Here is a 41,064-nt window from a genome sequence, read left to right as displayed (position 1 = left end):
TGCAGGCCATCGCCCGCGCGCTGGACCAGGCCAAGGTGGATGCCATCGAAGTCACCCACGGTGACGGCCTGCAAGGCTCGTCCTTCAACTACGGCTTCGGCGCCCACACCGACCTGGAGTGGATCGAAGCGGCAGCGGACGTGATCGAGCACGCGCGCCTCACCGTACTGCTGCTGCCCGGCATCGGCACCGTGCACGACCTGAAAGCCGCCTATGACGCCGGCGCCCGTAGCGTGCGGGTGGCCACCCACTGCACCGAGGCGGATGTGGCCAAGCAGCACATCGAGTACGCCCGCAGCCTGGGCATGGACACCGTGGGCTTCCTGATGATGAGCCACATGCTCCCGGCGGAAGAGCTCGCCCGGCAGGGCCAACTGATGGAGAGCTACGGCGCGCAGTGCATCTACATGGCCGACTCCGGCGGCGCGATGAACATGCAGGACATCCGTGACCGCATGCGCGCCTTCAAGGCCGTGCTGAAGCCGGAGACGCAGACCGGCATGCACGCCCACCACAACCTCAGCCTCGGCGTGGCCAACTCCATCGTCGCGGTGGAGGAGGGCTGTGACCGCATCGACGCCAGCCTGGCCGGCATGGGCGCCGGCGCCGGCAATGCGCCGCTGGAGGTATTCATCGCCGCCGCCGAGCGCCTCGGCTGGAACCACGGCACCGACCTCTACCGCCTGATGGACGCCGCCGACGACCTGGTGCGGCCGCTGCAGGACCGCCCGGTGCGGGTCGACCGCGAGACCCTCGGCCTCGGTTATGCCGGGGTCTATTCGAGCTTCCTGCGCCACGCCGAAGTGGCGGCGGCCAAGTACGGGCTGAAGACCCTGGACATCCTGGTCGAGCTGGGCCGGCGGCGGATGGTCGGCGGCCAGGAAGACATGATCGTCGACGTCGCCCTGGACCTGCTGGCAGCGCGTAGTAGCTGAGCTCGTAGGATGGGTGGAGCCTGCGATACCCATCGAACCCCGCTGATGGGTATCGCTTCGCTCCACCACATCCTACATACCGCGCCCAACCCCTGTAGGGGCGAATTCATTCGCCAAGGGCAGCGCAGCTGCCCCCTCCGGCCTGGTAGGGCAGACCTGCGGTCTGCTTGGCGAATGAATTCGCCCCCACAAAGAGCCGACCTGGCCCGCCAATGCCCGACACCGACATCGCCATCGAATCCGCGGGGCCAGGGATGAGCTGCCGGCCGGCCGCGACCAGGAGTTCGCCATGCTGGCCAAGCTTTCGCTGAGGAACAAGCTGCTCATCACCGTCCTGCCACTGACCATCGTCGTGTACGTGGCCACCGTGCTGCTGGTATACCAGTCGAGCAAGGCCTCGACCGAGGCCCTGGCCGAAACAGCGGTGGACGCCATCGTTCGCCAGCAGGCCGCCGAGATCGGCGCCTACTTCGACGGTGCATTGCACTCGGCGCGTACCACGGGGGAACTGCTTGGCCGGGAGCTGGCCGATGGCGAGCTGGTGGACAACCGTATCGCCGACCAGATGCTGGAAACCCTGCTCCACACCAGCCCGCAGGTGAGTGCCGCCTGGTGGCTGCCGTCACAGGGGCAGGAGCGCACGCCGGTCTACTGGTTGCGTGATGGCGCCGGCATCCTGCCGGCCTCACTTGAGCAACGGCAGATCCTGGCCGAACTGGTGGGGCCCGATGCCGTCGAACGCGAGCGGGTCCATCCACCCCGTAATTTGCCGGGGCTCGGTGCCGCGCAGCCAGCCATTCCGCTGCTCATTCCGATACGTCAGAACGGACGGGTGGTCGGGAGCCTGGGGCTGGGCCTCGACGCGAAGCAGCTCCAGGCCCGCGTGGCCCGACTGCGCCCGCTGGGCGTTGGCCTGGCCGCATTGACCGCCAATGACACCACGCTGGTGTCACACCCCGACCCGAGCCGGATCGGACGCAAGGAGGCCGAAACCGAGGCGGACTTCATGGGCGAGTACCTGCAGACCATGATCGACGCGGTGCGTAACGGGCGGCCACTGACCCTGCGCTTCGTCTCGCCGGCCATGGGGGAGGAGATCTTCATGCTTGCCGTGCCGGTGGTCATCGGCGATACCGCAACGCCCTGGTCGTTCGGCGTGGCCCTGCCCAGTGCCGCGGTCCTGGGTGGGGTCAAGGCCCTGGCGGTGAAGCTGTTGCTGCTGGGGACGGCCGCCGTATTGATCGCCGCGATCCTGATCCTGCTGCTTGGTCAGGCCCTGGCGCGGCCGCTGAACGCCGTTGTGCTGGCGGTCAGGCAACTGGCCTCCGGCGAAGCCGACCTGCGTGCCCGCTTGCCGGTCCAGGGGCGCGACGAACTGGCGACCCTGGCATGGGAGTTCAATCGCTTCATCGGCTCCATGGCCGAGCTGGTGGCCGAGATCAAGAGCACCGGCCAGACCCTCCACGAGACCTCCGAGGCACTCCAGCAGGAAAGCCAGGCAGCCGGGGCCGGCGTGGATGCGCAACGCGACGAGATAGGCCAGCTCGCGGCCGCCATGCAGCAGATGGCGGCCACGGTGGAAGAGGTGGCCGGCAATGCCGGCCTGACGGCGCGCGCCACCCGTGACGGCGACCAGGCGGTGGCCCGTGGGCAGGGCACGGTGGCTGCCCTCGCCGAGGCGATCACCCGCAATGCCGCGCTGCTGGAGGAGATCTTTGCGCTGACCGAGCAACTGGAGGGCAGCAGCCAGACCATCGGCAGCGTGGTGGCGGTGATCCGCGAGATCGCCGACCAGACCAACCTCCTGGCGCTCAACGCCGCCATCGAGTCGGCCCGGGCCGGCGAGCAGGGCAGGGGATTCGCCGTGGTGGCCGACGAAGTACGGGCGCTGGCGCGGCGTACGCACAACTCCACTGAGGAGGTGCACCGCAGCATCGCGGCCATCCAGGAACGCACGCAGACCGTGGTCGGCATGGTGGAGCGGAGCCGCCAGGGCTCGCAGTCCAACGTCACCAGTGCCCGGGACGCCAGCGAGGCGTTGCACCGGATCACCCAGATGATCGGTGAAGTTCGCGAGATGAGTCAGCAGATCGCCACGGCGACCGGCCAGCAGGCGGCAACCAGCGAGCAGTTGTCGCGCAGCCTGGTGACCATCGCCGACTCGGCGGATAACGCGTCACGCAGTGCCGGTCAGGTCCGCCGGCGTAGCCACGACCTGCAGTCCCTGGCGGGGCGGCTGAACACCCTGGTGGACCGCTTCAGGCTCTGAGCGGGTGTAGCGGTCCGTGCTGCGCCCGCGCATCCGGGCAACAAGGCTGGACAGCTTTGCAGGGTGGGTCGGGCGGCGCTCCGCGAGCAGAGCGATACCCATCGGCTCTGCATGATGGGTATCGCAAGCTCCACCCATCCTACGGACTGACTCCAGTCCTTGCCGTATCCGGCTATCCCGTGAATGCACCAGGCCGCCGGCAATATCTGCGCCCGGGGGACAAGCCCTGCAGTGTCGGGATAGTTCGACTCCCGGGGGGTACCTAGAGTGGGGTTGCCTGCGTTGCCGGCGCCATTAGCAGAACAAAGACGACGCCAACCCTGTGGACCCGACCCATGTCAAATCTCATCAACATCGATCAATCCTCATCCTTGCGGATGCCGCGACCGAGCGCCGCACAGCGCGTCAGCAAGGCGCTGATGGCGGTGCTGCCCTGGTCGATCATCGCCGGCCTGCTCTGGGCCGGGCTGTTCATCAAGCCGCAGCCGGTAGGTGGCACCGTCACCCCGCCGGCCCTGGAGCGCCGCGACCATTTCTATGGCCTGGCCCTGTCGCCCGCGGGCGAGGTCTGGGCCAGCGGCTCCAACGGCAAGATCCTCGCTATCGCTGCGGACGGACAGGTGCGCCGCCTGCCCACGCCCACCGTGCGGACGCTGCAGGACATCGCCATCTGGGATGCCGAGCATGCCGTGGCGGTGGGCAATGACGGGGTCATCCTGCACAGCGGGGATGCCGGCCAGCACTGGCAAGCGGCAGACGGCGTGCCGCGCTCGGAAGTGGCCAACAAGCTGAACCGGGTGCGTGTCGCCGCCGGCGGGCTGGCCATCGCCACCGGCGAGATGGGCGCCCTGCTGGTCAGCCGCGACTACGGCCAGACCTGGCAGCGCCTGCGCGAAGAGGAAGACGTGGCCTGGAACGACGTGGCCATTCTCGAAGGCGGCCGCCTGGTGGTGGTCGGCGAGTTCGGGCGCGTCCTGCTCAGCGATGACCTGGGGCGTACCTGGACGGAAATCGCCGCGCCCGTTCCCGGCTCGCTGATGTCGGTGCAGTTCCGCGACGCACGGAACGGCGTGGCGGTCGGCCTGGAAGGCGCGCTGCTGGTGACCCGTGATGGCGGCCTGAGTTGGGAGACGGTCGCGCTGGGCATTACCGAGCACCTCTTCGATGTCCTGTGGAACCCGAATGAACAGCGCTGGTTCGCCACCGGTGCGCTCGGCCGCTGGGTCTCCGGCAATGACGAGGGCTGGAAAACCGGCGCCCTGGATGAGCGCAACCTGTCCTGGCACACCCGTGGCCTGCTGGACGGCCGGAACATCTGGCTGGCCGGCGCCGACATCGGCCACTGGGATGGCCGCCAATGGTCGGAGCTGCAGCCTTGAACCCGTCCCTGGCCCCTTCCAATCGAGAGCAGAACATGATCGAACGCATTGCCGAGTTGTGCATCCGTCGGCGCGCCTGGGTGGCGGGCGGACTCCTTATCCTGACCCTGGCCCTGAGCTGGTTCGCCCTGCACATTGAGGTCCGCACCGTATTCGAGGACATGCTGCCCTCGCGCCACGAGTACGTGCAGACCCACGACAAGTTCAAGGACACCTTCGGCGGTTCGAACATGGTCACCATCATGTTCGAGGTGGAGCAGGGCGATATCTTCCAGACCCCCGTGCTGGACAAGGTGCGTACCGTGACCCTGGGCCTGCGCGAGGTGTCCGCGGTCAACCAGTACCAGATCACCTCCCTGGCCTCGAAGAAGCTGAAGGAAGTCCGCGCCTCCACGGCCGGCATCGAGAGCCGTCCGCTGATGTGGCCGGACCTGCCGGCGAACGCCGAGGCAATGACCGAGCTGAAGCAGGCCGTGCTGCGCAACCCGCTGGTCTATGGGCCCTACGTGTCCAAGGACCTGCAGGCCACCCTGATCACCGTGGACTTCATCGACCAGCAGGTGGATTACACCAAGGTCTTCCACGAGATCCGCGACCTGATTGCCAAGGTGGATGACGGCAGCGTCAAGATCCGCGTGGTGGGCGACCCGATCCTCTATGGCTGGGTGGGCCACTACCTGCCGGAAACCATCGAACTGGTCGCGGCGGCGCTGCTGGTGACCCTGGTGATGCTCTTCGTGCTACTGCGCACCTGGCGTGGCCTGATGCTGCCGTTGCTGGCGGGCCTGGTCAGCGCGATCTGGGCGCTGGGCATCTGCCAGCTGCTGGCCATCAATTTCGAGCCGCTGGTGATCGTGGTCGCCATGCTGATCACCTCGCGGGCGGTTTCCCATTCGGTGCAGATCGTCAATCGCTTCGATGATGAACTGGAACTGCTGCCGCCCGGCGCCGACACTGCCGGGATCGCGGCGAGGGTGGCCCTGGCCGACCTGTTCCGGCCGGGCATGCTGGGGGTGATCGCCGACGCCGCGTGCATGGCGGTGGTGGCCCTGAGCCCGATCCCGATGTTGCAGAAGCTCACCGTGCTGGCGGTGGTCTGGGTATCGACGCTGACGATCAGCGCGGTGATCCTCACGCCGGTGATGCTGTCCTTCATCCGCAAGCCCCATTGCGTGGCGCACCCCATCGACTGCCTGCCGCTGCTGCGCAAGGTGCTCGACCTGGCGGTGCGGGTCTGCCTGTCGCGGGCCCGTTATGGGGTCCTTGGCGTCAGCCTGCTGGTGGTGGTCGGCGCCGGTCTCTACTCGCTGAATCTGAAGATCGGCGACGCCAATCCCGGCTCGCCCATCCTCTGGCCGGAGTCCACCTACAACCGCGACTCCGCCGCGATCAACGGCCGCTTCGAAGGCGTCGACCGGATGTTCGTGGTGCTCGGTGACGACAACCGTCCCGGCCTGATCAAGGGCAACGAGGCGCTGCATGCGATGAACAGCTTCCAGCGTTTCATCGAGGCGCAGCCGGAAGTGGGCGGCTCGCTGTCCATCGCCGATGTACTGCCCCATGTGAACGCCAGCCTGCGCGAAGGCAACCCGCGCTACCTGGAACTGGGCGACAGCGGCGCGATCAACGGCAGCCTGATGGCCATGCTGGATTCGGTCTCCGAGCCGGGCGACATCTCCCGCTTCGCCGACGACCAGTACGCCAATGGTTCGGTGACCCTGATGTTCCGCGATCGCCAGGGCGAAACCATCCGCACCGCGGTGGCGCGGATCAAGGAGTTCATCGCCACCCATCCCCTGGCCGAAGGCCAGTGGCACCTGGCGGGCGGCCTGATCGGGGTGATGGCGGCGGTCAATGAAATCATCCTGTCCAGCCAGATCGAGGCCATCGCCCTGGCCCTGCTGGTGCTCGCGGTGCTCTGCACCCTGGTCTACCGCTCCAGCGTCGCCGGCATGCTGTTCATGGTGCCGGTGATCATCTCCAACATGCTGACGTTCGCCTTCATGACCTGGAAGGGCATCGGCATGAACATCAATACCGTGCCGGTGGCGGCCCTCGGCATCGGCCTGGGCGTGGATTACGCCTTCTACATCGCCGACCGGGTGAAAGAGGAAATCGCCCATGGCCGCAGCGCCGAACAGGCCATCCGCCTGGCCCTGCATTCCTCGGGCATGGGGGTGATCGTCACCGCCAGCGTGCTGATCGTCAGCACCTTGCTCTGGTGGGTGTCGTCGCTGCGCTTCCAGGCCGAGATGGGCCTGCTGATGGCCATCTGGCTGAGCGTGTCGGCCTTCTCCGCCCTCTTCGTCATGCCGTCGCTGCTCTACGTGTTCCGCCCGCGCTTCATCTTCGGCGAGCCGGACCCCGTCGGCAGCGCCGCGCTCCAGCAGGTTTGAAACCACACAACAACAAGACCCAACGCCTAAACGCTGCCACCACACTCGGGAGACAAGATGAACAAGAATAATGTCCCGGCCGCGCGCATGCGCGTGCCGATCCACAGGCTCGCCCTGGCAATCGCCCTTGGCACCGCCGCCGCGTCGTCACTGGCCGACGACCGCTTCCACTACGACGGCTATCTGCGTGAAGAGCTGTCCTGGAACACCAAGAACTGGGGCGACACGCCCGGCTACGACGACAAGGGCAAGCTATCGATGGCGCGCAGCACCGCGCGCCTCAACCTGGATTGGCGGGCCACCGACAGCGTTTCGGTGGTGGCCAAGCTGCGCGCATCGCGCGAGGTCGAGACCGACTTCCTCGAACATCTGGAGGAGATGGGGGCCAACAACCACCGCGAAGCTGACGGTCGCGGCGACATCATGGACCTCTACAACAAGGCCGATATCCGTGAGCTGTACGTCGATTTCCCGGTGGGTGAACGGCTCTCCTTCCGCATCGGCAAGCAGCAGCTGGCCTGGGGCGAGACCGACTTTTTCGCCGCCAACGACCTGGTGCACGGTTTCGACTTCACCTGGCGCAACTTCCTCGAGCCGGCCAACGAGGAACTGCGCAAGACCAACAACATCATCAAGATGAACATCGATGTGCCGGAACTGGAAGGCGGTCTGGAAGCCTTCATCCGTCCGGGGCTGGACCGTACGCAAGACATCGGCACCGAGTTGGACATCTACGGTGGACGCTGGTCGGGCAATCCCTACGCCGGCGTCGATTTCCGCAATATCGACCCGTACAACTTCGAGAACGACGAAGGCGATTACAAGGACTTTACCGGTGGCCTGCGCTGGAGTGGCCTGTACGGCGACCTCAACTACTCGCTGTCGTACCTGCGGACCTTCTACAACTCGCCGATCCTCAATGCCTCCAACAACCTCGCCCTGTTCGGCCTGCCCAACGTGCCGTCCGGCGCCGAGACCCACGGCACCGACCAGACCCGTGGCGTTGCCGGCGAAGTCATCTACCCGATCGTCGACATCTTCGGCTTCACCGCCAGCGGCTACTCCGAAACCGCCGACGCCGTGTTCAGCACCGAGATGGCCTACATCAAGGACGCGCCGTACCAGATCACCCTGGACAACCCGACCCTGCTGAGCCAGTTCATCGCGCCCGGCTTCGACGGCTTCACCCGCAAGGATGTCGTCGCGATGATGCTGCGCATGGACAAGAACATCGCCGCCACCCAGACCTGGCTGGGCACCGAGAAACCGATGTTCTTCTCCGTGCAGCTGTTCGACAAATGGGTACAGAACTTCGACAAGGATGACGGGCTGCTCTACAGCGTCGGCTGGGGCGGCAAGGTCAAGGAGCACTCGGTGCTGGCGACCACCATCTTCGACCTCAGCTACGACAGCGGGCGCGTCCATCCGCAACTGGTGCTGGGTGCTGACCTGAGCAACGGCGGCGGTTTCGCCATTCCCTCCGTGACCTTTGAGCTGTCCAGCAAGTGGCGCTGGAAGGTCGAGTACGACGCCTTCTGGGATGACGCCCACCGCGATGCCTCCAAGTGCATTCCCGGACAGATGAACAACTGCGACAGCACCACCCTGTTCGGCGTGTTCCACGACCGCGACCAGCTCTACACCAGCCTGACCTACCTGTTCTGACCCCCAACCGGAGACCTCACCATGAGCGCATCCCGTTTCGCCCTGCGGCATACCCTGGCCGCCAGCCTCATTGCCGCCTGCAGCGTCTCGTTCCCGGCATTCGCGGCAGAACTGCCGGCCGGCACCGTGATTTCCGCGGACAACATCGACAAGATCAAGAACGACACCTTCGAAGGGCACAGCATCGTCAGCCTGCTGACCGAGAAGATGGAGTGGCGCATTCGCAACAGTGGCTGGAAGCTGCCGCTGGCCGCGTCGAAGGAGGTGCCGCTTGACCCGCGCTGGGTCAAGGCATCCCAGGCCAACGCGGGCAAGGCCAGCATCAACAAGGAAGCCTGCCGGGTGGACAACTGGGGGGCGGGCGAGCCGTTTCCCGAGATCGATATGAAGGACCCGCAGGCCGCGGAAAAACTCATGTGGAACTGGCACCTCGGCCAACTGGTAGGGGATGTCTCCCAGGTGCCGCAGTTCACCCAGCTGCTGATCGACGGCAAGAAAGGTGTCCACGCCGAGCCAGTAGCGGAGTTCAGCCGCTACACGATGAAGGGCCGACTCACTGGCGACAGTACCGTGGAGGGCGACGGCAGCGAGCGTGGTCGCCAACTGCTCTACTTCAAGTCGCCTTCCGACATGAAGGGCCTGGGCACCTACACCCAGATGTACGACTCGGAAAAGGTCAACGACGTATGGGCCTACATCCCGGCCGTACGCCGCATTCGCCGTCTCTCCGGTGGTGCCTGGATGGACCCGGTGGGTTCTTCCGATCAGCTGCAGGACGACCTGGACGCCTTCAACGCCCGTCCCTGCTGGTATCCCGAGTACAAGCTGGTGGAAAAACGCTGGGTGCTGGCCGCGGCCAACAGCAAGACCGGCCTGTGGAACCCGAACGGCAAGAGCTTTGCCGAGAAATACCCGGTGCTCGACGACAAGGCGCCGTACTGGAACATGAACAACAACAACTTCGAGCCGCGTGAGGTCTACGTGATCGAAGCGATCACACCGTCGGTGCATCCCTACAGCAAGAAGGTGCTGTACATGGATGTGAAGTACCCGCGCTTCTACTACGCCGAGGCCTATAACCGCAAAGGCGAATTCTGGAAGTTCATGGAATTCCATTCCTACGCCAACACCGCCGATGGCGACGTCCGTACCACCGCCAGCGCGGTCATCGATTTCCAGCGCAACCACGCCACGCTGTCGATGATCGACACGGCGTCCTGGAAAACCAACTTCGACGCCAAGGCCAGCAACTTCTCCCTGCAGACCTTGCAGTCGGCGGGCCGCTGATCCTTCGCAGCCTCGGCGCCCGCCATGGGCGCCGACGGCAGTCCATTTCCCGACGGCCCAACTACCGTCGGCATGAGGATGACAACAATGACAATGATGCAAGCTGCCCGTCTGCATGAGATCGGCGGGAAGTTCGTGGTCGATGAAGTGCCCAGGCCCACACCCGGGCCGCACGAGGTTCTGGTGAAGGTCGAGGCATCCGGTGTGATCCCGAACCTGAAGAATGTCACCACGCATTTCCCCGAGTGGTATCCCTTCCTGCCGTTGCCAGCACTGCCGGCGATCTTCGGTCTCGACTCGGCCGGCACCGTTGCCGCCGTCGGTTCCGCCGTCACGGCGTTCAAGCCCGGCGACCGGGTCTATGTGAATCCGGGGGTGGGTTGCTGCGAATGCCGCCATTGCCGCGAAGGCGATGCGCCGCGCTGCGAGGCCTACACCTTCATGGGCTATTTCGGTTTCGGCCCCGGCTCGCAGAAGGTGTTCGAGCGCTACCCCTATGCCGGTTACGGCCAGTACATGACCGCCCATGGCCACAGCCTGGTGCGCCTGCCGGATTGCCTGAGCTTTTCCGAGGCAACCCGTTTCGGTTATCTGGGCACCGCCTATGCGGCGATCCGCAAGGCCGCCCTGCGCCCCTCGCAGAACATCCTGATCCTCGGCGCCAGCGGCACCCTGGGTGTGGGCGCCGCGTTGCTGGCCCTGGCGTTCGGCGCTGCCCGCGTACTGGTGGCCGCGCGCGACCAGGCAGCGCTGGAGCGTCTGCAGGCCCTCGATCCGCGCCGCGTGGTGCCAATCCACATCGGCGAGACGACCATCCACGAGCAGGTGCGTGCCCTGCTGCCGGCTGGCGTCGACTCGATGCTCGATACCCTGGGGGCCAAGGCGCCTACCGAGCTGTCGGTGGACGCCATGCAGGCCGTCGGCCGTGGCGGGCGGATCGTCCAGATCGGCGGCGTGGCCGGTCCGATCCCGATCGATCCGCACCCCTTCATGTGCGCGCAACTCCAGTACATCGGCTCGCTATGGTTCACCACCCGCGAGGGCGAAGAGATGGCCAGCATGGTGGAGTCGGGGATTCTCGATCTGTCGCAACTGGAGGCGCGCGCCTACCCCCTGGAGCAGCTCAACGAAGCGCTGGACGACATCCAGGCGCAGGGTAATGGCTTCACCAACTTCCACATCCTTCACCAGTGACCGCCAGGAGGGTTTCCGATGCGCGCCAATTGCGTGGTGACCGGGCATGACGGCGCAGGCCGTTCCCGTATCGTCAGCGCCGGCCCAATTGCCGGCGACGAATCCTTCGTGCACAGCCCGGGCTTCAGTGCCGCGTTGTTCTGGAAGACCGAGGCCGAGCCGCTGGTGGGCGCTGTACAGCCCGAACCACTGGTCCGGATCGAGTCGGTTCTGCCGGCGGCCGGCGGTACCTGCGCCATGCTGGTGACCTTCCCGCCGGAGTCGGCAGCTGTGCCTACCACGGAGCAGCTGCAGGCCGCGGGTGAGGAGATGGCCGCTCGTCTTCCGGGGCTGGCGGAGCTGTTCGAGGTGGATGCCCCGGGCTTTCACCGCAGCGACACCATCGACTACGGCGTGCTCGTCGAGGGGCAACTGACCCTGCACCTGGATGATGGCGAGCCGACCGTGCTGAAAGCCGGTGATGTGGTGGTGCAGATGGGTACCCGACACGCATGGCGTAACACGGGTAACACTCCGGCACGCATGATGTTCGTCATGGTCGCCGCCGAGCGCCGATAAGCTGACTGGAAGTCAAGGCCAGGGACGCCTGCGAGGGTGTTCCTGGCAATTTTTTTCGCGGCGAATGGGCGCATCCATGACTCAGAGGTCGTGCTGCCGATGTTCGTCGGGAAATAGAGAAAGCGGATAGCGTCTTGGCCCGCTAAATGCTTTATTCGGAAAGGCCCCGGACCTGAATGGGAAACAGGAGTTTGTACAGGGGGGCCGCAGTGGGCACGTGCTCGCCGAAGCGGCGGTTTATCAAGCCTTGCACTGAGCCGGAGCGTCCGTCGGAGGATCGGGAGCCCAGGTTCAGCTAACGACTGCCAGAACAAGAATGATCCGGGGAGATGAACCCGGATCGCATAAAGATCGTGAGATAGCCCGGTCGGGTTGCCTGGCCCGGCCGCTGAGGTAGACCAATGGAACAGCTGAGTTTTCGTCCGGTTACTCCACCGGAAGCGGTGCTTGCGCGCTACGAAATTTGCCATACCCGCGACCTCGAAGAGGCCCGCCAGGTCGGCGAGAAGATCTTCTGCGCGAACCGTCTCTGCAGTATCGACGGCCGTGGCTCGGTCGATGCCCGCGTTTATTATCGGCGCTTCGGTGGCATCGGCATCGGCCGAATGAGCTATGGCGGTGCCGTCACCATCACGCCGGGCGTGCTCGACACCTTTGCCCTGATTCAGATGCCCATCTATGGCGAGGAGCGGATCGAGCAGGGGCAGAAAAGCGTGCTGAGCAATTCGCGCATGGGCACGGTGATCAACGCTCATACGCCGATCCTGATCAATCATGCGCCGAACACGGAGAAGCTGATCATCCGTGTCGATCGCAGCCTGATCGAGCGACATTGCCAGCAAATGCTCGGTCGTACCCTGCGCAGCAACATCGAGTTCGAGTCGAGCCTGCCGCTGGATACCGAGGCCGGAGCGCGCTGGCTGCGCATGGTCGGCTGGGTGTACGACAGCCTGTCGTTGGACGATGAACTGTCGCCATTGCTGACTGCGCAGATGGAGGCCGGCCTGGTCAACCTGCTGCTGACCAACCATCCACACAGTTATTCGAGCGAACTCTGTTCCGACGGCCCTTCGCTGGCGCCCGCGTTCGTCAAGCGCGTGGAGCGCTACATCGAGGACCACGCCCACGAGCCGATCTCCATTGTCGACATGGCCGAGCACGCGGGTGTCAGCAGCCGCTCCCTGTTCACCGGCTTTCGTCGCTACCGCAACACCTCGCCGATGCTGTACCTGAAGGAAGTTCGCCTGCGCCACGTCAACGAGGAGCTGCAGCGCCTCTGCCCCGGCAGCGATACGGTGACGGCGGTCGCCTTCCGCTGGGGCTTCAGCCACCTCGGGCATTTCACCACCGACTACAAGCGCCGCTTCGGTGAGAGCCCGTCGGAAACCCTCGCACGTTGATTGCCGCGAACAGCCGATCTTGTAGGGTGACGTTCGTAGGATGGGTGGAGCGGAGCGATACCCATGCGGACAGGCTGATGGGTATCGCAAGCTCGCGGAGCGCCGCCCGACCCATCCTACGGGACCTGTGACGATTGAAATGCCCGACTAGCAGGATGACGTTTGTAGGATGGGTGGAGCGGAGCGATACCCATGCAGACAGGACTGATGGGTATCGCAAGCTCGCGGAACGCCGCCCGACCCATCCGGGGCTGAGCGCGCCAATGTCCCTATGGAACGTGCATCTTTCTGCGCTACCGGGATAAACCACACAGCCAAGGGAGCGTCAGCCTCGAACAGCCTTTTTAGGATGACTGCAACAGCGCCGCACAGGGCGGCGCCATTCAGTCAGCCAGAGGGATCAACAATGTCCGAGCAGCCCACCATCCGCCGGCGTGTGGTTAAAACCGGTATCAGCGACGCCCGCACCAACAACGCCAAGACCCAGAGCCAGTACCAGCCCTACAAGGATGCCGCCTGGGGCTTCATCAACCACTGGTATCCGGCGCTGTTCACCCACGAGCTGGGCGAGGACCAGGTCGAAGGCCTGCAGATCTGCGGTGTGCCGATCGTGCTGCGTCGGGTCAATGGCAAGGTCTTCGCGCTGAAGGACCAGTGCCTGCACCGTGGCGTGCGTCTGTCCGAGAAGCCGATGTGCTTCAACAAGAGCACCATCTCCTGCTGGTACCACGGCTTCACCTTCGACCTGCAGAGCGGCGAGCTGGTGACCATCATCGCCAACCCGGACGACAAGCTGGTGGGCACCACCGGTATCACCACCTACCCGGTGCATGAGGTCAACGGCATGATCTTCGTCTTCGTGCGTGAAGACGATTTCCCCGACGAGGACGTGCCGCCGCTGTCCCACGACCTGCCGTTCCGTTTCCCGGAAAATAGCGATCGCTTCCCGCACCCGCTGTGGCCGTCCTCGCCGAGCGTGCTGGACGACAATGCGCAGGTTCGCGGCATGCACCGTACCGGTTATGGCAACTGGCGGATCGCCTGCGAGAACGGCTTCGACAATGCCCACATCCTGGTGCACAAGGACAACGCCATCGTCCATGCGATGGACTGGGTGCTGCCGCTGGGCATCCTGCCGGCCGCCGACGACTGCATCAGCGTGATCGAGGACGAGAACGGTCCGAAGGGCCTGATGCAGTGGCTGTTCACCGACAAGTGGCAGCCGATCCTGGAGAACGAGACCCTGGGTCTGAAGGTTGACGGCCTGAAGGGTCGCTTCTACCGCACTTCGGTGGTCCTGCCGGGTGTGCTGATGGTGGAAAACTGGCCGGAAGAGCACGTCGTGCAATACGAGTGGTACGTGCCGATCACCGACGACACCCACGAATACTGGGAAATCCTGGTGCGCGTGTGCCCGACCGAAGAGGACCGCAACAAGTTCGACTACCGCTACAAGTACATGTACGAGCCGCTGTGCCTGCACGGCTTCAACGACTGCGACCTGTACGCCCGCGAAGCCATGCAGAACTTCTATTCCGACGGCACCGGCTGGGACAACGAGCAACTGGTGGCCACCGACGTGTCGCCGATCACCTGGCGCAAGATGGCCTCGCGCTGGAACCGCGGCATCGCCAAGCCGGGACGCGGCGTGGCCGGCGCGCGCAAGGACACCAGCCTGATCTTCAAGGACACCGCCGACGGCCATCGCCCGGGCTACAGGGTCCGCAAAGTCGCAGAGTGATGCCCACCCCGCCAGCGTTCCTCGTGGAGCGCTGGCTTTCCGCTTTCTGGAGCCTGTATGTCGTCTATCTCTCCCGGCCCGAGCCGGTTCGTCTCGGTCGATGGCGTGCGCCTGCACTATCAGCTCCTGGGGCAGGATGACGGGCAACTGCCGGTCATCTTCACCCACGGTGGCGGCCCGGGCAGCACCGCCTGGAGCAACTTCCGCCTGAGCGCGGCAGCCTTCGCCGCCGATCGGCAATGCTATTTCCTCGATTTCGCCCAGTTCGGCGGCTCCGACAGGGTGCCGGTGGACGGGCCGCTGTTCACCTGGCATGCGCGCAAGCTGCTGGGTTTCATGGATGCGCTGGGCATCGCCCGCGCCCATCTGATCAACCAGTCCTTCGGTGGCGGGGTGGCGCTGCGTCTGGCGGCGGAGCATCCGCAACGGGTCGGCCGGTTGATCGCGATCGGCTCGCAGCCGGTCGATCAGGGGGCGTTGGCGCCTCTGCCGCTGTTCAGCAAGCACGCCGCCAACCTGATGCGCGATTACTACCTGGCCGGCGACGGCCCCAGCCTGGAAAAGATGCGGGTGCTGCTGCAACGCTACGAGCTGCACGACGACAGCCGGCTGGAGGAGGAGACCCTGCGCCTGCGCTTCGAGGCCAGCAACAACCCGGGCTTCATCCGCTTGCTGGGCACCCCGGGGGCGTTTGGCGAGTGGGAGAACCTGCTGCCGCTGCTGCACCAGGTGCAGGCGCCAACGCTGCTGTGCTGGGGATTGCACGACTGGTTCGGCAGCATCGACGTGCCGATGCTGATGCTCAACCGCCTGCGCGACGGCTATCTGCACATCTTCGGCAATGCCGCGCACCACCTGCAGAGCGAATGCCCGGACGAATTCAATCGTCTGGCCCTGGGATTTATCGGAGCCGATCAATGAGCCTGCCCAGCGATCTCCACTACCTGGAAATGCATGAACTGTCGCGGCTGATCCGCAGTCGCAAGATCTCCCCTGTCGAAGTGGCCGAGGCCCAGTTGACGCGGATCGAGGCGCTGGATGGCACGCTGCGCAGCTATGCCCGGGTCACACCTGAGCTGGCCCTGGCGCAGGCCCGCGAGGCCGAGCAGGCGTTGGCCAGGGGTATCTGCCACAGCCCACTGCATGGCATCCCGGTGGCCTTCAAGGATCTGTTCGACACCGCCGGAGTGGTCACCGCCGCTGGCATGCCGTTGTACGCCAACCGCGTACCGCAGCAGGACGCCACGGTGGTGGCCCGCTTGCGCGAAGCCGGGACGGTGATGCTCGGCAAGCTGCAGATGACCGAGGGCGCCTTCGCCATCAACCATCCGAGCATCGCACCGCCGGTCAATCCCTGGGGCGCCGATCACTGGACCGGCGCTTCCTCCAGCGGCTGCGGCGTGGCCACGGCGGCGGGGCTGTGCTACGCCTCGCTGGGCAGCGACACCGGCGGCTCGATCCGCTTTCCCTGCGCGGCCAACGGCCTGACCGGGCTCAAGCCGACCTGGGGCCGGGTCAGCCGCTTCGGCGCCTTCGAGATGGCTGCCAGCCTGGATCATGTCGGGCCGATCACCCGCAGCGCCCGCGACACGCTGTTCCTGCTGTCGACCATCGCCGGTCACGACCCGCTCGACCCCACCTCGCAGCCGAGCGTCTGCCTGGAGGTGCCGGGTATCGACGACAGCTTCCGCGGCCTGCGCGTCGGCATCGACGAAGGCTGGCTCAGCGACGGCGTCGACCCGGTGATCCAACGCGCGCTGCAACAGATCATGCGGATGATCCACGAGGGCGGTGGCCAGTTGCGCAGCGTACGAATGCCGGATACCCGCGCGGTGAGCGGCAACTGGGAGGCGCACTGCGGCGTGCAGACCGCCGTGGCGCACGCCGGCACCTACCCGCAGCGTGCCGCCGAGTACGGTCCGGCGCTGAGTCGCCTGATCGACGGCGGCCGCGCCCTGGGTGGCACGGACTACCAGCGCATCCTGCTCGCGGCACAGCGCTTCACCGGTGAAGTGGATGCCCTGTTGCACGAGCTGGACGTGGTGCTGGCGCCGGTGCAGCCCTATGCCGCGCCGACCCACGAGCAACTGGCCAACCTGGCGCTGGACCCGGAGGCCAACCGCCGGCTGATCCAGTTCACCGCACCGTTCAACGTCAGTGGCCATCCCTGCCTTAGCTTGCCGCTCGGGTTGACCGAGGCAGGCCTGCCGATCGGCGGCCAGTTCATTGCCCGCAAGGGCGGCGAGGCGGTGCTGTGCCGTGCCGGCATGGCCGTGCAGAAGCTCAGCGACTGGCATCGCTTGCGTCCGCCGGCGCTCGCCTGAGCGCCTTGAACGGCTGCTGAGGCGGGTTGCCAAGCGTGGCCCCGGACATGGTTTGGCCATCTCCGGGGCCACTGCATTTTCCCCTGTGCCTGCACTGCGGTGCCCGTCATGCGCGGGCGCCGCGCCGTGTCTTGCGCACGCCGCCGCCGCTGCCGCGTGGCCTCTCACAACTAATTGCGCTCCCGGGATAGTCGCGTAGCCCAATGGAGCGCGATGGCTGGCTCGCCCTTCCTAACATCGGGGCAAGACCAGGCCCTGCCGCAGCGCCCACACAGGCGCTGCGGCCTGTCCGGGCGCACCCCGCAAGGTTTCTGTTTCGGTGGATCCAGCCATGAATGAACAACTGCACCAAATCACCCTGAACTTCTCCGATGGCGTCAGCCGTACCTTTGGTGTCGCCCCGGGCGGCAATATCCTGGATGCCGCGCTCGCCTCCGAGATGCCGGTGCTCTACCAGTGCCGTTCCGGTGGCTGCTCCAGCTGCATCTGCAATCTGGCCGAAGGCGAGGCGGTCACCCAGCCCGGCGCCAGCGCCTCGCTACTGGGCAGTGAGTACGAAGCGGGGCAGCGCCTGTTGTGCGTATCCCAGGCCAATTCCGACTGCACCTTCAACCTCGGTTACGGTAGCGAAGTGGGGGCCGGCGCCGCCCATGAGGTGCACGCCTTCGTCGATTCGGTCGAGCGCATCGCCAGCAACGTCATGCGCGTGACCCTGGAGCTGGCCGACGGCGAGTGGATGGAGTTTCTCCCCGGCCAGTTCATGCAGATCGTGGTGCCGGGCCTGGGCGTGCTGCGCAGCTATTCGCCGTCGAGCACCCAGGCCATCCTGCCGAAGATGGAGTTCCTGATCCGCCTGCTGCCGGGCGGTGCCATGTCCGGCTTCCTGGAAAACCAGGCTGAGGTGGACCAGGTGCTGACCTTGAGTGGGCCCTATGGCGCCTTTTTCCTGCGTGAGGAACACAAGCGCGCGCCGCACATATTCGTGGCCGGCGGCACCGGCCTGGCACCGATCCTGTCGATGATCGACACCCTGCGCCAGGGCGGTGGGCGCAAACCGCCGATGCTGCTCAGCTTCGGTTGCGCGGTGCCCGAGGCCCTGTTCTCCCTGGATGACATCGAGTTGCGCAAGCAGTGGCTGCCGACCCTGGAGGCGCGCATCTGCGTCGACCGTGGAGCCACCGAGGGGCTGCATCTGGGCAGCCCGGTCAGCGCGTTGCGTGAAGGCGACGTCACCAGCCCGGACACCGTGGCCTACCTGTGCGGCCCGCAACCGATGATCGACGCGGCGACCAGGCGCCTGATCGAGCTGGGTGTGCGGGCGGAGAACATCTTCGCCGAACAGTTCGTCGCCAGCCATTGAGGAGCCGCCCATGAAGCCCACGACTTCGCTACCGTTCAGCCCCGAGCAGAGCCAGTGGTACGAGCAGGCTCGCGCTCGCCTCAACCCACAGCGCCTGCAAACGCTGTTGTTCGAGCTGACCAATATCCATAGCCCGACCGGCGCCGCTCGCGAGGCCAGCGAGTTCATGACCCGGCACCTGCAGGGGATCGGCATGCAGGCGCGCTACTACCCGATGAACGAGATCACCGGCAATGCGCTGGGCGAGTTCAAGGGCAGTGGCGGCGGTGCCAGCGTGCTGCTGTACGCGCCGATCGACACCCACCTCGACCGCACGCCGGGCGAGGAAGTCCTCACCGGCGACGGCCAGGAGGCCGACCTGCAGCCCTTCGCGCAGCAGGTCGACGACTGGGTGTTCGGCCTGGGCTCGTCCAACCCCAAGGGCATGATCGCCACCCTCACGGAAGTGGCCACTGCGCTGATCGAATCCGGCGTGCCGCTCAAGGGCGACCTGCTGCTGGGCGTGGCCGACGGCGGCATGCCGGTGGACATCGGGGCGCGCAACGCCGGTATGTCCAACGGCGTGATCCACATGCTCAACCGTGGCATGTACCCGGACTTCGCCATCATCATGAAACCGTGGAACTGGGTGTACCACGAGGAACCGGGCATGGCCTGGTTCAAGCTCAAGGTCAAAGGCACCCTGGGCTATGCCGGCGTGCCCCACGACATCCCGGGCTTCCGCAGCTCGGTGGTGCCGGCGGCCACGGTGATCCAGGAACTGCAGCAGTGGATCCTCGACTACACCGAGCGCAACACCAGTGGCGTGATCCAGCCGCATGGCTGGATAGCCGGCGTGCGTGGCGGCCAGGTCGAGCGCCCGGCCTTCCCCAGCGCGGTGACCGAGATCTTCTTCGACGTGCGGGTCAATCCGCGGGTCAGCCCGGCCAGTGTCAAGGCGCAGTTCGCCGAGTTCGTCGCCGACCTCGAGGCGCGTTTCCCCGAGCTGGACCTGGAGTGGGAACAGTACGGCTCCGTGCCGGGCGGCAGCACCGACCCGGAGAACTGGATCGTCCAGTCGTGCAAGCGTGGCTGGGAGTTCATCGAACAGCGCCCGCACGGCACGCCCGACATGCTCGCCGGGCAGACCGACGGCGCCGCGCTGCGCCGTTACGGCGTGCCGACCGCGCGCATCGGCTGGCCGTGGCCGGCGACCGGCGCACCGCTGCCGGTGGCCGAGGGCCTGGGCGGCATGGGGGCGACCTATATCCCCGACCTGATGCCCTGCGCCGAGAAGATCCTCTACGCCCTGATCGACACCCTGAGCCGCCCGCGTGGCGAGTTGGGCCTGTGAGCGGAGACGCTGCCATGAGCAAACGCATCAAGATGATCTTCCCGGTGCCCATGAGCGAGGCCACCCGCCCGCTGGTGGAGTCGCAGCTGCCGGCCGATCTGCTGCGCCCGGACATCGAGGTCAGCTTCGTCGGTGCCGGCCAGGTGATGACCCTGGCCGACAGTTACTACGACATGGCGCTGATGGAGCTGGCGGTGATCGAGGCCGGCATCAAGGCCGAGGAAGAGGGGTTCGACGCCGTCTGCATCAACACCGTCAGCGACTCGGGCCTGGCCGCGCTGCGTTCGCGCCTGTCGATCCCGGTGCTGGCGCCCGGCATCGCCGCATTCCACACCGCCAGCATGCTCGGCCATAAGTTCAGCATCCTGACCATGTGGCCGCGCTGGTACCCGCTGTACCGCAAGACGCTCAAGGAGTACGGCCTGGAGTCGCGGCTGGCGTCGATCCGCTCGATCGACGTGCGCCCGGACACCGAAGCCCTGCTGCAGGGCAAGGAGGAGGTGGTCTTCGCCAAGCTGCTGGAGGCTGCCCGGCGCGCCATCGACGAAGACGGTGCCGACGTCATCGTGCTCGGCTCCACCACCATGCACCAGTCCCACGCCTACCTGGCTGCCAACCTGCCGGTGCCGGTGCTCAATCCCGGCGTCATCGCCTACAAGCAGTGCGAGATGCTCCTGGATCTGGGCCTGGCCCACAGCAAGACAGCCTTCCCCGGCCCGGAAACGATCAAGGACACGGCGTTCAGCCGCTGAGCCCAGGAGTGTTGCCATGAACATGTTTGCACCTTTCTCCAGCCAGGTTCTCAGTGACCTGACTATCGCCGAAGCCCAGGCGGCGTTTCGTGACGGTGTGCTGACCAGCGAAGCGCTGGTGCAGGCGTGCCTGGAGCGCATCGACGAGGGGCGCACGCTGAACATCTTCGTCACCGTCGACGCCGAGGGCGCCCTGGCCGCGGCGCGCGCCGCCGATGCCGCGCGTGCGCGGGGCGAGCCGCAAAAGGCGCTGTCCGGCATTCCGCTGGTGATCAAGGACAATATCCATAGCGCCGGCCTGCCGTGCACCGCCGGTTCGCCCGCCTTCGCAGGCTTCCTGCCGAGCGAAGACGCGCCCACGGTGCACAAGCTGCGCGAAGCCGGGGCGATCATCCTCGGCAAGACCAACATGCACGAGCTGGCCTTTGGCGCCACCGGCTACAACGGCGCCTACAACACCGGCCCGGACGTGGGCGTGCGCAACCCCTACGACAGCACCCGCATCGCCGGCGGTTCGTCCTCTGGCAGCGCCGCGGCGCTGGGCGCGCGCATGGCCCTGGCGGCGCTGGGTACCGATACCGGCGGCTCGCTGCGTATTCCTCCGGCGCTCAACGGCTGTGCCTCGTTGCGCCCGAGCCAGGGCCGTTACAGCGACCGTGGGGTGATTCCGATTGCCCGCAGCCGCGATACCGTCGGCCCGATGGCCTTGTGCATGGCGGATGTGGCGCTGCTCGATGGCCTGGTGACCGACGACCACGGCCTGCCGCCGGTGCAACTGCAGCAGCTGCGCCTTGGCGTGCCCGCCGAGTGCTGGGCCGGCCTCGATGAGGATGTGCGCGAGCGTGCCGAGTCGGCGCTGGAAACCCTCAAGCGGCACGGCGTGACGCTGGTGCCGATCGAGGACGCCGGCCTGCTCGAGCTCAACGCGTCGGTGGGTTTCCCGGTGGTGATCTTCGAGGCCTACGACTGCATGGTCGAGTACCTGCGTGAATACGGCCACGCCATGACCATCGAGGAGGTTGCACGGAAGCTGCACAGCCCCGACGTGCGCGCCATCTACGAACACTGGGTGCTGCCGCGCAAGATGCCGGCCGGCGACGCCCTGGTGGACGTCAGGCCGATCTACGAGGCGGCCCGTGACTCTGGCCGTGAGGCCCTGCGCGAGCGTTATCAGGACCTGTTCGAAATCCATGCCCTCGACGCGCTGATCTTCCCGACCACCTGCGTGGTCGCGCCGGTGGCCTGCGAGGACGTCAACCTGCCGCGCAACTTCGAGGCGTTGATCCAGAACACCGAGCCGGGTGCCAGCGCAGGGGTGCCGGGCATCCAGCTACCCATCGGCCTGGGCAGCCGCAGCGGCCTGCCGGTGGGCATCGAGCTCGATGGCCCGGCCTTCGCCGACCGCCGTCTGCTGGCCATCGGCGTGGTTCTGGAAAGCCTGTTCGGTCGTATCGGCCCCGCCTGAGGCAAGGAGAAGCGAGCATGAGCATGCAAACGAATTGGCGTGACAAAGTCATCCTGGTCACCGGCGGGGCCAGTGGCATGGGCCGCGACGTGGTGCTGAGCCTGGCGCGCGAAGGCGCGCGGGTGGTGATCGGTAATCGCAATGCCGAGGCCGGCCAGGCGCTGCTCGAGCAGATCCTCGGCGAGGGTGGCCAGGCGCTGTTCCGCGCCACCGATGTCTCGCGTGCCGGGGACTGCGCTGCGCTGGTGGACCTGGCCATGCAGCGGTATGGGCGCCTGGATGGCGCCTTCAACAATGCCGGCCTGCAGCGCGACTTCAACCCGATTCACACCACGCCCGACGAGGACCTGAGCGAGGTCATCGACATCAACCTCAAGGGCATCCTCTACATGATGAAGTACGAGTCGGCCGCGATGCTGCAGAGCGGCGGCGGGGCCATCGTCAACAACGCCTCGATCTTCGGTCTCAAGGCCATGCCGGACACCGCGTACTACGTGGCGTCCAAGCACGGCATCGTCGGTGCCACCCGCGCGGTGGCGCTCGATTACGCACGGCAGGGCATTCGCGTCAACGCCATCTGCCCCGGCCCGATCAAGACGCCGAGCTACGACCGCGTCACCGGCGGCGACGACCATATGTACGACGCCGGCGTGCCGATGCACCGCATCGGCCAGGCGCAGGAAGTCACCCGCGCCGTGCTTTGGCTGCTGTCCGAACAGGCCTCGTACGTCACCGGCACCACGCTGTCGGTCGACGGCGGCATGTCGGCGCAGTGATGCCCGCCCCGGATCGCCTACAGGAGAACCCTTGAATGGTTAACGCATTGAGTTATGTGGTGGTCGAGACCCCGCATCTGCAGGCCTGGATCGACCAGGCCCGCGATCACGTCGGCCTGCAGGTCGAGGTGGTCGAGCCGCAGGTGTGCGTGCGTTTGCGCGCCGACGAGAAGATCCAGCGCCTGCTGGTGACGGCGGTGCGCGGCGAGGCGAGCATGGGCATGGGCTTTGAAGTGAGCAACGCCGAGGAGCACACGCGCCTGCGCCAGGCGCTGGCGGCCGCCGGCTACGCCGCCACCGATGGCAGCGCCGAGGAAATCGCCCGGCGCGGCGTGGCGGGCATGTACCACTTCCGCGACCCGGACGGTGTGCGTATCGAGGTCTGCCATGGCCTGGGCGATGCGGCCAGCCCGTTCGTACCGGGCCGTCCGCTGGGCGGCTTCCGCACCGGCGACCTGGGGCTGGGGCACGTCGCCCTGATCACCGAACACTTCGATGAACTGAGCCACCTGTACCGCAACATCTTTGGCCTCAAGGTCAGCGATCACACCCAGGCGCCGTTCCGTGTCGAGTTCCTGCACTGCAATCCGCGCCACCACACCGTCGGCCTGGCCCACACCGGCGGGCCGGCGAAGATCTATCACCTGATGCTCGAATACAACGACTTCGACGACGTCGGCCGTGCCTATGACATGGCCCTGGAAAAGCCGGAGAGCATCGGCGTCACCCTGGGCCGCCATATCAACGACCACGTCACCTCGTTCTATCTGAAGAACCCGGACGGCTGGATGTTCGAGCTGGGTTGGGCGGCCCGCACTATCGGCCCGGACTGGCAGGTCGAGGAGCTGCAGGGCATGAGCCTGTGGGGCCACGACCGTACCTGGCTGCCCGATCACAAGCGCGAAGAAGCGCGGCAGATTCTCAAGCGACTGGCGGCTGAAGGCGTGCGCGCACCGGTCGTCACCCCTTCACAAACCGCCAGGGCCAAACCATGACCAATTCTCCGGAAATCGCCAACAGCCTCCAGGTCGGCGAATGCACGCTCAACTATCACGACCAGGGTGAGGGCGACGTCATCCTGCTGATCCACGGTTCCGGTCCCGGCGTAACCGCCTGGGCCAACTGGCGAGGGGTGATTCCGGTCCTGTCCCAGCGGGCCCGCATCATCGCCCCGGACATGCTGGGCTTCGGCTACACCAGCTGCCCGGCTGAATGGCAGCTGACGCCGGCCTTGTGGGTCGACTCGCTGGTCAAGCTGCTCGACACGCTGGATATCGACCAGGTCTCGGTGGTCGGCAACTCCTTCGGCGGCGCCATCGCCCTGGCCTTTGCCAGGATGCATCCGACGCGGGTCAAGCGTCTGGTGCTGATGGGCGCGGCCGGCCTGTCGTTCCCCATCACCGAGGGCCTGGAGAAGGTCTGGGGCTATCAGCCATCGCTGCAGGCGATGCGCGAGCTGATGGAGGTGTTTGCCTACGATCATGGCCTGATCAATGACGACCTGGTGCGTATGCGCTACGAGGCGAGCATCCGTGACGATGTGCAGACGCGCTTCGCCCAGCTGTTTCCTGCACCACGCCAGCAAGGCGTGGAAATGCTCGCAATGACCGAAGAAGCGCTGCGTGAGCTGGAACACCCGACCTTGCTGATTCATGGTCGCGACGATCAGGTGATTCCGCTGGAAGTGTCCGAACGCATGCTGCGGCTCATCCCCCATGCGCAACTGCACGTGTTCGGTGAGTGCGGCCACTGGGTGCAAATCGAGCGTGCCCAGGCATTCGCCGGGCTGCTGATGGACTTCTTCGACCTTGAACAACAGGAGACGCGGGCATGAACCGTGAAAACATTGTGGGACGCTGGCAGATCCTTTCCTGGGAGCAGGCCTATGACGATGGCCGCATGGTCCATCCCATGGGCACTGAATTGGAGGGGTTCATCGAGTACGGTGACTACGGCATGTTCTGCCTGATCGCCAGGAAAGGCCGTGAACCCCTGGAAGGGGGCCAGTGGTCCGCCAGCGACGCCGAAAAGGCGAAGGCCTACGACAGCTACCTGACCTACGCCGGCGGCTACGACATCGAAGACGGCGTAATCCGCCACCATGTACGCCACAGCCTGTTCCCGAACTGGGAAGGCGGCACCCAGAAGCGTGTGGCCATCTTCAATGGCGACACCCTGGAGCTGACGGCACGCCTGGAGGAGGGTACAGCGGAGGCGCGCACCGCACGGCTGTGCTGGAAACGAACCGTGCTCGGCAGCGGGGCCTGAGACGCCGCGCCTGGTCAGGATGCGGGCTTGTCGATCGGTGCTCCTCAATGGCACCGGTTGAGGGGCGATTTATCGATCCCAATGAAAAAGCCCCTGAAGATTCATTGATCTTCAGGGGCTTTGGGTTTTGGTGGGGCGGGGGATTTGAACCCGTTTTAGGGCATCTTCACTGATGGCGAATGCTGGTCAACGCTAGCCATTCCGCCGCCTCAGCTATCGCTCTTCTGGCCTTTGCTGGGGTGTGCTGGTCAGTGGCTTCGACACTTTTTCGACAGCATCCCTTGCTGGTCGCATGGCCGTATGGTCACGATCTCCGAGATCAGGGGAATGGAAGGAGACCGGGCTTCAAACCCGTTAAGAGTGCCATCCGTTTTTGGCCTTCGTTGTCGAAAAGCAGCGCTGTCGAGGCCTCCTGGCTCCTTACGCTGGTCATTGTCGGTCAACTTTGACCAGTGATTTCGACACTTTCTCGACACACTCCATTTTTTGGATTGTCCACCATCCGGGCGCCGAGCTAACCTCCGATCCAAGCCAGCCTTGTAAGGCGCTGAGGGCACTCATTTTATTTGCTGTGGCCGGTGAGGTCAGACTTTTTCGAATTTTTTTGGCTAGTCAAAATAATGAAAATAACTCTGACGAAACTTGATGTTGCTGAGCGGCAGCTACTAACGGCAATAAATCTATTCTTTCAGGAGCAGGACGCGGTTTCTATACATACACTATCTGAAGCTGCATCGCAGGTCCTGCATGATTTTGGAAGATCAAGAGGGGTTAAGAGTATATTCAGAGATAGCGACAAAATACGTCCAGATAAAAAGAAAGAGTTCCTTTATTACCTTTTTAAATTTCGAAATTTCTTCAAGCATGCAGATAAAGACGTGCATGAAGTATATGAGTTTGAAGAGGATATAAATATTTTCTCATTGTTGGATGCCGTAAAAGTGCATAGGTCAATAAAAGGCGCTCTAACCCCTGAAACCTTGGCGTTCCTGACATGTTTGCCACAAAAAAACCACACCTCTACGAACAGGAATCGGAATTATTTAAAAAGCTAAATTCGCAGCTCTGCGACAACGGAGACCAGAAGAAATCAGTATATTTTGAGATGATTCAGAGAATTCGAAAAGAAAAAATACAGCTACCAAATACTACCCTTGCGCACGGTTTATAAACGATGCGCTCGGACCGTTGGCTTCAATCTCAGGGCACGCGTATTTGGGGTCTGAATATAAATATTAACCTATATGGGGCGTGAGCATGCAGCAGTTTGAGTACTTTCCGCCAATCCTCGGCAAGGGGGAATATCATTGCCCACATTGCAATGTATATGCTAAGCAATTTTATTCTCACTTGCACGGGTTTACTCAGTTTCCCTGGAACAGCGTCGTTGATCAGCAGTCTAAGTTTAACGAGCCCATCCCGAAAGAGTGGATAGTGACCAAGTGCCAAAGATGTAGTGAGGTCACTTTTTGGCACGGTGAGAATATGGTCTACCCGAAAAAGAGCATCGCGCCACCACCCAATATTGATCTTTCCGAGGAAATTAAAACCGACTATGCGGAAGCCGCCTGCGTGTTGTCCGACTCGCCCAGAGCTGCGGCAGCACTCCTAAGGCTGGCTCTCCAGAAGCTTTGCAAGCAACTTGGCGAGAAGGGCGAAAATATCAATGAAGATATAAAAAATCTCGTTGCAAAAGGCCTAAACCCCTTGGTGCAGAAATCTCTTGATGCTTTGCGTATCACGGGAAATAACGCGGTGCATCCTGGCGAAATTGATCTCCAGGAGGAGCCAGAGAGAGTAGTTAAGCTTTTTGGACTCATCAATTTCATCGCCAGCAAGATGATTACAGAGCCGAAGGAAATAGAAAGCTTTTATAGTCAGCTTCCTGAAGGTGCTCTTGATGCTGTCGACAGGCGAGATAAGAAAGCTAACTAATCGTTCAGGCCGACGCCGTTTCGCGGCGCGGCTTAACTCAAGCTTTGAGCTATCCCATTGGGCTGAAACTACTAGCAGCTGAACAGTATCTTTGTTTAGCGAAATGGGGGCAGATATATTTTCCTGCTCTAGATTTGGCTGCGCGCACGCTGGATCGTTGCTCGTGGGGCAGGGTTAGAGTAACGAAAATAAATCTGTCCCCTTTTGTTTGCTTTTGTTTGTCCCCTTTTGTTCTTAAGATTAGCATTTTTTGACAAGCCAAGGATGGCATTAGACGCCTATTTCCCAGTTGTGAATCAATAAGAAAGATTTCTTCGGATATTGAATCGGCTTTGTCGATGAAGTGTTGCGCTATGCGTAAAAACATCGCTGACGGAATCCTGGGTTTTCATTGCTCTGATTGTGTGTGGAAATTCGTTCTGAAGAGGGTGGTGCTTTAAAGGTTGGCCCTGTACCTGAGCTCTATGTTCTGTTGTGGAGAATTGTACTATTGTTGTAAGTTAGTTTTCATTTCTCATATACAAGCCAATCCCTGCCTTGCAGTTTCGCTTCTCAATACTCCCCTCTCTATAAGGCCAGCATGCCGCCTCCTTAAAGTCGCGCTTTTCTCCAACTACCTTGACCCGAACACCCTTGCCTTTGGGTTCTGCTGACTCGATGACGAAACTGTCTTTCGGCTGCGTCATTGAAACGACGTTATCCGCGCCTCGGGGAGCGTAGTTTCGGTCGTTGAAAACGGTTTGTTTGGGGGAGGGGGCCAGCGAGGGTTGCTGTACTTGCTCTTCTTTCCATAAATGAGCGCGGGGAGCAGGCTGGACGAATGAAGAGTATTCGCGTCCTGTCTCTGCCGGAGTTAGCTGCGGACGGATGATTGGCCCCGACAAGACTGCCTGGGCGGCTTGTCTATCTGCCAGTCCATGAGCTTTCTCATTAAAGAGCCTGAAGTTTGCTAATTGAAGCAGACCGAGTGTGACGCAGGTTCCGGCAATTGCGGGTATGGTCCAGACCCTAGCGATGTGCTGCCAACCGCGCCTATGGATGTAACTTGGGGCGTCGTCCATGTCCGCTTCCATTCAGTGCTCCTTGCTAGTCGCGTGCCTTGGCTCCCCATCGCCTGGCTACATCCAGGGTGATCCCTATCCCGCTTGGTTTGCCTCGTCGCATTCAGGGCTTGTTTGTCCAACCTCCGGCATGACTTCTCCGGTGCTCAACCACCAGCGGTACTGGGGGTAGAGCTTCCCCAAAATCTCGATTTCTTCTGCACCTACCCGCGCTTTGCCACGCTTGATGCTCACCCAGCGCGGGTAATTGGTTTCACCGGCCTTGGAAAGATCGGTAAGGCTCGCCATGCCAATCAATAGCAATGCCCTATCAGTGATAGACATTTCGATTCAATAATCCAATGATTTTTAGACTATGTCCAAAAACCGGGTCCGTGTTATGTTTTTGAACATAGTAAAAAGACATAGTCTTTAGACGATGGCCAATTAAGACCAACATAGTGCAGGAAACGCCATGGATGTGGAAGGAACCGACCTATCGCTTAAAGACCTGCTCAGTCCGCCCCCGGTGATGCCCTGGCGCGAGTTCGCCGACTGGATACGGATGAGCAACGACCACAACACCGTTTGGGGGTGGATTCGCAATGGCTACATCCCCTCCCACAAGGTCGGCAAGCACGTGATGGTGAACGTCGCCTTGCTGACCCGCGAGCTCATAGAGAAGGAGCGGACTCCATGAGCAAGGACGTAAGCCTGGATGCCGCCACTGCGCTTTCCTGCCTCGGGCAGACCGTACTCATGGAACTGGTCTGGGAAGGGGACCCTGAGTCGCTTTGGGGCTGCTACCACATCGTGGGTGTGGTGGTGCCCGTGGAGGGCATCTACGACCATGGGCACTTCCTGGTCCTGAGCGCCCTCAGTCCCGAGCCTTTCCCGAGTGAAGTGTTCTGGACGAACATTCGCAGCATGACGACGCTCCACCAGCGCTCGCTGGAAGGTATCGATCTGGCGTCGCTCAGCTCGGTGGCCTGATGCGGCCAGGGGGGGGCACTCCCGAGCGGCTGCTGATCTCCGTAGAGCGTCAGCTGCTTGGCGTCGGCACTTCATCCGGCCGCCGGATCGGGCTGCGCGCGGCTTCGCGGAGGCTGTCCAGCAGGTCGAGCACCGCGTTGTCCGGGTGTTCTTCATCACGCCAGCACATGCCGATGGAGCCTTCGGCCTCCAGTTCGAAGTCCAGCCGACGCAGCAGGCCGCGCCCGTGGAAGTGCTCGGCCACGCGGCCCGAGGCCACCGAGAGCATGTCGCTGTTCTGCATCAGCCAGAGGTTGGCCATCAGCGATGAGGATTCCACGCGACAGGGCAGCGGTTTCAGCCCCGCGTTGCTCAGGGCCGTGTCCAGGCGGGTGCGAATGGGGGTGCCCGGCGGCCAGAGCAGCCAGTCGTACTGGTAGAGATCCGGCCAGGTGAGGGCCTTGCGCTGCAGCAGTGGATGCCCCGGCCGCGCGACCACCTGCATGGGTTCGCGGAACAGCATCTCGCTGTTGAGGCTTGCGCTCGGCTGGTAGTTGTCCACCCGCCCGACCACCACATCCAGTTGCCCCAGCTCCAGGCGCTCCAGCAGCACGTTCATGGTGTTTTCCTGCAGTGAGACCTGAGCCTTCGGGTGGCGCTTGAGGAAGTACAGGATGGCATCCGGCACCAGGCTCGGTGCCGAGGCGGGTGACGTGCCGATGGCCACATTGGGCGTGTTGCCTTCGCGCAGGGCTTCCAGGTTGCTCTGGGCCCGTTCCATCTCACTGAGGATGCGCCGCGCGTGTCCCACCAGCAGGGCGCCCTCGGGTGTCGGCCGCAGGCCCCGGGCGTGGCGCTCGAACAGCACCGCGCCGGCGTCCTCTTCCAGTTCCTTGAGCCATTTCGACAGGCCCGGCTGGGTGGTGAATGCCTGGCGCGCGGTGTCACTCAGGCTGCCGGTTTCAGCCAGGTTCACCAGAAGTTGCAGATGGCGCGGGCGCAGGCGGCGGGTCCAGTGCATGGTGCAATCTCCCATACTTTTTTAAATATGACTCCATCTGAAAATATCATTTTTATCGTATGCCTTGCGGGAGTTTAATCGACCCAACCGCGGAGCTGCTGCCCGAAACCACGCGCCCCGCCAGCCACTTCACAGCCCCCCAAAGGTGAAGCGATGAATAACAACGACAATGCGCGCGCCGAGTTCTATCAGCGCATCGACTCCCAGGCCCTGTTCCCGCTCTGGGAGCAGTTGCACAACCTGGTTCCCCGCCAACCCACTAGTGAATGCGTGCCCGCCCTGTGGCGCTACAGCGAACTGCGCCCCCACCTCATGGAAGCCGGCCGGCTGATCAGCGCGGAAGAGGCGGTGCGCCGTGTGCTGGTGCTGGAAAATCCCGGCATTCGCGGCCAGGCGTCCATCACCCAGAGCCTCTATGCCGGCCTGCAACTGATCCTGCCGGGGGAGATCGCCCCCAGCCATCGCCATACCCAGTCGGCCCTGCGCTTCGTGGTGGAAGGGCGGGGCGCCTACACCGCGGTGGATGGCGAACGCACCACCATGGAACCGGGCGATTTCATCATCACTCCCTCCTGGACCTGGCACGACCACGGCAATCCGAGCGAGGAGGAGGGCGGTCAACCGGTGATCTGGCTCGACGGCCTGGACATCCCCACCGTGCGCTTCTTCGGCGCCGGCTTTGCCGAGAACTACCCCGAGGCCGTGCAGCCCGTCACCCGCCCCGAGGGCAACAGCCTGGCGCGCTATGGCGCCAACCTGCTGCCGGTGCGCCATGAAGTGCGTGGTGCCACCTCGCCGATCTTCAACTACCCCTATGCACGTACCCGCGATGCGCTGGAAACCCTGCTGCGCCAGGGCGAGCTGGACGACTGGGACGGCGTGAAGCTGCGCTACGTGAACCCGGCTACCGGCGGTTGGGCCATGCCCACCATCGGCACCTGCATGCAGCTGCTGCCGCGTGGCTTCTCGGGCAAGACCTGGCGCAGCACCGACGCCACGGTGTTCTCGGTGGTGGAAGGCAGCGGCCATGCGGTGATCGCCGGGCAGACCTTCGCTTTCGAGGCCAAGGACATATTCGTCGTACCCAGCTGGGCGCCGGTGAGCCTGCATGCGGACCAGGAGTGCGTGCTGTTCAGCTACTCCGACCGCCCGATCCACGAAGCCCTGGGGCTCCTGCGTGAAGCCCGCGAAAACCACTGAGCCGAGGAACTCACTGCCATGACCTATGTATTCCAGCCGCAAGCGCCGACCAGCCTGCCGATCGCCGGAAGCGATGCGCGCTTCCCGGTCCGCCGCGTCTATTGCGTGGGCCGCAACTACGCCGCCCATGCCCGCGAGATGGGCTTCGACCCGGACCGCGAGCCGCCGTTCTTCTTCTGCAAGCCGGCGGACGCCGTGGTGCCCGTGGCCGATGGCCAGACCCTGGAGCTGCCGTATCCGGCCGAGACCAGCAACTACCACTACGAGATCGAACTGGTCGTGGCCATCGGCAAGGGCGGCCGTGACATCCCCGAGGATCGCGCCAACGAGCATGTCTGGGGCTACGCGGTGGGCCTGGACATGACCCGCCGCGACCTGCAGATGAAGATGCGCGAAATGGGCCGCCCCTGGGAGATCGGCAAGGCCTTCGACGCCTCCGCGCCCATCGCCCCGCTGCACCCGGTCAGCACCGTGGGTCACCCGGCCAGCGCCGGTATCTGGTTGCAGGTCAATGGCGCCGACAAGCAGCGCAGCGACATCGACAAGCTGATCTGGTCGGTGCCGGAAACCATCGCCTACCTGTCGCGCTTCTTCGAGCTGCAGCCGGGCGACCTGATCATGACCGGCACGCCCGAGGGCGTTGGCCCGGTGGTGGCTGGCGAGCTGATGACCGGCGGCGTCGACGGCCTCGGCGAGATCCAGGTGCGCGTGATCTGACTTCTGCGGGCCGGCGTCCCGGCCCGCTATCCCATACCGATAAACCGGCCGCCGCACACCGCGCCGGCCCGGAGGGTTCCCCATGTCTTCCACACACAAGAACAACAGCGTGGATGTGCAGGACTTCATCGACCACCAGGCCGTCGTGCCTTTCCAGTGGCTGATCCTCTTCCTGTGTTTCCTGGTCACCGCCGTCGATGGCCTGGACACCGCCGCCATCGGCTTCATCGCCCCGGCCCTGCGGGAGGAGTGGCAGCTCGGTGCCGCCGACCTCAGCCCGGTGCTCGGCGCCGCCCTGGTCGGCCTGATGCTCGGCGCCTTCATTGCCGGCCCCCTGGCGGACCGCTTCGGCCGCAAGCGCATACTCCTGTTTTCGGTGGCCTGCTTCGGCGGCTTCAGCCTGCTGGCCGCCTTCGCTCCCAACGTCGAAACCCTGGCCTTGCTGCGCCTGCTCACCGGCCTCGGCCTTGGCGGCGCCATGCCCAACGCCATCACCCTGACCTCCGAGTACTGCCCGCAGCGGCGCCGTTCGCTGATGGTCACCAGCATGTTCTGCGGCTTCACCCTGGGCTCGGCTCTGGGCGGCGTGGTGGCTGCGCACCTGGTACCTGCCTTCGGCTGGCGCAGCGTGCTGGTGCTCGGCGGCGTGCTGCCCCTGGTGCTGCTGCCGTTGCTGATGTGGCTGCTGCCGGAGTCGGCGCGCTTCCTGGTGCAGCGTGGCGCCGACAGCGGTCGCGTGGCCGGGATCCTGAAACGCATCGCTCCGCTGCCGGCCAGCTGGGATGGACGCTTCACCATCCAGCAGGACGAGACCGGGTCGGCCGGCGCTTCGCCGATCCGCCTGATCCTCAGCCGCCCGCTGCGCTTCGGCACCCTGATGCTGTGGCTGACCTTCTTCATGAGCCTGATGATCATCTACATGATGACCAACTGGCTGCCGCTGCTGATCAAGGACACCGGTCTCTCCCTCAGCCAGGCGGCCATGATCAGCGCCATGTTCCAGATTGGTGGAACCCTCGGCGCCATCTGCCTCGGCGGCGCCATGGATCGCTTCGACCCGCACCGTGTCCTGGTGGCGGCCTACCTGCTGGGCGCCGTCTGCCTCTTCGCCATTGGCCAGTACTACACCCACTACGGCCTGCTGACCCTGTGCGTGGCGGGCATGGGCTTCTGCATCAGCGGCTCGCAAGTGGGCGCCAACGCCCTGGCCGCGGCCTTCTACCCCACGGCCAGCCGGGCCACCGGCGTGAGCTGGGCCCATGGCGTGGGGCGCATCGGTTCGGTATGCGGCACCCTCGGTGGTGGCTTCATGCTCGGTCTGGGCCTGGATTTCAGCAGCATCTTCGCAGCGCTGATGCTGCCCGCCGCGCTGGCCGCCATCGCCATCTTCATCAAGGGGGCGCGGGCGTCCGCCGCGATGCGCGCCACGTCCCCCGCCCTTCTCTGATCCCTGTGGAATCACCGCCATGCAGCTCTACAGTTTCTTCAACAGCTCGACTTCCTACCGCGTGCGCATCGCCCTGGCTCTCAAGGGGCTGGCGGCGAACTACCACGGGGTCAACCTGCGCGCCGGCGAACAGCGCAGCGCCCAACACCGGGAGCTGAGCCCGGTGGGCGGGGTGCCGGTGCTGGTGGACGACGAGGGCAGTACCCTGACCCAGTCGCTGACCATCATCGACTACCTCGACGCTTGCTATCCCGAGGTGCCGCTGATCCCCCGTGAGCCGCTGCCGCGTGCCCGCGTGCTGGAAGTGGCCAACCTGATCGCCTGTGACATCCACCCGATCAACAACCTGCGGGTGCTGAGCTACCTGCAACAGACCCTGAGTGTGAGTGCGGAACAGAAGACCGCCTGGTACGCCCACTGGGTGGCCGAAGGCCTGGCGGCGGTGGAGGAGCTGCTGCGCCGCCACGGCACCGGTCCCTACTGCTTCGGCGAGACGCCGAACCTGGCCGATTGCTGCCTGGTGCCCCAGGTGGCCAATGCCGAACGCATGGGCTGCGACCTCAGTGCTTACCCGCGCGTATTCGCGGTGTATCGGCACTGCCAGTCACAGCCCGCCTTCCAGCAGGCCGCTCCGGGCCAGCAACCCGACTTCATCCAATAACAAGCAGGCCCGCCAGGGGCGGGCCCGGAAACAGGCTCCGTGGAGGACCGAATCATGACTGCCCAACAATCCCAGAAGGTCATCATCGTCGGCGGTGGCATCGGTGGCCTCGCCGCTGCCCAGGCCCTGACCCAGCAAGGCATCGAAGTGCTGCTGCTGGAGCAGGCCTGCCAGATCGGCGAGATCGGCGCCGGCATCCAGCTCGGCCCGAACGCCTATGCGGCCCTGGACGCCCTGGGCGTTGGCGAGGCCGCCCGCAATCGCTCGGTCTTCACCGATCATCTGATCATGATGGATGCCATCGATGCCCACGAAGTGGCGCGGGTCGAGGTCGGCGAGCGCTTCCGCCAGCGTTTCGGCAACCCCTATGGCGTGATCCATCGCGCGGATATTCATCGCTCGATCCTTGAGGCGGTGGAGCAGAACCCGCTGATCCGTTTCCAGACCTCCACTCACATCGAAGCGATGGAGATGGATGACCGGGGTGCGACGCTGGTGGACAGCAACGGCAATCGGTACCACGCCGATGCGGTGATCGGCTGCGACGGGGTCAAGTCGGTGATCCGCGAGAAGCTGATCGGCGACCCGGCTCGCGTCACCGGGCACGTGGTCTATCGCGCGGTGGTGGACGTGGAGAACATGCCCGAGGACCTGCGCGTGAACGCCCCCATGCTCTGGGCCGGCCCGCGCTGCCACCTGGTGCATTACCCGCTGCGTGGCGGCCAGCAGTACAACCTGGTGGTGACCTTCCACAGCCGCAATGAAGAACAGTGGGGCGTCACCGACGGCAGCAAGGAAGAAGTGCTGTCCTACTTCGAGGGCATCCACGAGCGCCCGCGGCAGATGCTCGACCGACCCACCTCCTGGCGCCGCTGGGCTACCGCAGACCGCGACCCGGTGGAGAAATGGGGTGAAGGCCGCGCCACCATCCTCGGCGATGCCGCCCACCCCATGACCCAGTACCTGGCCCAGGGCGCCTGCATGGCGTTGGAAGACGCGGTGGTGCTCGGCCAGGCGGTGAAGGCCTGCGACCACGACCTGGAAGCGGCTTTCCGCCTCTACGAGTCGATTCGGATTCCGCGCACCGCTCGCGTGCTCTGGTCGGCCCGGGAGATGGGCCGCCTCTACCACGCCAAGGGCGTCGAGCGCCTGGTGCGCAACCAACTCTGGGTCGGCCGCACTCAGGAGCAGTTCTACGATGCCATTCAGTGGCTGTACGGCTGGAACCTCGGCAACTGCATGAACGGTCAGGGTTGAATCGACGAGAACCGCTTGATCCTCTCCTGCACCTGGACGCTGTTCTGATTCCGAACGCCGCTGCCCGGCATGGGCACGGCCTGCTTTACCTGTAGGGGCGATTTCAATCGCCAGGCGGGCCGGGGGCCTGCCCTGTTCAGGCCCAGAGGGGCAGCTGTGCTGCCCTTGGCGAATGAATTCGCCCCTACAGAATATTTTCCGGCCGCGTCAAAAGGAGTTCCCATCCATGCCCCGCCAGTCCCTGGCCGGCTTGGCGGTGCTGATTTGAAATGTAATCATATAACATTTAAATCAGTGCCTACCGCCATGACGCCGTCCCCCTCGACCCGCCTTCATTCCATCGATGCCCTGCGTGGGCTGGTGATTCTGTTCATGCTGCTGGACCACGTCCGCGAGACCTTCTACCTGCATAGGCAGGTGGCGGACCCGATGGACGTCCTGCAGACCGATCCCGGGCTCTTCCTCAATCGCACCCTGGCGCACCTGTGTGCGCCGGTGTTCATCCTGTTGACCGGCCTTTCGGCTTTCCTCTATGGCGAGAAACAGCAGGGGCGGGCGGCGGTGTCAGGCTTCCTGCTCAAACGTGGCCTGTTCCTGGTGGCGCTGGAATTCACCCTGGTGAACTTTGCCTGGACCTTCCAGCTGCCGCCCAGCGTCATCTACCTGCAGGTGATCTGGGCCATCGGCCTCAGCATGCTGGCGCTTTCCGCGCTGCTCTGGCTGCCGCGCGGGGTGCTGGTCCCCTTGGCGCTGTTGCTGATCGGCGGGCACAACCTGCTGGATGGCCTGCACTTCCCGGCGGAGTCCTGGTTGCACATCCCCTGGGCGGTCCTGCATGACCGGGGCTGGATCGAGCTGTCGGACGGGTTGCGCCTGCGCACCTCCTATCCGGTGCTGCCGTGGATCGGCGTGATCGCCTTGGGTTATGCCATCGGCCCATGGTTCGCCCGGGGCGGCGATGCTCTGCAACGTCAGCGTCGGTTGATCCTTTGCGGCAGTGGCGCGTTGGCGGCTTTCATGGTCCTGCGGCTGCTCAACGGCTACGGGGAGAAGCCCTGGTTCAGCGGCGATACCAGCGTCCAGACGCTGATGAGCTTCTTCAACATCACCAAGTACCCGCCGTCCCTGCTGTTCCTCGCGCTGACCCTCGGCGTCGGTTTGTTACTGCTGGCGCTCTTCGAGCGACGAGAAGAAGGCAGAGCCCTGCGCTGGTTGGCGGTCTTCGGCTCCGCGCCGATGTTCTTCTACCTGCTGCACCTCTATGTGCTGAAGCTGCTCTACATCGCCTGCCTGGCGATCTGGGGCGCCAACCAGGGGCAGTATTTCGGTTTCGACGCTGTTCCGGCGCTGTGGCTGATGACCTTGGCGTTGGCGATCGCGCTTTACCCGCCCGTGCAATGGTTCGCCCGGCTCAAGGCACGGCGGCGGGATATCGCCTGGTTGAAGTATTTCTAGGAAGGACCGCCAGGCGCCTGGTTTCAGCCGGCACGCGGGGCTGCGGACTTGATCGATGCCGGCGCCAGCATCCTCGCTGTCAGCTCGCGGTAGTGCCCGGTTACGTCTTCCCGGGAGAGTCGGCCCCCGTCCTGGTACCAGGAGCAGGCGTGGGTCAGCAGGTTGAAGAGGATGTTGGCGTACAGCTTCGGTTCCGGGCACGCGAACACGCCTTCGGCAATGCCTTGCCCGATGAGTGCCTGGATTTCCTCCAGGTAGCGCCGGCGAGCGCGTTTCACGGCTTCCAGCTCGGCGCCAGCCAGGCAGCGCAGCTCCAGGTTGCCGAGCAGGCCAAGCTGGCGATCGCCGAGGTGCCGGGTGACATGGAAGTCGACGAACGCGGCCCAGGCCGACTCGGCTGGCGTGCCTGTCGGTCTCATCTCCAGCCAGGCCCCACGCAGGTTGTCGTAGTAGTCGAGGACCAGGCTGGCCAGCAGTTCCTGCTTGCCCTTGTAGTAGAGGTACAGGGTGCTGGTATTCACCCCGGCGTGGGCGGCGAGCCCGCGCAGGGTCATGGCGTCGTACCCCTGGCGGGCGATCAGCTCGATGGCCGCCTGGCGGATGGCCTGCTCGGCGTTCGTGGTCATGGGCACCTTCGGATCATCAGGCCTCGCAGGCCGTCTCGAAGCCATGGAAGCTGGCGAAGGTCCGGACCGGCTCGCGGGGCGTGGCGAAGGCGTTCGCCGCCGCCTCGGTATCTTCATGGCCCAGGGCGATGCCGCAGACCAGGAGGTGTTCCGCAGGCAACGGAACATGCTGGCGGACGACCTCGTGGTACCAGGCAAACGCCGCCTGCGGGCAGGTGTGCAGGCCCTTGCCGCGGGCGGCGAGCATGAAGGTCTGGATGAACATGCCGAGGTCCAGGTAGCTGCCGGTGTTCAGGCGCCGGTCGAGGCTGATCAGCAGCCCCACCGGCGCGTCGAAGAAGCTGTAGTTGTGCAGCTCCTGGTCGCGGCGCGCAGCCAGGTCGTGGCGGTCGATGCCCAGGGCCTGGTAGAGGCCGAAGCCCACCGCCCGGCGTCGCGCCAGGTAAGGCTCGTGCCACTGATCCGGGTAATAACGGTATTCCGCTTCGCCCGGGTTGCCCGCCTGGGCGTGCTGGAGGATCGCCTCGCACAGGGCCTGCTTCTTCTCGCCGGTGACCACATGCACCTGCCAGGGCTGGATGTTGTTGCCGCTGGGCGCGCGCGCCGCGAGTTCCAGCAGTTGCTGGATGGTATGGCGTGGCACCGGCCAGGGGTGAAAGCGGCGGACGGACTTGCGTGAGCGGATGGCGGCGTCGATATGCATGCTGAACTCTCCCGGGGCGGTTACCAGAACTTGATGGTGTAGCCGATGATGAAGCGGTTCTCGTCGATGTCCGTGGTGTGGCTGCCGCGATAGGCGACGTTGCGCCAGCGCAGGTTGAGGCCCTTGAGCGGGCCGCCCTGCACCACGTAGGCGATATCCAGGTCGCGTTCCCATTCCCGCGCGTCCTGCCCGCCGATCTCGAAGTTGTCGCCGGAGACGTAGCGGGTCATCAGCGACAGGCCGGGGATACCCGATGCGGCGAAGTCATAGTCGTAGCGCAGCTGCCAGGAGTCTTCCCGGGCGCGCAGGAAGTGGTGGAAGGTGACGGTGTTCAGCGTCCAGGGATCGGTGCCGCCGCCGATGAAGGGTGTGCCGGTGTCACCCTCCTGGTCCTGATAGGCCAGGCCCAGGGCATGGCCCTTGTACATCAGCGTGAACATGGCGCCGAGGTTGCGGTTGTCCACCGTGGTGTGGCCTTCGTCGGTGCTGCGGAAGTAGCGGATATCGGACTTCAGCGTCAGTCCTTCGGCCAGCGGCAGGCCGTGCAGCAGGTTGGCGTAGTGCTGCCGGTAGTTGTCCTTCAGTTCCGCCTGGTAGTAGGTGGCCGCCAGGCTGGAGGAGGGTGCCCAGGTGACGCCGGCATAGTTGAAGCGGTCGCTGGCGACGCCGCCGCCCGCGCCGTCGGAGAACATGGTCATGTCCTCGTAGTCGCTGGAGTTGCGCAGGCGCGTGGCGCGGAACTGGCCGGCGGTGAGGGTCAGTTTGTCGAGGTCGTTGGAGACGATCTGCGCGCCCTGGAAGGTCTGCGGCAGCAGCCGGGTGTCATTGCGGAAGGCCACGGGCAGCGTAGGCGCGTGGCTGCCGACCGTGAGCACGGACTTGCCCAGCCGTGCCTTGGCGGTCGGGCCGAAGAAGCCGAATTCGTCGGACACCTCGCCGTCGCGCTGCACCTGCAGGGCGCCGGTGCCGCTGGTGCCGCGCCCGGCGTCGAGCTTGATGCCCAGCAGGCCGAGGCCATCGACGCCGAATCCCAGGGGGCCTTCGGTGAAGCCGGAGCTGTAGCGCAGCATGAAGCCCTGCGCCCACTCCTCGGACTTGGCCTTGGGCAAGCCGCGAAAGCGCGGGGTGTCCGGTTTGTCGGCGTCCCGGTAGTCGCGGTTCATGTAGAAGTTGCGGGTTTCCAGGCTCAGCTGGCTGTCGGCGAGGAAGTCGGCGCTGGCGCTCATCGGCAACAGGCAGAGGAGGGTGAGGGCGCCGAGTCGGGAGTGAAGTCCGGTGTGCATGCTATTTACCTTCTGGTTCTTGTTGTGTGGCACGTCGCGAGGCGGTTCTTCCAGATTTTTCCTTTTGAATCAATGTGATGCGTGGTTGTCTGGACTCCTTCAGGCAGAGCTGGAGCGCCCGATCCGCAGATCAGGTAAACAAGTTGACGTAAATGGGCGAGCTACTGGCGGGAGGGGAGAAAGGCCGGGGTCAGTCCCCGGCTTCTTCCTCGCTGTCCGCCGCCTGCCCATGGCCCAGGTCGATCAGGGCCATGTCGTGTTGCAGCTTGCTCAGGTAGTGAAGGAAGTTGACGCTGTCATCGAAGCTGAACCCCTTCAGGCCCTGTTCGTAGAACTGGTAGATCCGCTCCTGCAGGCTGTCCCAGTAGGCGCGTCCCTGCTCGGTCAGCCGCACCAGGCGCGCGCGCCCATCATCGGGATGGGGCACGCGCAGCACATGGTTGTCGCGCTCCATGCGCTTGAGCACACCGTCCAGGCTCTGCCGGCTGACGAACAGGTACTCCGTCAACTGGTTGAAGGAGATGCCCGTCTCGAAGCCGGTCCTGGACAGGGCACCCAGCACCGCCCATTGCACGGTGCTGATGCCCATCTCGTTCTGTACCTGCCGCTGCAGCACGTTGCCGGTCTGGAACAGGCGGAAGAACAGCCGGTTGGGTATGCCCTTGTTCTCGTTCGTGGTCATGTGGATTCCTTGTGGCCCAGCAGCAGTCGGTGGCTGGGACGTCGGCCTGTCCGCCGCGGGCAGACAAGGCGCTATTTCGGTGTGAGTTCCCGCGCGATGATATTTTTCATGATCTGCGCCGTTCCGTCACCGATCTGCAGGCCCAGAACGTCACGCAGACGCTGGGCGAAGGGCAGGTCCTCGCCGTAACCGGTGTGTCCGTGGGCCAGCAGGCACTGCTTGACCACGTCGAAGGCCAGCTTCGGCGCCCACCATTTGTTCATTGCCGCCTCGGCGTTATGGGGCAGGCCGTTGTCCTTCAGCCACAGCGAGTGGTAGCACTGCAGGCGCGCGGCGTGGACATAGGTCTGCAGTTCCGCCAGCGGATGGGTCAGGCCCTGGAAGGCCGCCAGGGGCTGGCCGAAGGCCTGGCGCTCGGTCAGCCAGGCCCAGGTTTCGTCGAGGGACTGCTGGGCCAGGGCCAGGCATTGCAGGCCGATCAGCGCGCGGCTGTAGTCGAAGCCCTGCATCACCTGCTTGAAGCCCTTGCCGTCCTCGCCGAGGCGATGGCTCACGGGGACTTCCACATTGTCGAAGAAGATCGAGCCACGGCCGATGGCGCGCTCGCCGGCGTCATCGAAACGGGTGGTGCTGATGCCGGGCAGGTTCATGGGCACCAGGAAGGCGCTGATGCCGCTGGCACGCTGTTCCGGGGTGCCGGTACGGGCGAAGACCACGGCGACGTCGGCCTGGTCGGCCATGGAAATGGAGGTCTTCTCGCCGTTCAGTACATAGACGTCACCCTTGCGCTCGGCCTTCAGGCGCAGGCTGGCGGCATCGGAACCGCCGCTGGGCTCGGTCAGGGCGATGCAGACGATCTTGCGTCCGGCGGTGATCTCGTGCAGCCACTCGCGGGCCAGTTCAGGCGCGGCGTGCTGGGCGATGATCTGGCCATTGAGCGAGGTCAGCAGCGGGATATAGCCG

38 protein-coding genes (1 of these 38 cut by a window edge) are annotated in these 41,064 nt (G+C 64.5%); 30 read left to right on the top strand and 8 right to left on the bottom strand.

The annotated features are described in order from the left end of the window. The 22 genes from dmpG to ACFW0H_RS25155 all read left to right on the top strand — a co-directional run. The coding region (dmpG, locus tag ACFW0H_RS25265) for a 4-hydroxy-2-oxovalerate aldolase (protein WP_422916591.1) at positions 1-935 on the top strand (935 nt) is incomplete at its 5' end. Positions 936-1,224: 289 nt separating this feature from the next. Then, positions 1,225-3,204 carry a methyl-accepting chemotaxis protein gene (locus tag ACFW0H_RS30185; protein WP_459077332.1) on the top strand — a complete coding sequence of 660 codons (1,980 nt, stop codon included), beginning with the start codon at positions 1,225-1,227 and terminating at the stop codon, positions 3,202-3,204. A gap of 335 nt (positions 3,205-3,539) precedes the next feature. Continuing rightward, a complete protein-coding gene (locus ACFW0H_RS25250) occupies positions 3,540-4,583 on the top strand; it encodes a YCF48-related protein (protein ID WP_422916590.1) in 1,044 nt (347 codons plus the stop codon). Between the two features lie 35 nt (positions 4,584-4,618). Then, positions 4,619-6,979, top strand: coding sequence for an efflux RND transporter permease subunit (locus ACFW0H_RS25245; RefSeq protein WP_422916589.1), 2,361 nt, complete (start codon positions 4,619-4,621; stop codon positions 6,977-6,979). Positions 6,980-7,036: 57 nt separating this feature from the next. Next, positions 7,037-8,644 carry a DUF1302 family protein gene (locus ACFW0H_RS25240; protein ID WP_422916588.1) on the top strand — a complete coding sequence of 536 codons (1,608 nt, stop codon included), beginning with the start codon at positions 7,037-7,039 and terminating at the stop codon, positions 8,642-8,644. Positions 8,645-8,665: 21 nt separating this feature from the next. Continuing rightward, complete coding sequence (locus ACFW0H_RS25235) at positions 8,666-9,931, top strand: DUF1329 domain-containing protein (protein ID WP_422916587.1); 1,266 nt, start codon at positions 8,666-8,668, stop codon at positions 9,929-9,931. An 87-nt stretch (positions 9,932-10,018) separates the two neighbouring features. Next, positions 10,019-11,125 carry an alcohol dehydrogenase catalytic domain-containing protein gene (locus ACFW0H_RS25230; protein ID WP_422916586.1) on the top strand — a complete coding sequence of 369 codons (1,107 nt, stop codon included), beginning with the start codon at positions 10,019-10,021 and terminating at the stop codon, positions 11,123-11,125. Positions 11,126-11,143: 18 nt separating this feature from the next. Beyond that, on the top strand, positions 11,144-11,683 hold the full coding sequence (locus ACFW0H_RS25225; RefSeq protein WP_422916585.1) for a cupin domain-containing protein: 540 nt from the start codon (positions 11,144-11,146) through the stop codon (positions 11,681-11,683). A gap of 401 nt (positions 11,684-12,084) precedes the next feature. Next, positions 12,085-13,083, top strand: a complete 999-nt coding sequence (locus ACFW0H_RS25220) for an AraC family transcriptional regulator (RefSeq protein ID WP_422916584.1) — start codon at positions 12,085-12,087, stop codon at positions 13,081-13,083. A 406-nt stretch (positions 13,084-13,489) separates the two neighbouring features. Next, positions 13,490-14,824 carry a Rieske 2Fe-2S domain-containing protein gene (locus tag ACFW0H_RS25215; RefSeq protein ID WP_422916583.1) on the top strand — a complete coding sequence of 445 codons (1,335 nt, stop codon included), beginning with the start codon at positions 13,490-13,492 and terminating at the stop codon, positions 14,822-14,824. A 57-nt stretch (positions 14,825-14,881) separates the two neighbouring features. Beyond that, positions 14,882-15,745 (top strand): alpha/beta fold hydrolase, encoded by an 864-nt coding sequence (locus tag ACFW0H_RS25210; RefSeq protein ID WP_422916582.1) that lies wholly within the window; start codon positions 14,882-14,884, stop codon positions 15,743-15,745. After that, positions 15,742-17,148 (top strand): amidase, encoded by a 1,407-nt coding sequence (locus ACFW0H_RS25205; RefSeq protein ID WP_422916581.1) that lies wholly within the window; start codon positions 15,742-15,744, stop codon positions 17,146-17,148. The genes ACFW0H_RS25210 and ACFW0H_RS25205 overlap by 4 nt, the downstream gene beginning before the upstream one ends. Positions 17,149-17,479: 331 nt before the next feature. Next, complete coding sequence (locus ACFW0H_RS25200; protein ID WP_422916580.1) at positions 17,480-18,508, top strand: FAD-binding oxidoreductase; 1,029 nt, start codon at positions 17,480-17,482, stop codon at positions 18,506-18,508. Between the two features lie 10 nt (positions 18,509-18,518). Further along, complete coding sequence (locus ACFW0H_RS25195; protein ID WP_422916579.1) at positions 18,519-19,841, top strand: M20 family metallopeptidase; 1,323 nt, start codon at positions 18,519-18,521, stop codon at positions 19,839-19,841. A gap of 14 nt (positions 19,842-19,855) precedes the next feature. Next, complete coding sequence (locus ACFW0H_RS25190) at positions 19,856-20,593, top strand: aspartate/glutamate racemase family protein (RefSeq protein ID WP_422916578.1); 738 nt, start codon at positions 19,856-19,858, stop codon at positions 20,591-20,593. Positions 20,594-20,609: 16 nt separating this feature from the next. Next, positions 20,610-22,058: an indoleacetamide hydrolase gene (iaaH, locus tag ACFW0H_RS25185; RefSeq protein WP_422916577.1), complete on the top strand. Its 1,449-nt coding sequence runs from the start codon at positions 20,610-20,612 to the stop codon at positions 22,056-22,058. A 17-nt stretch (positions 22,059-22,075) separates the two neighbouring features. After that, positions 22,076-22,834: an SDR family NAD(P)-dependent oxidoreductase gene (locus ACFW0H_RS25180; RefSeq protein WP_422916576.1), complete on the top strand. Its 759-nt coding sequence runs from the start codon at positions 22,076-22,078 to the stop codon at positions 22,832-22,834. 35 nt (positions 22,835-22,869) lie between these two features. After that, the gene (locus ACFW0H_RS25175; RefSeq protein ID WP_422916575.1) at positions 22,870-23,829 is read left to right on the top strand and encodes a VOC family protein; all 960 of its coding nucleotides are present in this window, start codon (positions 22,870-22,872) and stop codon (positions 23,827-23,829) included. Beyond that, positions 23,826-24,668, top strand: coding sequence for an alpha/beta fold hydrolase (locus ACFW0H_RS25170; protein WP_422916574.1), 843 nt, complete (start codon positions 23,826-23,828; stop codon positions 24,666-24,668). The genes ACFW0H_RS25175 and ACFW0H_RS25170 overlap by 4 nt, the downstream gene beginning before the upstream one ends. Continuing rightward, entirely contained in the window at positions 24,665-25,102 is a 438-nt protein-coding gene (locus ACFW0H_RS25165) for a lipocalin-like domain-containing protein (RefSeq protein WP_422916573.1), read from the top strand. The genes ACFW0H_RS25170 and ACFW0H_RS25165 overlap by 4 nt, the downstream gene beginning before the upstream one ends. A gap of 620 nt (positions 25,103-25,722) precedes the next feature. Beyond that, positions 25,723-26,157, top strand: coding sequence for a hypothetical protein (locus tag ACFW0H_RS25160; RefSeq protein WP_422916572.1), 435 nt, complete (start codon positions 25,723-25,725; stop codon positions 26,155-26,157). Between the two features lie 202 nt (positions 26,158-26,359). Beyond that, the gene (locus ACFW0H_RS25155) at positions 26,360-27,037 is read left to right on the top strand and encodes a DUF4145 domain-containing protein (protein WP_422916571.1); all 678 of its coding nucleotides are present in this window, start codon (positions 26,360-26,362) and stop codon (positions 27,035-27,037) included. 500 nt (positions 27,038-27,537) lie between these two features. Here the strand turns inward: ACFW0H_RS25155 and ACFW0H_RS25150 are convergent, their stop codons facing one another. Then, positions 27,538-28,110, bottom strand: coding sequence for a hypothetical protein (locus ACFW0H_RS25150; protein WP_422916570.1), 573 nt, complete (start codon positions 28,108-28,110; stop codon positions 27,538-27,540). 63 nt (positions 28,111-28,173) lie between these two features. After that, entirely contained in the window at positions 28,174-28,422 is a 249-nt protein-coding gene (locus tag ACFW0H_RS25145) for a DNA-binding protein (RefSeq protein ID WP_422916569.1), read from the bottom strand. A 130-nt stretch (positions 28,423-28,552) separates the two neighbouring features. On the opposite strand from ACFW0H_RS25145, the gene ACFW0H_RS25140 reads away from it, so the two are divergent. Both ACFW0H_RS25140 and ACFW0H_RS25135 read left to right on the top strand, forming a co-directional pair. Next, the gene (locus ACFW0H_RS25140; protein WP_422916568.1) at positions 28,553-28,777 is read left to right on the top strand and encodes a helix-turn-helix domain-containing protein; all 225 of its coding nucleotides are present in this window, start codon (positions 28,553-28,555) and stop codon (positions 28,775-28,777) included. After that, positions 28,774-29,070: a hypothetical protein gene (locus tag ACFW0H_RS25135; RefSeq protein ID WP_422916567.1), complete on the top strand. Its 297-nt coding sequence runs from the start codon at positions 28,774-28,776 to the stop codon at positions 29,068-29,070. Before ACFW0H_RS25140 ends, ACFW0H_RS25135 begins: the two co-directional genes overlap by 4 nt. Before the next feature lie 49 nt (positions 29,071-29,119). Here ACFW0H_RS25135 and ACFW0H_RS25130 read toward each other — a convergent pair whose 3' ends face one another. Further along, positions 29,120-30,070 carry a LysR substrate-binding domain-containing protein gene (locus ACFW0H_RS25130; protein ID WP_422916566.1) on the bottom strand — a complete coding sequence of 317 codons (951 nt, stop codon included), beginning with the start codon at positions 30,068-30,070 and terminating at the stop codon, positions 29,120-29,122. A gap of 153 nt (positions 30,071-30,223) precedes the next feature. Between ACFW0H_RS25130 and gtdA the strand changes: the two genes are divergently transcribed. The 6 genes from gtdA to ACFW0H_RS25100 all read left to right on the top strand — a co-directional run bounded on the left by gtdA (position 30,224) and on the right by ACFW0H_RS25100 (position 36,807). Beyond that, on the top strand, positions 30,224-31,270 hold the full coding sequence (gtdA, locus tag ACFW0H_RS25125) for a gentisate 1,2-dioxygenase (protein WP_422916565.1): 1,047 nt from the start codon (positions 30,224-30,226) through the stop codon (positions 31,268-31,270). Positions 31,271-31,288: 18 nt separating this feature from the next. Further along, positions 31,289-31,987 (top strand): fumarylacetoacetate hydrolase family protein, encoded by a 699-nt coding sequence (locus ACFW0H_RS25120; protein WP_422916564.1) that lies wholly within the window; start codon positions 31,289-31,291, stop codon positions 31,985-31,987. A gap of 82 nt (positions 31,988-32,069) precedes the next feature. Next, complete coding sequence (locus ACFW0H_RS25115; RefSeq protein ID WP_422916563.1) at positions 32,070-33,434, top strand: MFS transporter; 1,365 nt, start codon at positions 32,070-32,072, stop codon at positions 33,432-33,434. A 19-nt stretch (positions 33,435-33,453) separates the two neighbouring features. After that, positions 33,454-34,095 (top strand): maleylacetoacetate isomerase, encoded by a 642-nt coding sequence (gene maiA / locus ACFW0H_RS25110; protein WP_422916562.1) that lies wholly within the window; start codon positions 33,454-33,456, stop codon positions 34,093-34,095. Between the two features lie 54 nt (positions 34,096-34,149). Further along, complete coding sequence (locus tag ACFW0H_RS25105; protein ID WP_422916561.1) at positions 34,150-35,352, top strand: 3-hydroxybenzoate 6-monooxygenase; 1,203 nt, start codon at positions 34,150-34,152, stop codon at positions 35,350-35,352. Positions 35,353-35,658: 306 nt separating this feature from the next. Further along, positions 35,659-36,807 (top strand): DUF1624 domain-containing protein, encoded by a 1,149-nt coding sequence (locus ACFW0H_RS25100; protein ID WP_422916560.1) that lies wholly within the window; start codon positions 35,659-35,661, stop codon positions 36,805-36,807. A gap of 23 nt (positions 36,808-36,830) precedes the next feature. On the opposite strand, the gene ACFW0H_RS25095 is transcribed toward ACFW0H_RS25100, so the two are convergent. From ACFW0H_RS25095 to aliB, 5 genes are all read right to left on the bottom strand, one after another. Next, the gene (locus ACFW0H_RS25095) at positions 36,831-37,433 is read right to left on the bottom strand and encodes a TetR/AcrR family transcriptional regulator (RefSeq protein ID WP_422916559.1); all 603 of its coding nucleotides are present in this window, start codon (positions 37,431-37,433) and stop codon (positions 36,831-36,833) included. Between the two features lie 16 nt (positions 37,434-37,449). Next, entirely contained in the window at positions 37,450-38,136 is a 687-nt protein-coding gene (locus tag ACFW0H_RS25090) for a nitroreductase (RefSeq protein ID WP_422916558.1), read from the bottom strand. A gap of 20 nt (positions 38,137-38,156) precedes the next feature. Then, positions 38,157-39,419, bottom strand: a complete 1,263-nt coding sequence (locus ACFW0H_RS25085; protein ID WP_422916557.1) for an OprD family porin — start codon at positions 39,417-39,419, stop codon at positions 38,157-38,159. Positions 39,420-39,609: 190 nt separating this feature from the next. After that, positions 39,610-40,101, bottom strand: coding sequence for a MarR family winged helix-turn-helix transcriptional regulator (locus ACFW0H_RS25080; RefSeq protein WP_422916556.1), 492 nt, complete (start codon positions 40,099-40,101; stop codon positions 39,610-39,612). Positions 40,102-40,172: 71 nt separating this feature from the next. Then, positions 40,173-41,064, bottom strand: partial view of a cyclohexanecarboxyl-CoA dehydrogenase gene (gene aliB / locus ACFW0H_RS25075; RefSeq protein WP_422916555.1) — the 3' portion only. It continues 248 nt past the right edge of the window; only the last 892 of its 1,140 coding nucleotides appear in the window; its start codon lies off the right edge, out of view; it ends in the stop codon at positions 40,173-40,175.

Source organism: Metapseudomonas cellulosilytica (genome assembly GCF_049334135.1).
Classification (GTDB): domain Bacteria; phylum Pseudomonadota; class Gammaproteobacteria; order Pseudomonadales; family Pseudomonadaceae; genus Metapseudomonas.
The sequence above is the reverse complement of the archived record's forward strand: the minus strand, read 5'-3'. Positions and strand labels throughout refer to the sequence as shown.

Excerpts from the sequence above, each read along its gene's own strand:
- ACFW0H_RS30185 (WP_459077332.1), top strand. The coding sequence starts at position 1,225 with ATGCTGGCCAAGCTTTCGCTGAGGAACAAGCTGCTCATCACCGTCCTG.
- ACFW0H_RS25250 (WP_422916590.1), top strand. The coding sequence starts at position 3,540 with ATGTCAAATCTCATCAACATCGATCAATCCTCATCCTTGCGGATGCCG.
- ACFW0H_RS25245 (WP_422916589.1), top strand. The coding sequence starts at position 4,619 with ATGATCGAACGCATTGCCGAGTTGTGCATCCGTCGGCGCGCCTGGGTG.
- ACFW0H_RS25240 (WP_422916588.1), top strand. The coding sequence starts at position 7,037 with ATGAACAAGAATAATGTCCCGGCCGCGCGCATGCGCGTGCCGATCCAC.
- ACFW0H_RS25235 (WP_422916587.1), top strand. The coding sequence starts at position 8,666 with ATGAGCGCATCCCGTTTCGCCCTGCGGCATACCCTGGCCGCCAGCCTC.
- ACFW0H_RS25230 (WP_422916586.1), top strand. The coding sequence starts at position 10,019 with ATGACAATGATGCAAGCTGCCCGTCTGCATGAGATCGGCGGGAAGTTC.
- ACFW0H_RS25225 (WP_422916585.1), top strand. The coding sequence starts at position 11,144 with ATGCGCGCCAATTGCGTGGTGACCGGGCATGACGGCGCAGGCCGTTCC.
- ACFW0H_RS25220 (WP_422916584.1), top strand. The coding sequence starts at position 12,085 with ATGGAACAGCTGAGTTTTCGTCCGGTTACTCCACCGGAAGCGGTGCTT.
- ACFW0H_RS25215 (WP_422916583.1), top strand. The coding sequence starts at position 13,490 with ATGTCCGAGCAGCCCACCATCCGCCGGCGTGTGGTTAAAACCGGTATC.
- ACFW0H_RS25210 (WP_422916582.1), top strand. The coding sequence starts at position 14,882 with ATGTCGTCTATCTCTCCCGGCCCGAGCCGGTTCGTCTCGGTCGATGGC.
- ACFW0H_RS25205 (WP_422916581.1), top strand. The coding sequence starts at position 15,742 with ATGAGCCTGCCCAGCGATCTCCACTACCTGGAAATGCATGAACTGTCG.
- ACFW0H_RS25200 (WP_422916580.1), top strand. The coding sequence starts at position 17,480 with ATGAATGAACAACTGCACCAAATCACCCTGAACTTCTCCGATGGCGTC.
- ACFW0H_RS25195 (WP_422916579.1), top strand. The coding sequence starts at position 18,519 with ATGAAGCCCACGACTTCGCTACCGTTCAGCCCCGAGCAGAGCCAGTGG.
- ACFW0H_RS25190 (WP_422916578.1), top strand. The coding sequence starts at position 19,856 with ATGAGCAAACGCATCAAGATGATCTTCCCGGTGCCCATGAGCGAGGCC.
- iaaH (WP_422916577.1), top strand. The coding sequence starts at position 20,610 with ATGAACATGTTTGCACCTTTCTCCAGCCAGGTTCTCAGTGACCTGACT.
- ACFW0H_RS25180 (WP_422916576.1), top strand. The coding sequence starts at position 22,076 with ATGAGCATGCAAACGAATTGGCGTGACAAAGTCATCCTGGTCACCGGC.
- ACFW0H_RS25175 (WP_422916575.1), top strand. The coding sequence starts at position 22,870 with ATGGTTAACGCATTGAGTTATGTGGTGGTCGAGACCCCGCATCTGCAG.
- ACFW0H_RS25170 (WP_422916574.1), top strand. The coding sequence starts at position 23,826 with ATGACCAATTCTCCGGAAATCGCCAACAGCCTCCAGGTCGGCGAATGC.
- ACFW0H_RS25165 (WP_422916573.1), top strand. The coding sequence starts at position 24,665 with ATGAACCGTGAAAACATTGTGGGACGCTGGCAGATCCTTTCCTGGGAG.
- ACFW0H_RS25160 (WP_422916572.1), top strand. The coding sequence starts at position 25,723 with ATGAAAATAACTCTGACGAAACTTGATGTTGCTGAGCGGCAGCTACTA.
- ACFW0H_RS25155 (WP_422916571.1), top strand. The coding sequence starts at position 26,360 with ATGCAGCAGTTTGAGTACTTTCCGCCAATCCTCGGCAAGGGGGAATAT.
- ACFW0H_RS25150 (WP_422916570.1), bottom strand. The coding sequence starts at position 28,110 with ATGGAAGCGGACATGGACGACGCCCCAAGTTACATCCATAGGCGCGGT.
- ACFW0H_RS25145 (WP_422916569.1), bottom strand. The coding sequence starts at position 28,422 with ATGTCTATCACTGATAGGGCATTGCTATTGATTGGCATGGCGAGCCTT.
- ACFW0H_RS25140 (WP_422916568.1), top strand. The coding sequence starts at position 28,553 with ATGGATGTGGAAGGAACCGACCTATCGCTTAAAGACCTGCTCAGTCCG.
- ACFW0H_RS25135 (WP_422916567.1), top strand. The coding sequence starts at position 28,774 with ATGAGCAAGGACGTAAGCCTGGATGCCGCCACTGCGCTTTCCTGCCTC.
- ACFW0H_RS25130 (WP_422916566.1), bottom strand. The coding sequence starts at position 30,070 with ATGCACTGGACCCGCCGCCTGCGCCCGCGCCATCTGCAACTTCTGGTG.
- gtdA (WP_422916565.1), top strand. The coding sequence starts at position 30,224 with ATGAATAACAACGACAATGCGCGCGCCGAGTTCTATCAGCGCATCGAC.
- ACFW0H_RS25120 (WP_422916564.1), top strand. The coding sequence starts at position 31,289 with ATGACCTATGTATTCCAGCCGCAAGCGCCGACCAGCCTGCCGATCGCC.
- ACFW0H_RS25115 (WP_422916563.1), top strand. The coding sequence starts at position 32,070 with ATGTCTTCCACACACAAGAACAACAGCGTGGATGTGCAGGACTTCATC.
- maiA (WP_422916562.1), top strand. The coding sequence starts at position 33,454 with ATGCAGCTCTACAGTTTCTTCAACAGCTCGACTTCCTACCGCGTGCGC.
- ACFW0H_RS25105 (WP_422916561.1), top strand. The coding sequence starts at position 34,150 with ATGACTGCCCAACAATCCCAGAAGGTCATCATCGTCGGCGGTGGCATC.
- ACFW0H_RS25100 (WP_422916560.1), top strand. The coding sequence starts at position 35,659 with ATGACGCCGTCCCCCTCGACCCGCCTTCATTCCATCGATGCCCTGCGT.
- ACFW0H_RS25095 (WP_422916559.1), bottom strand. The coding sequence starts at position 37,433 with ATGACCACGAACGCCGAGCAGGCCATCCGCCAGGCGGCCATCGAGCTG.
- ACFW0H_RS25090 (WP_422916558.1), bottom strand. The coding sequence starts at position 38,136 with ATGCATATCGACGCCGCCATCCGCTCACGCAAGTCCGTCCGCCGCTTT.
- ACFW0H_RS25085 (WP_422916557.1), bottom strand. The coding sequence starts at position 39,419 with ATGCACACCGGACTTCACTCCCGACTCGGCGCCCTCACCCTCCTCTGC.
- ACFW0H_RS25080 (WP_422916556.1), bottom strand. The coding sequence starts at position 40,101 with ATGACCACGAACGAGAACAAGGGCATACCCAACCGGCTGTTCTTCCGC.